The organism is Caenimonas sedimenti, from assembly GCF_007833165.1.
Taxonomy (GTDB): Bacteria; Pseudomonadota; Gammaproteobacteria; order Burkholderiales; family Burkholderiaceae_C; genus Ramlibacter; species Ramlibacter sedimenti.
The window spans coordinates 1-54,998 of the sequence record NZ_VOBQ01000009.1 but is presented as its reverse complement, the minus strand read 5'-3'; the positions used below and the strand labels follow the sequence as shown (position 1 = coordinate 54,998).

Annotated in this window: 54 protein-coding genes and 2 pseudogenes (1 of these 56 running past the window's edge); 26 read left to right on the top strand and 30 right to left on the bottom strand. The window is 69.2% G+C overall.

Annotated elements, in window-relative coordinates:
- The 5 genes from FN976_RS11815 to FN976_RS11795 form a co-directional block, all read left to right on the top strand.
- A protein-coding gene (locus FN976_RS11815) for an SMP-30/gluconolactonase/LRE family protein (RefSeq protein ID WP_145893236.1) crosses the window boundary here: on the top strand, positions 1-260 show its final stretch. 658 nt of this gene lie to the left of the window's left edge; only the last 260 of its 918 coding nucleotides appear in the window; the start codon falls outside the window, past its left edge; it ends in the stop codon at positions 258-260.
- A 63-nt stretch (positions 261-323) separates the two neighbouring features.
- The gene (gene glcE / locus FN976_RS11810) at positions 324-1,403 is read left to right on the top strand and encodes a glycolate oxidase subunit GlcE (protein WP_145893235.1); all 1,080 of its coding nucleotides are present in this window, start codon (positions 324-326) and stop codon (positions 1,401-1,403) included.
- Positions 1,403-2,632, top strand: coding sequence for a glycolate oxidase subunit GlcF (gene glcF / locus FN976_RS11805; RefSeq protein WP_145893234.1), 1,230 nt, complete (start codon positions 1,403-1,405; stop codon positions 2,630-2,632). Before glcE ends, glcF begins: the two co-directional genes overlap by 1 nt.
- 59 nt (positions 2,633-2,691) lie before the next feature.
- Complete coding sequence (locus FN976_RS11800) at positions 2,692-3,201, top strand: hypothetical protein (protein WP_145893233.1); 510 nt, start codon at positions 2,692-2,694, stop codon at positions 3,199-3,201.
- A gap of 42 nt (positions 3,202-3,243) precedes the next feature.
- Positions 3,244-3,948, top strand: coding sequence for a helix-turn-helix transcriptional regulator (locus FN976_RS11795; protein ID WP_145893232.1), 705 nt, complete (start codon positions 3,244-3,246; stop codon positions 3,946-3,948).
- Here FN976_RS11795 and FN976_RS11790 read toward each other — a convergent pair.
- Positions 3,945-4,811, bottom strand: a complete 867-nt coding sequence (locus FN976_RS11790) for a LytTR family DNA-binding domain-containing protein (protein WP_145893231.1) — start codon at positions 4,809-4,811, stop codon at positions 3,945-3,947. The two genes, FN976_RS11795 and FN976_RS11790, sit on opposite strands and share 4 nt — an antisense overlap.
- Positions 4,812-4,953: 142 nt before the next feature.
- Here FN976_RS11790 and FN976_RS11785 point away from each other — a divergent pair, with 142 nt between their 5' ends.
- Complete coding sequence (locus FN976_RS11785; protein WP_145893230.1) at positions 4,954-6,144, top strand: acyltransferase family protein; 1,191 nt, start codon at positions 4,954-4,956, stop codon at positions 6,142-6,144.
- Here FN976_RS11785 and FN976_RS11780 read toward each other — a convergent pair.
- From FN976_RS11780 to lplT, 3 genes are read right to left on the bottom strand one after another with little or no spacing between them, the layout of a single operon-like run.
- Positions 6,074-6,559 (bottom strand): glutathione peroxidase, encoded by a 486-nt coding sequence (locus FN976_RS11780; RefSeq protein WP_145893229.1) that lies wholly within the window; start codon positions 6,557-6,559, stop codon positions 6,074-6,076. The two genes, FN976_RS11785 and FN976_RS11780, sit on opposite strands and share 71 nt — an antisense overlap.
- On the bottom strand, positions 6,556-7,464 hold the full coding sequence (locus FN976_RS11775) for a DMT family transporter (RefSeq protein ID WP_145893228.1): 909 nt from the start codon (positions 7,462-7,464) through the stop codon (positions 6,556-6,558). The genes FN976_RS11780 and FN976_RS11775 overlap by 4 nt, the downstream gene beginning before the upstream one ends.
- Positions 7,457-8,740, bottom strand: coding sequence for a lysophospholipid transporter LplT (gene lplT / locus FN976_RS11770; protein ID WP_145893227.1), 1,284 nt, complete (start codon positions 8,738-8,740; stop codon positions 7,457-7,459). Before lplT ends, FN976_RS11775 begins: the two co-directional genes overlap by 8 nt.
- A gap of 129 nt (positions 8,741-8,869) precedes the next feature.
- On the opposite strand from lplT, the gene alr reads away from it, so the two are divergent.
- From alr to FN976_RS11755, 3 genes are read left to right on the top strand one after another with little or no spacing between them, the layout of a single operon-like run.
- The gene (gene alr, locus FN976_RS11765) at positions 8,870-9,967 is read left to right on the top strand and encodes an alanine racemase (protein ID WP_145893226.1); all 1,098 of its coding nucleotides are present in this window, start codon (positions 8,870-8,872) and stop codon (positions 9,965-9,967) included.
- An 8-nt stretch (positions 9,968-9,975) separates the two neighbouring features.
- Positions 9,976-10,782: a hypothetical protein gene (locus FN976_RS11760; protein ID WP_145893225.1), complete on the top strand. Its 807-nt coding sequence runs from the start codon at positions 9,976-9,978 to the stop codon at positions 10,780-10,782.
- 11 nt (positions 10,783-10,793) lie between these two features.
- Positions 10,794-11,891, top strand: a complete 1,098-nt coding sequence (locus FN976_RS11755; protein ID WP_145893224.1) for an NHL repeat-containing protein — start codon at positions 10,794-10,796, stop codon at positions 11,889-11,891.
- Between the two features lie 9 nt (positions 11,892-11,900).
- Here FN976_RS11755 and FN976_RS11750 read toward each other — a convergent pair whose 3' ends face one another.
- The 13 genes and pseudogenes from FN976_RS11750 to hpaR form a co-directional block, all read right to left on the bottom strand.
- Positions 11,901-12,812 carry an NAD(P)-dependent oxidoreductase gene (locus FN976_RS11750; protein WP_145893223.1) on the bottom strand — a complete coding sequence of 304 codons (912 nt, stop codon included), beginning with the start codon at positions 12,810-12,812 and terminating at the stop codon, positions 11,901-11,903.
- Between the two features lie 18 nt (positions 12,813-12,830).
- The gene (locus FN976_RS11745; protein WP_145893222.1) at positions 12,831-13,739 is read right to left on the bottom strand and encodes an EamA family transporter; all 909 of its coding nucleotides are present in this window, start codon (positions 13,737-13,739) and stop codon (positions 12,831-12,833) included.
- 6 nt (positions 13,740-13,745) lie between these two features.
- Positions 13,746-14,720, bottom strand: coding sequence for a 2-dehydropantoate 2-reductase (locus FN976_RS11740; RefSeq protein WP_145893221.1), 975 nt, complete (start codon positions 14,718-14,720; stop codon positions 13,746-13,748).
- A 6-nt stretch (positions 14,721-14,726) separates the two neighbouring features.
- Positions 14,727-15,509 (bottom strand): class II aldolase/adducin family protein, encoded by a 783-nt coding sequence (locus tag FN976_RS11735; RefSeq protein WP_145893220.1) that lies wholly within the window; start codon positions 15,507-15,509, stop codon positions 14,727-14,729.
- A gap of 17 nt (positions 15,510-15,526) precedes the next feature.
- Positions 15,527-16,336 carry an aldolase/citrate lyase family protein gene (locus FN976_RS11730; RefSeq protein ID WP_145893219.1) on the bottom strand — a complete coding sequence of 270 codons (810 nt, stop codon included), beginning with the start codon at positions 16,334-16,336 and terminating at the stop codon, positions 15,527-15,529.
- A 9-nt stretch (positions 16,337-16,345) separates the two neighbouring features.
- A complete protein-coding gene (gene hpaH, locus FN976_RS11725) occupies positions 16,346-17,146 on the bottom strand; it encodes a 2-oxo-hept-4-ene-1,7-dioate hydratase (protein WP_145893218.1) in 801 nt (266 codons plus the stop codon).
- Positions 17,147-17,238: 92 nt separating this feature from the next.
- Positions 17,239-17,634, bottom strand: a pseudogene (locus tag FN976_RS11720) (5-carboxymethyl-2-hydroxymuconate Delta-isomerase); the annotation flags it as partial.
- A 12-nt stretch (positions 17,635-17,646) separates the two neighbouring features.
- A complete protein-coding gene (locus FN976_RS11715) occupies positions 17,647-18,474 on the bottom strand; it encodes a DODA-type extradiol aromatic ring-opening family dioxygenase (RefSeq protein ID WP_145893216.1) in 828 nt (275 codons plus the stop codon).
- Between the two features lie 2 nt (positions 18,475-18,476).
- The gene (locus FN976_RS11710) at positions 18,477-18,803 is read right to left on the bottom strand and encodes an aromatic ring-opening dioxygenase subunit LigA (protein WP_145893215.1); all 327 of its coding nucleotides are present in this window, start codon (positions 18,801-18,803) and stop codon (positions 18,477-18,479) included.
- A complete protein-coding gene (gene hpaE, locus FN976_RS11705; protein WP_145893214.1) occupies positions 18,803-20,260 on the bottom strand; it encodes a 5-carboxymethyl-2-hydroxymuconate semialdehyde dehydrogenase in 1,458 nt (485 codons plus the stop codon). Before hpaE ends, FN976_RS11710 begins: the two co-directional genes overlap by 1 nt.
- A gap of 4 nt (positions 20,261-20,264) precedes the next feature.
- Complete coding sequence (locus FN976_RS11700; protein WP_145893213.1) at positions 20,265-21,011, bottom strand: fumarylacetoacetate hydrolase family protein; 747 nt, start codon at positions 21,009-21,011, stop codon at positions 20,265-20,267.
- Positions 21,008-21,631, bottom strand: coding sequence for a fumarylacetoacetate hydrolase family protein (locus FN976_RS11695; RefSeq protein WP_145893212.1), 624 nt, complete (start codon positions 21,629-21,631; stop codon positions 21,008-21,010). Before FN976_RS11695 ends, FN976_RS11700 begins: the two co-directional genes overlap by 4 nt.
- A complete protein-coding gene (hpaR, locus tag FN976_RS11690) occupies positions 21,628-22,059 on the bottom strand; it encodes a homoprotocatechuate degradation operon regulator HpaR (protein ID WP_145893211.1) in 432 nt (143 codons plus the stop codon). The genes FN976_RS11695 and hpaR overlap by 4 nt, the downstream gene beginning before the upstream one ends.
- Before the next feature lie 87 nt (positions 22,060-22,146).
- Here hpaR and radA point away from each other — a divergent pair, with 87 nt between their 5' ends.
- The 6 genes from radA (at position 22,147) to waaF (ending at position 27,004) form a co-directional block, all read left to right on the top strand.
- Positions 22,147-23,523 carry a DNA repair protein RadA gene (gene radA, locus FN976_RS11685; RefSeq protein WP_145893210.1) on the top strand — a complete coding sequence of 459 codons (1,377 nt, stop codon included), beginning with the start codon at positions 22,147-22,149 and terminating at the stop codon, positions 23,521-23,523.
- A complete protein-coding gene (locus FN976_RS11680; protein ID WP_145893209.1) occupies positions 23,520-24,311 on the top strand; it encodes a metallophosphoesterase family protein in 792 nt (263 codons plus the stop codon). Before radA ends, FN976_RS11680 begins: the two co-directional genes overlap by 4 nt.
- Complete coding sequence (locus tag FN976_RS11675; protein ID WP_145893208.1) at positions 24,308-24,730, top strand: glycerate kinase; 423 nt, start codon at positions 24,308-24,310, stop codon at positions 24,728-24,730. The genes FN976_RS11680 and FN976_RS11675 overlap by 4 nt, the downstream gene beginning before the upstream one ends.
- A 37-nt stretch (positions 24,731-24,767) precedes the next feature.
- On the top strand, positions 24,768-25,706 hold the full coding sequence (locus tag FN976_RS11670) for a branched-chain amino acid transaminase (protein WP_145893207.1): 939 nt from the start codon (positions 24,768-24,770) through the stop codon (positions 25,704-25,706).
- A gap of 2 nt (positions 25,707-25,708) precedes the next feature.
- Entirely contained in the window at positions 25,709-25,933 is a 225-nt protein-coding gene (locus tag FN976_RS11665) for a zinc-finger domain-containing protein (protein ID WP_145893206.1), read from the top strand.
- 93 nt (positions 25,934-26,026) lie between these two features.
- Positions 26,027-27,004, top strand: coding sequence for a lipopolysaccharide heptosyltransferase II (gene waaF, locus FN976_RS11660; protein ID WP_145893205.1), 978 nt, complete (start codon positions 26,027-26,029; stop codon positions 27,002-27,004).
- Here waaF and FN976_RS11655 read toward each other — a convergent pair.
- Positions 27,001-27,852 carry a LysR family transcriptional regulator gene (locus tag FN976_RS11655; RefSeq protein ID WP_145893204.1) on the bottom strand — a complete coding sequence of 284 codons (852 nt, stop codon included), beginning with the start codon at positions 27,850-27,852 and terminating at the stop codon, positions 27,001-27,003. The two genes, waaF and FN976_RS11655, sit on opposite strands and share 4 nt — an antisense overlap.
- Before the next feature lie 66 nt (positions 27,853-27,918).
- On the opposite strand from FN976_RS11655, the gene FN976_RS11650 reads away from it, so the two are divergent.
- The 4 genes from FN976_RS11650 (at position 27,919) to FN976_RS11635 (ending at position 30,610) form a co-directional block, all read left to right on the top strand.
- A complete protein-coding gene (locus FN976_RS11650) occupies positions 27,919-29,112 on the top strand; it encodes a YbfB/YjiJ family MFS transporter (RefSeq protein ID WP_145893203.1) in 1,194 nt (397 codons plus the stop codon).
- Positions 29,105-29,719: a carboxymuconolactone decarboxylase family protein gene (locus tag FN976_RS11645; RefSeq protein ID WP_145893202.1), complete on the top strand. Its 615-nt coding sequence runs from the start codon at positions 29,105-29,107 to the stop codon at positions 29,717-29,719. Before FN976_RS11650 ends, FN976_RS11645 begins: the two co-directional genes overlap by 8 nt.
- A 135-nt stretch (positions 29,720-29,854) precedes the next feature.
- Positions 29,855-30,127 carry a hypothetical protein gene (locus FN976_RS11640; protein WP_145893201.1) on the top strand — a complete coding sequence of 91 codons (273 nt, stop codon included), beginning with the start codon at positions 29,855-29,857 and terminating at the stop codon, positions 30,125-30,127.
- A 15-nt stretch (positions 30,128-30,142) separates the two neighbouring features.
- Positions 30,143-30,610, top strand: a complete 468-nt coding sequence (locus FN976_RS11635; protein ID WP_145893200.1) for a MerR family transcriptional regulator — start codon at positions 30,143-30,145, stop codon at positions 30,608-30,610.
- 299 nt (positions 30,611-30,909) lie between these two features.
- On the opposite strand, the gene FN976_RS11630 is transcribed toward FN976_RS11635, so the two are convergent.
- Together FN976_RS11630 and FN976_RS11625 are read right to left on the bottom strand one after the other, a co-directional pair.
- On the bottom strand, positions 30,910-32,094 hold the full coding sequence (locus tag FN976_RS11630) for a sensor histidine kinase (protein WP_145893199.1): 1,185 nt from the start codon (positions 32,092-32,094) through the stop codon (positions 30,910-30,912).
- A gap of 16 nt (positions 32,095-32,110) precedes the next feature.
- A complete protein-coding gene (locus FN976_RS11625; RefSeq protein ID WP_145893198.1) occupies positions 32,111-32,824 on the bottom strand; it encodes a response regulator in 714 nt (237 codons plus the stop codon).
- A 99-nt stretch (positions 32,825-32,923) separates the two neighbouring features.
- Here FN976_RS11625 and FN976_RS11620 point away from each other — a divergent pair, with 99 nt between their 5' ends.
- A complete protein-coding gene (locus FN976_RS11620; protein ID WP_145893197.1) occupies positions 32,924-34,378 on the top strand; it encodes a class I adenylate-forming enzyme family protein in 1,455 nt (484 codons plus the stop codon).
- On the opposite strand, the gene FN976_RS11615 is transcribed toward FN976_RS11620, so the two are convergent.
- Positions 34,371-35,966, bottom strand: a complete 1,596-nt coding sequence (locus FN976_RS11615; protein WP_145893196.1) for an AmpG family muropeptide MFS transporter — start codon at positions 35,964-35,966, stop codon at positions 34,371-34,373. The genes FN976_RS11620 and FN976_RS11615 overlap by 8 nt on opposite strands.
- A 31-nt stretch (positions 35,967-35,997) precedes the next feature.
- On the opposite strand from FN976_RS11615, the gene FN976_RS11610 reads away from it, so the two are divergent.
- Entirely contained in the window at positions 35,998-36,831 is an 834-nt protein-coding gene (locus tag FN976_RS11610; RefSeq protein ID WP_186510846.1) for a M48 family metallopeptidase, read from the top strand.
- A gap of 9 nt (positions 36,832-36,840) precedes the next feature.
- Here FN976_RS11610 and FN976_RS11605 read toward each other — a convergent pair whose 3' ends face one another.
- From FN976_RS11605 to FN976_RS11585, 5 genes are all read right to left on the bottom strand, one after another.
- The gene (locus FN976_RS11605; RefSeq protein ID WP_145893194.1) at positions 36,841-38,691 is read right to left on the bottom strand and encodes an NHL repeat-containing protein; all 1,851 of its coding nucleotides are present in this window, start codon (positions 38,689-38,691) and stop codon (positions 36,841-36,843) included.
- 53 nt (positions 38,692-38,744) lie between these two features.
- Positions 38,745-39,383 (bottom strand): MBL fold metallo-hydrolase, encoded by a 639-nt coding sequence (locus tag FN976_RS11600; protein ID WP_145893193.1) that lies wholly within the window; start codon positions 39,381-39,383, stop codon positions 38,745-38,747.
- A gap of 36 nt (positions 39,384-39,419) precedes the next feature.
- A complete protein-coding gene (locus FN976_RS11595; protein WP_432417863.1) occupies positions 39,420-41,297 on the bottom strand; it encodes a PAS domain-containing hybrid sensor histidine kinase/response regulator in 1,878 nt (625 codons plus the stop codon).
- A 128-nt stretch (positions 41,298-41,425) separates the two neighbouring features.
- The gene (locus tag FN976_RS11590; RefSeq protein WP_145893191.1) at positions 41,426-44,980 is read right to left on the bottom strand and encodes a PAS-domain containing protein; all 3,555 of its coding nucleotides are present in this window, start codon (positions 44,978-44,980) and stop codon (positions 41,426-41,428) included.
- 42 nt (positions 44,981-45,022) lie between these two features.
- The gene (locus FN976_RS11585) at positions 45,023-45,901 is read right to left on the bottom strand and encodes a DMT family transporter (RefSeq protein WP_145893190.1); all 879 of its coding nucleotides are present in this window, start codon (positions 45,899-45,901) and stop codon (positions 45,023-45,025) included.
- A gap of 34 nt (positions 45,902-45,935) precedes the next feature.
- Between FN976_RS11585 and pyrF the strand changes: the two genes are divergently transcribed.
- Positions 45,936-46,763 (top strand): orotidine-5'-phosphate decarboxylase, encoded by an 828-nt coding sequence (gene pyrF, locus FN976_RS11580; RefSeq protein WP_145893189.1) that lies wholly within the window; start codon positions 45,936-45,938, stop codon positions 46,761-46,763.
- Between the two features lie 3 nt (positions 46,764-46,766).
- Here the strand turns inward: pyrF and FN976_RS11575 are convergent, their stop codons facing one another.
- The 3 genes from FN976_RS11575 to uvrA all read right to left on the bottom strand — a co-directional run bounded on the left by FN976_RS11575 (position 46,767) and on the right by uvrA (position 50,521).
- Entirely contained in the window at positions 46,767-47,018 is a 252-nt protein-coding gene (locus FN976_RS11575) for a GlsB/YeaQ/YmgE family stress response membrane protein (RefSeq protein WP_145893188.1), read from the bottom strand.
- A 93-nt stretch (positions 47,019-47,111) separates the two neighbouring features.
- Entirely contained in the window at positions 47,112-47,564 is a 453-nt protein-coding gene (locus tag FN976_RS11570) for an acyl-CoA thioesterase (RefSeq protein WP_145893187.1), read from the bottom strand.
- Between the two features lie 41 nt (positions 47,565-47,605).
- Positions 47,606-50,521, bottom strand: coding sequence for an excinuclease ABC subunit UvrA (uvrA, locus tag FN976_RS11565; protein ID WP_145893186.1), 2,916 nt, complete (start codon positions 50,519-50,521; stop codon positions 47,606-47,608).
- 171 nt (positions 50,522-50,692) lie between these two features.
- Between uvrA and FN976_RS11560 the strand changes: the two genes are divergently transcribed.
- Genes FN976_RS11560 through FN976_RS11550 form a run of 3 tightly spaced genes read left to right on the top strand, consistent with a single transcriptional unit; the run spans position 50,693 to position 52,952 of the window.
- Positions 50,693-51,898 carry an MFS transporter gene (locus FN976_RS11560; protein ID WP_145893400.1) on the top strand — a complete coding sequence of 402 codons (1,206 nt, stop codon included), beginning with the start codon at positions 50,693-50,695 and terminating at the stop codon, positions 51,896-51,898.
- Positions 51,899-51,930: 32 nt separating this feature from the next.
- On the top strand, positions 51,931-52,434 hold the full coding sequence (ssb, locus tag FN976_RS11555) for a single-stranded DNA-binding protein (protein WP_145893185.1): 504 nt from the start codon (positions 51,931-51,933) through the stop codon (positions 52,432-52,434).
- A gap of 5 nt (positions 52,435-52,439) precedes the next feature.
- Entirely contained in the window at positions 52,440-52,952 is a 513-nt protein-coding gene (locus FN976_RS11550; protein ID WP_145893184.1) for a DUF1697 domain-containing protein, read from the top strand.
- On the opposite strand, the gene mnmA is transcribed toward FN976_RS11550, so the two are convergent.
- Entirely contained in the window at positions 52,930-54,087 is a 1,158-nt protein-coding gene (gene mnmA, locus FN976_RS11545) for a tRNA 2-thiouridine(34) synthase MnmA (protein ID WP_145893183.1), read from the bottom strand. The genes FN976_RS11550 and mnmA overlap by 23 nt on opposite strands.
- A gap of 31 nt (positions 54,088-54,118) precedes the next feature.
- Between mnmA and FN976_RS28845 the strand changes: the two are divergent.
- A pseudogene (locus tag FN976_RS28845) lies at positions 54,119-54,998 on the top strand (hypothetical protein); the annotation flags it as partial.

Here is a 54,998-nt window from a genome sequence, read left to right as displayed (position 1 = left end):
GCAACTACTGGTGCGCCATGTACGAGGGCGGCCGCATCGTGCAGCTGTCGCCGGCCGGGGTCCTGCTGCGGGAGATCGCGGTGCCGGCGCGCTGCCCGACCATGCCGTGCTTCGGCGGGCCGGAGGGGAAGACGCTGTTCCTGGCGACCGCGCGCCACGGGCGCCCGCCCGAGGAAGTGGCGGCCCTGCCCCTGTCGGGCCACGTTCTGGCACTGGAATCGGACATCGCCGGGCTGCCCGTCAATTTCTTCATCGACTGAGCCCCGAAAATTTCAGGGCCCCGGCGGCCGTCGGGGCCGCGGCAGGCCCGTAACATCGCCCGCATGGCCATCCTGGACGACCTGATCGCGCGGATCCGCACTGCCGCTGAAAGCGGCAGTGCGCTGCGCATCCGCGGCGGCGGCAGCAAGGACTTCCTCGGCGAGCGTTTCGAGGGCGAGGTGCTGGACACCACCGGCCTGCGTGGCATCGTGAGTTACGAACCGAGCGAACTGGTGGTGACGGTGCTGGCTGGCACGCCGCTGGCTGAGCTGGAAGCGCTGCTGGCCGGGAAGGGTCAGTGCCTGCCCTTCGAACCGCCGCATTTCGGCTCCGCCGCCACCGTCGGCGGCATGGTCGCCGCCGGCCTTTCGGGGCCGGCCCGAGCCAGTGCCGGGCCCGTGCGCGACTACGTGCTGGGCCTGCAACTGGTCAACGGGCGCGGCGAGTTGCTCACCTTCGGCGGCCAGGTGATGAAGAACGTGGCGGGCTACGACGTGTCGCGGCTCATGGTGGGCGCGTTCGGCACGCTGGGGCTCATCACCGAGATCAGCCTGAAGGTGCTGCCAGTGGCACCGGCAGAAGCCACGCTCCGGTTCGAGCTGGACCAGGCCCAGGCCTTGCGCCAGCTGAACGCCTGGGGCGGCCAGCCCCTGCCGCTCAACGCCAGCTGCTGGAAGCGCGAGGACGGGGGCGAGGCCCTGTACGTCCGGCTGCGCGGCGCGCAGGCCGCGGTGGAAGCCGCCTGCCGCACCATGGGAGGCGAACGGCTGGACGGCGCCGGACCGCATTGGGTTGCTTGCCGGGAACAGCAGCAAGCGTGGTTCGCGGACCGTGGCGAACGGGAGCTCTGGCGCCTCTCCGTGCCGCAGACCGCGCCGGTGCTGGACCTGCCGGAGCCGCCACTGGTCGAATGGCACGGCGCCCAACGCTGGGTGCGCGTGGCGCCCGGCGGCGGGGATGCGCTGCGCGCCGTCGCGCGCGAGGCCGGAGGCCACGCCACCCTGTTCCGGACCGCGGGGCCCGTGTCCTTTCCCCGTTTCACGCCGCTCGCGCCGGCACTCGCCACCATCCAGCGCGAGCTGAAACGCCAGTTCGACCCGGCCGGCACCTTCAACCCCGGCCGGCTCTTCCCGGACTTCTGATGCAGACCCAGCTCGCCCCCGAATTCCGCGACACCGCCGAAGGCCGCGAGGCCGAGGCCATCCTGCGCAAGTGCGTGCACTGCGGCTTCTGCACCGCCACCTGCCCCACCTACCAGGTGCTGGGCGACGAGCTCGATGGCCCGCGCGGCCGCATCTACCTGATGAAGCAGGTGCTGGAAGGCGACGCCCCGACGCGCAAGACGCAGCTGCACCTGGACCGCTGCCTCACCTGCCGCAACTGCGAGAGCACCTGCCCGAGCGGCGTGCAGTATGGGCGGCTGGTGGACATCGGCCGGGCGATCGTCGAGCGCAAGGTGCCGCGCGGTGCCGGCGCGAAAGCCGCGCGCTGGGCGTTGAAGGAAGGTCTCACCTCCGCCGCGTTCGCACCCGCCATGAAGCTCGGCCAGGCTGTGCGCGGCCTGCTGCCGCCGCTGTTGCGCGACAAGGTGCCGGCCGCCCGCGACGCCGGCCGCTGGCCGACGGCGACGCACGCGCGCAAGGTGCTGTTGCTCGCGGGCTGCGTGCAGCCGGCGATGATGCCCAACATCAACAGCGCGACGGCCCGCGTGCTCGACGCCGCCGGCATCCAGGCGGTCGTGGCGCCGGCGGCCGGTTGCTGCGGCGCCCTCAAGTTCCACCTGAACGACCAGGACGGCGGGCGCGCGCAGATGCGCGCCAACATCGACGCCTGGTGGCCGTTCGTCGAGCGGGGCGAAGTCGAAGCGATCGTCATGAACGCCTCGGGCTGCGGCGTGACGGTGCGCGAATACGGCCACCTGCTGCAGCACGACAACGCCTACGCGGAGAAGGCGTCCCGCATCGCGGAGTTGACCCGTGACCTGAGCGAACTGTTGCCGGAACTGGTGCCCGCACTGCGGGGCCGGGTCCGGGCGCCTGCGGGCCTGCTGGCGTTCCACCCGCCTTGCACCTTGCAGCACGGGCAGCAATTGCGCGGCGGTGTCGAGCAAGGCCTCACGGCGCTGGGGTTCCAGGTGCGTGTCGCGCTCAACGAGTCGCACCTGTGCTGCGGATCGGCCGGTACCTACTCGGTGCTGCACCCGGACATCGCGCACACCCTGCGTGACCGCAAGCTGGGGCACCTGGCCGAACTGGCGCCGGAGGCCATCGTGTCCGCGAACATCGGCTGCATCACCCACCTGCAAAGCGGGACGCAGACACCGGTTCGGCACTGGGTGGAACTGCTGGACGAGGCCCTGGCGCCGGCTTGACAGCCGAACCGCGGAGCGCGAACCTCCGGTGGCGGCCGCAGGCCGCGAAGGAGCTTGCAATGGCCAGTGTCGGCAATGCCTGGGCGGCCGGGTTCGTTCTGGCCACGGCGTGTCTCCCGGCCGGCAGCCAGGCGGCCGATCCGCCGCCCGCCCTGGTCATCGACATCGTGAACATGGGCGGCAACGATTGCCCGCCTTGCGTGACGTGGCGCCAGACCGAGCTGCCCAAGCTCCAGGCGGCGCCCGAATTCAAGTCCATCCGGTACACGCACGTCACCAAGAGCATCACGTCGGCCGTGCCGCCGGGGTTCTTCTTCCCTTCCGGCTCGCAGCACCTGCAGCCCGCATTGAAGGAAGCTTCGAACGGGCTGAGCGGATCGCCGCAGCAGGCCATCCTGGTGAATGGCCGGCTGGTCGACTACTGGTTCGGCACCGGAAAGGGTGAAGCCGGCAAGCTGGTGGAGATGGTGCGCGCCATCCAGGAGGGCAAGGGGCTGCCGCGGCCGACCTGCCTGAAGCTGAAGACCCACGGCACTTGCCAGACGCCCGGTCCGGACAAGGTCTCCTGACACCAGCTTGTCAGGAGCATGGCGGCACAGTACTGTCCCTCCATGCGCCGCGCCGACCGCCTCTTCCACATCATCCAGCTGATCCGCGGCCGGCGCCTGACCACGGCCGCGTACCTGGCGCAGCGGCTCGAAGTGTCGGAACGCACCATCTACCGGGATGTGGCTGACTTGCAGACGCAGGGTGTGCCCCTGGAAGGCGAGGCGGGCGTGGGTTACCGGCTGGGCGCTGGGTTCGACCTGCCGCCCATGATGTTCACGCAGGATGAGGCCAAAGCACTGGTCGCTTCCGTGCGCATGGCCCAGGCGTGGCTCGACCCGGCGCTGGCGACCAGCGCGCAGGATGCGCTGGGCAAGATCCTCTCGGTGCTGCCGGTCGACGCGCGGGTGGCGGCCGAGGCCCTGGCCGTCTACGCACCGCAGGGCGGCCTGTCGCCGCCGGCGCAGCGCACCTTGCAGACCCTGCGCGAAGCCGCCCAGGAACGCCACAAGATCTTCCTGAACTACCGCGACCTGAGCGAGAAGGCCAGTGAACGCACCGTGCGGCCGCTCGGCTGCTTCTACTGGGGCAAGGTCTGGACGCTCGCCGCCTGGTGCGAGCAGCGCAACGATTTCCGCAGCTTCCGCGTCGACCGCGTCACCTACGTGCGCCGGCTCGACGACCGCTTCCGCGACGAGCCCGGCCGCACGCTGGCCGATCTGGCCCGCATCGACCGCGAGTGGTCGCATGCGCAGGGCTGGACGAACTAGCCGCCCAGCGCGTCCCGGAAGCGCCGGCTGCAAGGCACCTGGCTGCCATCCTTCATCTTCAGCCGCGCGTCGCCGGCATCGAGCGGCTCGATTTCGGCCACCCGGTCCAGGTTGACGGCATAGCTGCGGTGCACCCGCACGAAGCGCGCCGGATCGAGCTGCTCCAGGAAATCCGCCAGGGTGGAACGAAGCAGGTAGTCGTGCCCGTTCACGTGCAGGCCGACGTAGTTGCCCTGCGCCTGCAGCCACTCGATGTCGGAGGCAGCGATCAGGAATTCCTTGCGCAGCTTGCGCACCAGGAAACGCTCTGGCCGGGTGGGCGCCAAGGGCGGCGGTTCCGCCGGGGCACCTGCGGCGGGCTCCTGCGGGTCCAGCACTCGCGCTTCCCCCTGCAGCCGCACCAGCACCACCCGGTAGCTCCAGAAGGCCACCAGGATCATCGCGTAGGCCCGGGCGTCCTTCAGGTATTCGTAGAACAGCATCTGGCCCCAGTCCGGTACCGCGTAAACCAGGCCGGCGGCGGCATACACCGCCTTGCGCAACACCACCATGCCGGCGACATGCAGCAGGCAAAAGACCAAGGTGAACGCCAGATGCAGCGGCAAATGGCGCCGCCAACTCCGCAGGTCGAGCGGAAAGCGCCGAACCGCCAGCAGCAGCAGCGGGATCAGCGCGCCGATCACCACCGTGCTGGTGACCTCCCAGGCCAGCGGCTGCCAATACGGCAGGCCGGCGCCGGCACGGCGCAGGTCGTGCCAGCTCACGATGCTGTTGGCGAGCACTTGCACGCCCAGCACGACCACCCAGAAGCCGATCTCGGCCGTTCGGCGCCAGGGCTGGTAGCGGGCAAGCAGGTCAGGCATAGGCACGAAGTCTAGGGGGCAGGCGCTTCCAGCCCGTCCCAACCGGCCACCACTCGTCCCAAAGCGGGGGCAATTCGTCACCTGGCAGGGCTCGGTGCCAGCCATGCCGACCAGAATCCGCCCCCACGCCACCGGAGAACCCATGGAACGCCGCCACGACATCGACGCCCTGCGCGCCTTCGCCTTTGCCCTCGTGATCCTGTACCACGTGGCCATGTACTACGTCGCGGGCTGGCACTGGCACCTGAAGAGCCCGCACGAGCTCAGCTGGCTGCAGTGGCCGATGCGCGCCATGAACCTGTGGCGGATGGACCTGGTGTTCCTGATCAGCGGGCTCGCGCTGGGATTCCTGCGGCCGGCGGACGGCCGTGCCCGCCTGTTCGGCCAGCGCAGCCTGCGCCTGCTGCTGCCACTGGCCTTCGGCATGGCGATCGTGGTGCCGTACCAGGCCTATGCCCAGGCGGTGGCCAACGGGTCAGTCGCCCCCGGATTCCTTGAATTCATGATGCGGTACCTGCAAGGCGGACCCTGGCCGCAAAAGGCCTTCGACGGCTCGGACTTCGGCGTGACCTGGAACCACCTCTGGTACCTGCCGTACCTCTGGTGCTACACGGCCCTGCTGCTGCTGGCGCTGCCCTGGTTGGCCACCCCCGCCGGCCTGCGGCTGCGCCAAGCCTTTCTGGGCCTGCGCGGCCCCGCGCTGCTGCTGCCCGCCCTGCCGCTCATGGCCTGGTCACTCACGCTCTGGCCGCGGTTTCCGGCCACCCACGACCTGATCCAGGACGGCTGGCTCCATGCCGTGTACTTCACCCTGTTCCTGTACGGCTACTGGATCGGGACCGACCGGGACTGGTGGCGCGAAGTGGCGCGGCTGCGCTGGGCGCTGCTGGGCGGAGCCGTCACCCTGCTGGCGCTGCACAGCGGCTTGCGCGCCGCCTGGCCGCCGGCCGAACCTGGGCCCTGGCGGTTGGCATTGCGCTGCCTGGCCGACCTCTACCTGTGGACCGCCATCCTGGCGATCCTCGGCTGGGCGCATCAGCACCTGAACAGGCCCTGGCGCTGGCTCCCCTGGGCGAACGAGCAGGTCTATCCGTGGTACATGTTGCACCAGACGCTGATCATCGTGCTGGTGGTGTGGCTGGCGCCCTGGCAACTGCCGGCGGGCGTGGAGGCGCTCCTGCTGGTGGCAGGCACCATCGGCGGCTGCTGGGCGGGCACGGCGATCATCCGCCGAACCGGCCTGTTGCGGCCATTGTTCGGGCTCAAGCCGCCAGAGCGGCCTCGATGTCCTTCGCCAGCGAGGCCGGCGGATCCTGCGGCGCGTAGCGCTTGAGCACCTGGCCGTCCTTGCCGACCAGGAACTTGGTGAAGTTCCACTTGATGTTCTTGCTGCCCAGCAGGCCCGGCGCTTCGCTGGAGAGCCAGCGGTACAGCGGGTGCGCGCCGGTGCCGTTGACGTCGATCTTCGACATCATCGGGAAGCTGACGCCGTAGTTCTTCTGGCAGAAGGCGCCGATCTCGTCGTCGCTGCCGGGATCCTGCGCGCCGAACTGGTTGCAGGGGAACCCGAGGACGACGAGCCCCTTGCCTCCGTACGCCTGGTGCAGGCCTTCCAGGCCGCCGAACTGCGGCGTGTAGCCGCAGGCGCTGGCAGTGTTGACGATCAGCAGGACCTGGCCCTCGAATTGCTTCAGGGAAACGGTCTTGCCATCGATCTGCTGGGCTTCGAAGTCGTAGACGGTGCTCATGTCTCCATTGTGCGCCCGCTGGTTGCCACGCGGGGCTCCGGCCAGGCCGACCACGCCGCGGCCGCGACAATCAGCGCGCCGCCCGCCAGCACCCGCGGACTCAGCTCCGCCGCGCCCAGCGCCACCGACGACAGGCTGGCGAAGACGACTTCCGACAGCATCACCAGCGCGGTGGTGTGCGCGGCCAGCCGGGCCGCGCCGTATTGCAAGGCCAGGTTGCCGACGAGGAAGGCCGCCGAGAGCGCGAGCCCCACGCCCAGCCAGCTGGCCTGAAGCGCCGGCAAGCCCGGAATGGTCCCTTGCGCCAAGCCCCAGGTGGCCACCGTGCCCGCCAGCGCCGCGCCGCCGCCGAACATCGCCAGCACCCGCGACTCCGGGGGTGTCGCCTGCAGCTTGCGCAGCAGCGCGTTGGTCAGCGCGAAACTGAAGCCGCCCGCCAGCGCCAGCCAGTCGGCCAGCCCCTGCGGCCAGGGCCAGCCCATGGCCCCGCCATCCAGCACGATCGCGACGCCCACCAGCGCCAGTGCGACGCGGGCGAGTGCCGTTGCGTGCGGCTTCTCGTCCAGCAGCAGCCACGCCAGCAGCACCGACCAGGCCGGCATCAGGTAGAACAGCAGCACCACGCGCACCACGTCGCCGATGGTCACGGCCCAATTGAAGCCCACGTTGGTCATGCCCGCGGCGGCGGCAAGCAGCCAGAGCCAGGGGCTTTGCCACCAGCCGCGCACCGCGCCAGGCCGCACGGCCAGCAGGCAGGCCAGCGAAACGAGGTAGATCAGCGCCGTCGACCAGAGGGGATGCAGGCCCTGCGACTGCAGTTCGCGAAAGGGCCACCACGACAGGCCCCAGACGAAGGCATTGAAGACCAGCGCCAGCGCGGGCCAGGGGCCCACGCGTTCAGCCATGCCCGTGGTCGTGCCGCGCGAGTTCCTGCAGGTGCTCGATCTCGTCCTTGTACTTCACGCAGTTGGACTTGTGCCAACGGTGGATGATCCACATGAAGCCGGCCACGATCAGGCCGAAGCCCGTGACCGCGCCGAAGGCCGAGAGGCCCATGCCGGACGACACGCTGTACAGCGCGCCCAGGCCCAGGATGCAGGCCTGCTCGTTGAAATTCTGCACGGCGATCGAGCGGCCCGCGCCCATCAGGTTGTGGCCCCGGTGCTGCAGCAAGGCGTTCATGGGCACCACCATGTAGCCGGCCAGCGCCCCGAGCAGCACCAGGAAGGGGGCCGCCACCCAGACGTTGTCGATGAAGCGCAGGCAGATCACCAAGAGCCCCAGCGCGATGCCCATGGGGATGACCCGCGTGGCGCGGTCGAGCCGGGTGCGCATGGAGGCGACCACCGCGCCCACGGCGGTGCCCAGCGCCACGACGCCGGACAGCGCCGACGCCTGGGTCGTCGTGTAGTGGAGCGCGGCCGCGCTCCAGGCCAGCATGATGTAGCGCAGGTTGCCGGTGACGCCCCAGATCAGCGTGGTGCTGGCGAGCGAGATCTGCCCCAGCTTGTCCTGCCACAGGCGTGAATTGCAGGCCCAGAAATCAGGCACCAGCTCCATCGGGTTCTTGGGGATCGGGCGCATCTCGACGCCGGTGTGCGGGATGCGGGTGTTGAACCAGGCGGCGAGCGCGTAGATGAAGATCAGCAGGAAGATGGCGGCTTCCGGCGGCGTGTCCACGCCGGTGTCGATGACCGGGAAGTCCAGGGCGAGCATCCGGCTCGCGATCGCGTTCCCCACCAGCTGCCCGCCCAGCAGGATGCCCAGGATGATGGAGGCGATGGTGAGGCCCTCGATCCAGCCGTTGGCCTTGACCAGCTGCGACGACGGCAGCAATTCGGTCAGGATGCCGTACTTGGCGGGCGAGTAGGCGGCGGCGCCCAGGCCGACGATGGCGTACGCCAGCAGCGGGTGCACGCCGAACAGCATCATCAGGCAGCCCACCACCTTGATGGCATTGCTGAAGAACATCACCTTGCCCTTCGGCAGGGCATCCGCGAACGCCCCCACGAATGGCGCGAGCACCACATAGAACAGGGCGAACATCGGCACCAGTGCGGCGGCTTGCCAGCCGGGGGCCTTGGAGGTCTTGAGCAGTTCCACCGCCGCGATGAACAGCGCGTTGTCGGCGAGCGACGAGAAGAACTGCGCCGACATGATGGTGTAGAAACCGCGCTTCATGCGTCTTGGGCGTGGCCGCGGCACCAGCATCAGGTTGGCTGATGGGCCGGGCTCATTTCTGCTGTCTCCTGGCGACACGGGGTTATATCACGCGATGTAATGACAAAATCCGATCCACTTGGACTCGTCATGCCCCGTCCCATCCAGGCCACCATCCACCACGAAGCCCTGCGCCACAACATCGCGCGCGTGCGTGCGTCGGCGCCGGATGCCAGGGTGTGGGGTGTCGTGAAGGCGAACGCGTATGGCCACGGCATCGAGCGCGTCTTCGATGCGATGCGCGCCGTCGACGGCTTCGCGCTGCTCGACCTGCAGGAGGCCGAGCGGGTCCGGGCGCTGGGCTGGCGCGGCCCGATCCTGCTGCTGGAAGGTGTGTTCGAGCCGCGCGACCTCGAGCTGTGCTCGCGGCTGGGCCTGTGGCACAGCGTGCATTGCGACGAGCAGATCGACATGCTGGCCGCGCACAAGACGCAGGTGCCGCACCGCGTCTTCCTCAAACTGAACTCCGGCATGAACCGCCTGGGCTTCGCGCCGCAGCGGTACCGGGCCGCCTGGGCGCGGCTGGACGCCTTGCCGCAGGTGGAAGAGATTTCCCTGATGACGCACTTCAGCGATGCCGACGGCCCGCGCGGCATCGCCCACCAGCTGCGGGTCTTCAACGAGATCACGCTCGACCTGCCGGGCGAACGGTCGCTGGGCAACAGCGCGGCCGCCTTGCGCCATGCCGCGGACCCGGCGGTGCGCGGTGACTGGATCCGCCCGGGCATCGCCGTCTACGGCAGCGCGCCGGACTACCCGGAACACGACAGCGCCCACTGGGACCTGCGGCCCACGATGACGCTCGCCAGCCGGCTGCTCGCGGTGCAGGCGCTGCGGGCCGGCGACACTGTGGGCTACGGTTCGAGCTTCACCGCCACGGGGCCGATCCGTATCGGCGTGGTCGCCTGCGGCTACGCGGACGGTTATCCGCGCCATTGCACGACGGGCACGCCGGTGCTGGTGGAGGGCGTGCGGACGCAATTGATCGGGCGGGTCAGCATGGACATGGTCGCTGTCGATCTCACGCCGGTTCCGCAGGCGGGGTTCGGCAGCGAGGTGACCTTGTGGGGCCGGGCCGGCAACGGGGCCCTGCTGTCCATCGACGAGGTGGCGCACAGCGCCGGCACGCTGGGCTATGAGCTGATGTGCGCGCTGGCGCCGCGGGTGCCGGTCGTGGTGGCTGACTGAAGGGCGCGATGAAGCACAAGCGCAGCCTCGCCGATTGGCGCTCGGTGCGCGTCTGGGAGTCCGACACCCGCCACCACCTGCGGCGCAAGCACGCGCTCTGGTTCCATGGCTGGTGCATCGGCGCCATCGTGCTGGTGTGCATGTGGGCGACCGCGCACCTGCAACTGGTGATGGGGTCCGATTCCCTCGCGCTGAGGTACCTCATCACGCTCGGGGTGGGCTACCTGGCCTTTCTGCTGGTGCTGCGCTGGTGGGCCGGCCTGCTGGTCGGCGAATCGAGCGGGCTCGACCAGGTGGATCCGGGCAACGCCGCCGACCTCGGCGTCGACCTGGCGTCGAACGCAGGCGATGCGGCGGGGCCGGCCATGCGCTCCGGCGGTGGCGGGGATTTCGGCGGCGGCGGTGCCGAGGCGAGTTTCTCCGACGGCGCCGACATCGGCTCCGTGGCGGGCGACGTGGCCGGCGGAGCGCTGGAAGCGGCGGGCAGTGCGGACGAAGGCGCCGTCGTGCTCGTGCCGGTGGTGGCCGTCTTCCTGATCGGTTGTGCCGTCGTGCTGGGCGGCGGCTGGCTGATGCTGCTGTATTTCGGCTGGGACGTGCTGCTCACCGTCGCCGTGGAGCTGGCCTTCGGCTACGTATCGGCGCGCACCGCGGTCCGCGTGGCGCGCGAGGGCTGGCTGTCGGCCGCCGTGCGTCTCACGTGGAAGCCGCTGCTGGGCGCACTGGCTTGCGCCGTGCTGCTGGGCGCGTTGATCGACCACTTCCTCCCGGCGGCGCAATCGCTGCCGGAGGCGATCCGCCTGCTGCGGCGCTAGGCGGGCCAGCCATGACGCGCTCGGAGACCCGGATCGCGGCGCTGGTGCTGGCGCTGTTCCTTCCTGGACTTGCGGCCGTGTTCTGGGGCTCGCAGGAAAGGGCCGGGGCGGACCGGCCCGGACCCTTGCGCGGCTTCACGCAGGCCGGCGCCGAGCGCGCGGCCGTCATCTTCCATGGCGCACTGCACCTGCTCGACGCCGAAGGCCGGCCCCTGGCCAGGCAGCCCCTGCGCGAGCTGGGCCTCGCCGAAGAGCCGACCGACATGGACTGGACGGCCACCCCGGATGGCCGGCTCCAGGCCTGGTTCTTCGAAGACACGGTGCCCCGCATCGTCCGCTGCGACCTGCGCGCGACTCCGCCTGGCCTGCACGCATGCGCGCAGGTGGTCGCAGGTGAACGGCTGAAAGTGAACCCAACTTCGCGCGCGGTGCACATTGCCGTCGACCCGGCGAACGAGCGCCTGTTCGTCGCCGACGCCCAGGGCCACGCGGTCCGCGCGCTGTCTTTCCAGGGCGAGGTGCTGGGGCAAAGCGCGGCCGGTGAACTGTTGTTCCCCAACCGGCTGCGGCTGCAAGCCGGGCTGCTGGTGGTGGCCGACAACGACCACCAGCGTGTGGTGTGGCTCGACGTCGCACCACCGCGCCCGGCTTTCCGCGCCGAGCGCAGCGTCCAACTGGCGAGCCATCCGCAGTCGTCCGCCGGGCGGAAGGCGGCCGACTTCGCCTTCTTGCCGGCACCGGACGGTGCGGCTCCCATGCTCTGGACGCTGGCCGTCGCGCAAGGGCAGAAGCGCGGGCGCCTGCTGGCCTACGACGCCGCGTACGCGCCACGGGGCGCGGCGGACCAGGGCGGCCATGCGGATCCCTTGATCATCGACCGGCTCGGCAACGCCCTGCTGGTGGCCGACTTCGAAGGGATCGGCTACTTCCGGGTGGCCGCCGACGGCCGGTTTCTCGGCGCGTTCGGCCAGGGCGCCTTTGCCGAAGAAGTGCAGGGCGAGCGCGACCGCGTCCGCGCCGGGCAGCTCTGGATGGCGGTGGGCCGGGCTGCGATGGTGCTGGCGTTGCTCGTTGGCCTGGCGCTGGGTTGGCGCGATCGCAGGAAATGACAGGCGCGTTCACGGCGGGACAGCGCCCGGCGTGAGTTCCGTTCCCGCCTGCTGCTCGACCCATCGCACCAGTTCACTCACGCTCGCGTCGGGTGCCGAGGCCTCGGCCGCCTGACCCCAGAGCTGCTGCGCCAGATCCCATAGCGGCACCGGCGCGCCGTTCTCGTGCGCCAGTTGCACGGCGATGCCCATGTCTTTCAGCATCAGCGCCAGCTTGAAGGGGTCGTCGAAGGTGCGGTTGAACACGCGCTGCTTGAAATGCGTCTGCGTGATCCAGGAGCCACCGGTGGAGGCATTCAGCACGTCGATCATGGCGACGGGGTCGAGCCCGTAGCGCTTGCCGGCAATCAGGCCCTGCGCCGTGTTCGCCAGTGTCACCGCGGTGATGCAGTTGTTGATGCACTTCATGGCGTGGCCCGCGCCGGGGCCGCCCAGGTGGAACACCGCCCGCCCCATGACATCGAGCAAAGGCCGGACGCGGGCGACATCCGGCGCGTGGCCTCCCACCATGAACACCAGCTGGGCATCGATCGCGCCCCACTGCGCCCCCGAAACCGGCGCGTCGACCATCGAGGCGCCGCGGCCGGCCAGCGCCGCTCCGGTCTGCTGCGTCAGCCAGGGCTCGCAGGAGGAGGTGTCCAGCAGCAGGGCGCCGGGCCGCAGGCCATGGATCAGTCCCGCTTCGCCCAAGGCGACCTCTCGCACCACCTCGCCATTGGGCAGCATGGTGATGATGATGTCGCTTTGCCCGGCCACTTCGCGCGGCGTGGCCGCGACTCGCGCACCCGCGCCGCAAGCTTCGGCGGCGCGCTGCGCGGTTGCATTGTCCTGGTCGAGCAGGGTGAGGCTGTGCCCGGCGCGGGCCAGATGGCCGGCCATCGGCGTGCCCATCACGCCCAGCCCGATGAATCCGATGTCCATGCCGTTCTCCTTCGCGCTTCAGCGCTTGCGCAAGCCCAGCGCCATGACGGCGCCCACCACCAGCAACGCGCCGGCGACCTGCACCGGCGCGATGGATTGCCCGAGCACCAGCCACGCCAGCACCAGTGCGAACACCGGCTCCACGTTCATGATGGCGGAATTGCCCACCACGCCCAGCCTCGGCAGGACGGTGAACATGATGGTGAACGCCGTGCCGTAGAGAAAGGTGAGGGCGGCCAGGCCGCCCCAGCCGGCCGGGGCGTTCGGCAGGTGGAAGCCGCCTTGCAGCGCCACGGTGGCCAACGCCATCAGTCCCGCCATCATCATGGTGGTGGCGGTGCGGACGCGGCCGTCGACGTCACCGGCTTCGTGTTGCGTCAGCACCAGGGCCAGGCCAAACGTCGCGCCGGCGGCCAGCGCGAATCCGACGCCGGCACCGATGCGCGCCCACTGCCCGGAGGCGCCCAGTCCGGAAGCGGCGCCGAACACATCGAGCGCGATCGCCAGGCCGACCAGGATCACCGGCATCGCGACCAGCATCGCCTTCTCGGGCTTCTGCCGGTAGACGATGGCCGCCCACAGGGCCGTCCAGATCGGATAGGTATTGAAGGCCAGCAGCGCCAACGCCACCGGCAAGCGCGCGACCGCCGAATAGAGGCACAGGCTCTGCACACCGATCAAAAGGCCGATGGCCGGCAGCATGCGCTTGTGCCGCGCCGTGAAGGTGACGCGCACGCCCTGTACGGCCAGGATCGCGACGATGACCAGGGCCGTCACCGCGCTGCGGAAGACGACGGCGGTGGCGACGTCCGCGCCGTGATTGAAGGCGATGCGGGCGGCGACGTGGTTCGCGCCCATCATCAGCGCGATCAGCAGCAGCGTGGCGAAGGCGGCGCCGCTGATGGCCTTGGCGGAGGCAGCCGTCATCCGCCGTTAGTAGAGGCCGTGCACGCGCGCATGCAGGCGGCTCAGGCCCAGCAAGGCGTCGGTGAACGGCGTCGGCACCTGCGTGAATTCCCCCAGTTCCTTCACCACGGTCACCAGCGCATCCAGCTCGACCGGCTTGCCCGCTTCCACGTCCTGCAGCATCGAAGTCTTGAAGGCACCCAGCTTGCGTGTGACCTGGTGGCGGTCTTCCGGCTGTTGCGCGATGGGGATGCCGATGCGACCGCCGATCTCGCGCGCCTCCAGCATCACGGCGGAGATGAAGCCGCGCACCAGGTCGTCGTTGAGGATCAGGTCGGTGGTGGCGCCGGTCATCGCGCTCACCGGGTTCACGGTCATGTTGCCCCAGAGCTTGTACCAGGTGTCCTTCTGGATCTGCTCGGAGATTTCCACCTCGTGGCCGCCCTTGGTGAGCAACGCCGCCAGTTGCTGCACGCGTTCAGACTTGACGCCGGAAGGTTCGCCCAGGATCAGCTTGTTGCCGAAATGGTGCTTCACGTGACCCGGGCCGTTGAGCGAGCAGCTGGCATGGACGACGCAGCCGATCACATGCTCCGCCGGGATCGCGCGCGCGATGCTGCCGTCCGGGTCAACGGCTTTCAACGCCGTGCCGGCGAAGGACCCCCCGAAGCCCTGGAAGAACCACCACGGCACGCCGTTCATGGCGGTGAGGACCATGGTGTCGGGCCCGAGCAAGGGTGCGATGGCCTTGGCGACCTCGGCCAGCGCCGGCGCCTTCACGGCCACCACAATGAGGTCCTGGACGCCCAATTCGGTTGGCGAGGAACTGGCTTTGACCGGGACCGCGTGCGTGGCTTCGCCTTCCTGCAGCCGCAATCCTTGGGTGCGCAGCGCGTCGAGCGTCGCGCCGCGCGCGACCACGCTGACCTCGCAGCCTGCGCGGGCCAGCTTCACGCCGATCCAGCCGCCGATGGCGCCGGCGCCGTAGATGCAGACTTTCATCGCGTGCTAGTTCTTGTACGAAGCGTCGATGCGGTCGACCTGGCGCACCAGCGCATCGAACACGTCCTGGCCGGCGCCGAATTTCTGGTCCCACTGGAACGAGTCGTGCGTCGTCTTGATCGCGACAGCTTCGGAAACAGGGATCGCCGGGCCCAGGCCGGCTTGTGCCACCTGCACGTCGCAGGCGCGCTGCAGCGTCCACAGCCGCACGAAAGCCAGCGGCAGCGTCCGGCCCCAGGACAGCAGGCCGTGGTTGCGCAGGATGACGACCGGCTTGTCGCCCATGTTCTTCAGCAGGCGCGGTGCCTCGTCGGCGTGCACCGTGATGCCTTCGAAGTCGTGGTACGCCACCATGCCGTGCAACTGCGCGGAGTAGAAGTTGTTCAGCGCCAACCCGCCTTGCGTGCAGGCCACGGCGAGCCCGTTGGTGGTGTGCGTGTGCATCACGCAGTGCGCGTCGGGCAGGCCGTCGTGGATGGCGGAGTGCACCGTGAAGCCTGCGGGGTTCACCGGCCAGGGGTTGTCGGCATCGAGCTTGCGGCCCTGCAAGTCGATCTTCAGCAGGTTGCTGGCCGTCACTTCGCTGTAGTGGAGGCCGAAGGGATTGATCAGGAATTGCTTCTCGCCGCCCGTCACGCTGTCGGGCAGGCGCACGGTGATGTGGTTGTAGATCATCTCCGTCCAGCCCAGCAGCGCGAACATGCGGTAGCAGGCGGCGAGTTCCAGCCGGGTCTTCCATTCGTCGGGGTGCATCGCGGCCTGCGCCGCCGGCTTCATCACGGCATTCATGTCTTGCTCCTTGGGTCTCAATACGTCTTGCTGGGCGCCATCGCTTGCACGCCACTCTTGAATTTCGCCGCCAGCTCCGTCGTCCCGCGTGCGAGGATGTTGTTGTCCAGGCCGACCGCCACGAACAGCGCGCCGAGTTCGAGGTAGCGGCGCGCCAGCTTCTCGTCGGTCATCAGGATGCCCGGGGCCTTGCCGGCCGCGGCGATGCGGCGGATCGCGTCTTCGATCAGTGCCTGCACTTCCGGATGGCCCGGGTTGCCGACATGGCCGAAGGCGGCGGAGAGGTCGGCGGGGCCGATGAACACGCCATCGACACCTTCGGTCGCAAGGATCGCGTCCAGGTTGGCGATGGCCTCGCGCGTTTCCACCTGCACCAGCAGGCAGACCTGCGCGTTGGCTTCCTTGCCGTAGTTGGCGTAGCGGCCCCAGCGCGAGGCACGCGCGCCGCCCATGCCGCGCACGCCGTCGGGCGGGTAGCGCATGGAGCGCACGAGTTCCTGCGCCTGTTCCGCCGTGTCGACCATCGGCACCAGCAGCGTCTGCAGGCCGAGATCGAGGTACTGCTTGATCAGCGCCTGGCCGACGTGGCCGTGGCCCTGCGGCACGCGCGCGATGGCGTGCGTGCCCGGATAGCCCGCGATGATCTGCGCCTGGTGCAGGATGCTCTGCAGGTCGTTCGGTGCATGCTCGCCGTCGATCAGCAGCCAGTCGAACCCGGCTCCCGCGCAGATTTCCGTGCTGTAGGAGCCGGCGAGGCCGAGCCAGAGGCCGATCTGCGCGCGCTTGTCGCGGATGGCCTGCTTGAAGGAATTGGCGGGAGTCTGCATCGTGGCCTTTCAGGCGAAAAGGAATTCGAAGCGGCCGAGCGGGCCGTAGTCGGCGTCAAAATGGTCACCCTTCTTCGCGGCGACCGGACGGGTGAAGGACCCGGCCAGCACGATCTCGCCCGCCTCCAGGCATTCGCCCCAGGGCGCCAGTTTCATGGCGAGCCAGGCGACGCCGATGGCGGGATGCCCCTGCACCCCGGCGGCCAGCCCGGTCTCTTCAACGGCGCCGTTCTGCCGCAGGATGGCGCCGCACCAGGGCAGGTCGACTTCCCTGGGGTGCACCTTGCGCCCACCCAACACGATGCCCGCGTTGGCGGCGTTGTCGCTGATCGTGTCCTGCACCTTGCGCATCACCTTGGTATGGCGATCGAACTGCTCGATGCGGGCGTCGATGATCTCGATGGCGGGCGTCACGTAGTCCGTAGCCGCCAGTACGTCATCGACGGTGATCTTGTCGCCTTCGAGCCTGCGCTTCAAGATGAAGGCGAGCTCGACCTCGACCCGCGGCGCGATGAAGCGCTGGGTGGGGATGTCGCCCGGGGCGAACAGCATGTCGTCCAGCAGCGTGCCGTAGTCCGGCTCGTCGATCTGGCTGGAGATCTGCATGGCGCGCGAGGTCAGCCCGATCTTGTGGCCGATGGATTTCCGGCCGGCGGCGATCTTGCTGGCGACCCAGGCGCGCGAGACGGCGTAGCCGTCCTCGACGGTCATGCCGGGGTGGCGCTTGGAGAAGTGCTCGACCTGCACGCGCGATTTTTCGCTTTGGTCCAGTTCGGCCGCCAGTTGGGCGATGAGTTCGTGAGTCAGCATGTGCGTCATTCCCGCGGAGGCGGGAATCCAGAGCTTCCGCCTTCCGGTTTAATGCCCTGGATTCCCGTCTGCGCGGGAATGACGGCAGGATGGAACAGCGGGTGCAGCGTGCTGTGCTTCGCGTCATACACCTGGCCGGGACTCTCATCCACCTGCACGGTGATCCCGATCAGGCTCTTCTCGAAAATCGGCGCGAAGTGCCTTTGAACCGTGGCCAGCACCGTGTCGCCCGACTGCTTCTTCACCGCGTCGCTGCGGCCCGCGCCCATGCGCAGGTTGAGGTACATGAAGCCATAGTCATTCTTGCCGTCGGCCACGGCGTAATGCGCCGCGGGGAAGGCCAGCACGCGCGTGCCGCCCGTCGGGAAGACCTGCTGGCCGTCCTCGTCGCGCACGGCCAGCATGGCGTCCGCGAGCGACCGGCAAAGGGCGTCGAGATTCGTGCTGCCCTCGAGATTGGGCGTGTAGAGGATGACGAGATGGGGCATGGGGGGCCTCGCCTATTGGATGCTCATCGTGGCCGCCGTGCAGGTGACCGCGAAGATGGGGATGGGCTTCATGTGCAGGACCGTGCCTTGCCCGCGCGCGGCGGCCGCCACGGTGATGAAGGTCCGGATCTCGAAGCCGCCCTGGCCCGCTTCGCGGTAGGTGGCCTCGTCGTTGTAGCGCTCGCGCGAGAGCAGGGCATCGCGGTCGTTGGCGCACCAGCGGTCCATGAACTCGCGGTCCCAGTCCCAGTTGACCTTGCCGGAGTCGGGCGTGGCGGGCCAGTGCGAAATGCCGCCGGTACCCACCAGGGCGATGCGCTCCGGCGCGGCGTCGCAGGCGCGCCGCAACGCTTCGCCGAACGCCCAGGCACGGTGCAGCGGCGTGAGCGGCGGGCCCTGGCAATTGATGTTGACCGGGATGATCGCCTTGTCGTATTTGGGCGTGAGGAAGTGCAGCGGCACCATGATGCCGTGGTCGAACTTCCATTCCTCGGCGTAGGACACGTCCACGGTCTGCATCACTTCGCGGATCAGGCGCTGCGACAGCGCGGCGTTGCCGGGGACGCGGGTCTTCTGGATGCCCAGCCACTGCGGGTCTTCGATCGGGCCTTCGTAGCAGTCCGCCATGCCGATCGCATAGGCCGGCATGTTGTTCATGAAGAAGTTGGCGAAGTGCTCGGCCGCGATCACGATCACCGCTTCGGGCTTGGCGGCTTCCAGCTCTTCGCCCATGCGGCGGAACTGGGCGTGGAATTCATCCTTGACGGCTGGATCGGCCAGGTGCGCCCGGCCGGTGATGCCGGGGGCATGGCTGCAGACGCCTGCGAATACCAGGGGCATGCTCAGACTCCCGCGACTTTCTCATTGGTGCCGGTCGTCATCGCGTAGATGCCTGCGCGCACGGGACCGTATTTGCGCACGCCATCGCGCATGGCCTCCAGGTAGTCGGCCCAGGGGATGCCGAGCAGCGGCGCGAAGTGCATCAGCAACTGCCCATTGCAGCCCAGCACGTAGAGCTTGCCGATGTCGCCGTCGCGGATGGCCGCGCGTTCCTCGTCGTCCAGGTCGTATGCCGCCAGCAGCGCGTCCTTGTCTTCTCGATAGCGGCGCTGCACCGCGGCGTCGCGGTTCAGGTCGTACAGGAATTTCTGCGCGGCGTAGAGGGACATCACACTCCCCAATGCGGGATGTGGTGCGAGCCGAGCGACACAGCGATGTTCTTCGGCTCCAAGAAGACTTCGTAGCTCCAGGTCCCGCCTTCGCGGCCCGTGCCGGATGCCTTGGTGCCGCCAAAGGGCTGGCGCAGGTCGCGCACGTTCTGGCTGTTGACGAAGCACATGCCGGCTTCGATGCCGGCCGCCACGCGGTGCGCGCGGCCGATGTTCTCGGTGAACACGTAGCTGGAGAGGCCGTAGGGAATGTCGTTGGCCTTGGCCACCGCATCGGCTTCGTCGTCGAAGGGAATCAGGCACGCGACCGGCCCGAAGATCTCTTCCTGCGCGATCCGCATGCGGTTGTCCACGTCCGCAAAGACGGTGGGCAGCACGTAGTTGCCCTTCTTCACACGGTCCGGCAGCAGCGGCGCATCCAGGCCGCCGCACAGCAATGTCGCGCCTTCCTTCGGGCCGAGCTCGATGTAGCTGCGCACCTTGGCCAGGTGGCCCTGCGAAATCATCGGGCCGATGGTGGTCTTCTCGTCCAGCGGATCGCCGACGACGATCTTGCGGGCGCGCGCCGCGAATTTCTGCGCGAAGTCGGCGTAGATCGACTTCTGCACCAGGATCCGGCTGCCGGCGGTGCAGCGCTCGCCGTTGTTGGAGAAGATCATGAAGACTGCCGCGTCGAGCGCGCGCTCGAGGTTCGCGTCGTCGAAGATCACGAAGGGGGACTTGCCGCCCAGCTCCATGCTGAACTTCTTCAGCCCGGCTTCCTTCACGATGCGGTTGCCCGTGGCGGTGGAGCCGGTGAAGGAGATGGCCCGCACGTCCGGGTGGCGAACCAGCGGCTCGCCGGCGTCCTTGCCGTAGCCGTGGACGATGTTCAGCACGCCGGCGGGAATGCCCGCTTCCAACGCCAGCTCACCGAGCCGGGCCGCCGTCATCGGCGACAACTCGCTCATCTTCAGCACCGCCGTGTTGCCGAAGGCCAGGCAGGGGGCGACTTTCCAGGTGGCCGTCATGAAGGGCACGTTCCAGGGCGACACCAGCGCGCAGACGCCGACCGGATGGAACAGCGTGTAGTTCAGGTGCGTTTCGGTCGGGTAGGTGTGGCCGTCGACCCGGGTGCACATCTCGGCGAAGTAGGTGAAGTTGTCGGCCGCGCGCGGGATCAGCTGCTTGCCGGTTTGCCCGATCACCTGGCCGGTGTCGTTGGTCTCCATTTGCGCGATCTCCGGCACGTGCGCGGCGATCAGGTCGCCCAGCTTGCGGATCAGTTTTGCCCGTTGCGGGGCGGGCAGCGCAGCCCACTTCGGGAAGGCCTCTTTCGCGGCAGCGACCGCGGCGTTCACTTCCGACTCGCCGCCGGAGGCGACTTCCGCCAGCACTTCCTGCGTGGCCGGATTGACGGTGGTGAAGTAATCCTTGCCGGAGACCGTCCGGCCGGCGATCAGGTGGTCGATGCGCATGGTGCTATTGGATGGTGTTCATGAGGGCACCCAGGCCCTCGATCTCGGTCACGACGACGTCGCCCGCCTTGCAATCGACCACCCCATCCGGCGTGCCAGTCAGGATCAGGTCGCCAGGCTGCAGCGTCATGAAGCTGGAGAAGTACTCGATGAGGAAGGGCACGTCGAAGATCATGTCCTTCGTGTTCCCGCTTTGCGTGACCTGGCCGTTCACCGTGGTCTGCAGCGCCAGCCCCATCGGGTTGCCGATGTCCGCGCGGTCCACCAGCCAGGGGCCCAGCGGTGTCGCGCCGTCGCGGTTCTTCACGCGCAGATTGGGCCGGTACCAGTTCTCGAGGTAGTCACGAATCGCGTAGTCGTTGGCCACCGTGTAGCCGGCGATGAAGTCGTAGGCGTCGTCGCGCCTGACCTTCTTCGCCATCTTGCCGATCACCACCGTGAGTTCGCATTCGTAGTGCATGAACTGCACGCCGGCCGGGCGTTTCGTGAACTGGCGGTGGCCATTCAAGGCGTTCTCGCCTTTCAGGAACACCAGCGGCTCCTCCGGCGGCTTGAAGGCGAGCTCTTTCGCGTGATCCGCGTAGTTCAGGCCCAGGGCGAGGATGGTGCGCGGCCGCGCGAGCTTGGACAGCGGCGGCAGCCAGGTCACGGCGTCCTGCGCGACCAGCCGGCCGTCGTCCAGCAGCAACTGGCCGTCGCGCTCCTGCGCGCCGTGCATCACGCCTTCGAACTGCACGCGTGCGTGTTTCATGCGGCCTCCGCGGCGAGGGTGTTGGCCAGCGTGCCCAGGGCCGGCATGCTGATCTCGATCCGGTCGCCGGCGCGGGCGCGCGGCCGGCCGGTGTCGCAGCCCAGCATCAGCATGTCGCCGGGGCGCAGCGACATGAACTCGCTCACGTCGGCCAGCAGCTTGTCGGCCGAACGCACCAGCTCGGCGAAGCGCACGGTCTGCTTCAGTTCACCGTTGACTTTCACCTGCAGCTTGAAGACCGCCGGATCGCCTGCCTCATTGCGCGCGCGCACGCGGTCGCCGATGGCGAGGAAGCCGTCCAGGCATTTGGTCTTGACCGGCGGACGGAAGAAGTTGTCGTGCGGCACCGAAAGGTCGTTCAGGAGGATGTAGCCGGCAACCTCGGTGGCCGACTTCATCACCATCGCCACGGTGGCGCCGATCTCGACCTCGGGCACGTGCGCCGGCAGGTGGATCACCGCGCCGTTCTCGCTCCACGTGTTCGCCGGCTTCACGTACAGCACGGGCGCCTGCGGCGGCGCCTTGTACGGCGGCTCGCTCATCTTCGCGCCGATGGCGTCGAGCTCGCCGCGAAAGTTCATCAGCGTCCCGTAGACAGTCCCGCGTTCGATCACGCTCATGGTTGCTCCAGTTCGATCAGCTGGTCCAACAGCTGGTAGAGCTGCGCCAGCTTCTGCTTGCCGAGCGACTTCTCCAGCCACTCGTAGTGCGTTTCGATGGTGTCCGACAGCCGCCCCACCATCTTCATTCCTTTGGCGGTGGCTTCGACGACCGTACGGCGCTGGTCCGCCGGGTCGCGTTCGCGCCGGATCAGGCCGTCGCGCTCCATGCGCGCCAGCACGCCCGTGAGGCTGGGTCCGAGGATGTAGGCCTCGCGCGCGACCCGCCCCGTCTCCACCGTGCCATGCTCCCCAAGAACGCGCAGCACGCGCCACTGCTGGTCGGACAGGCCGTGCTCGCGCAAGCTCGGCCGCGTGTGCGCCATCACGGACTCACGTGCCTGCAGCAGCAGGCGCGGCAGGTTGCGATGGACGAAGGTGGTGCTCACGGTTCGGTTGCGAAGCTGTTATTTAACATGTTAAATGAATTGGCGATCCCGTTCAAGCCCCGCCGCCCACAACCCTACACTCCGCCCATGGCGAAAGACAAGACGGTTTACAGCTGCACCGAATGCGGCGGCACCAGTCCCAAGTGGCAGGGCAAATGCCCCCACTGCGGAGCCTGGAACACGCTCATCGAAAGCACGGCCGAGCCGGCGGCGGCGGCCCGCCACCGGTTCGCGTCGTTGGCACCCGCCTCCGAGGTCGCCGTGCTGGCCGACATCGAGGCGGCCGACATCGAGCGCACGCCCACGGGCATCTCCGAGCTCGACCGTGTGCTCGGCGGTGGCATCGTGGAAGGCGGCGTCGTGCTCATCGGTGGCGACCCCGGGATCGGCAAGTCGACGCTGCTGCTGCAGGCGCTGGACGGCCTGCAGCGCGCTGGCGTGCCCACGCTCTACGTCACGGGCGAAGAGAGCGGGGCGCAAGTCGCGCTGCGCTCGCGGCGTCTCGGCATGGACCGCTCGCAGGTGAAGGTGCTCGCCGAAATCCAGCTGGAGAAGATCCAGGCGACCATCGCCGCGCAGCAGCCGTTGATCGCGGTCATCGACTCGATCCAGACGGTGTATTCGGACCAGCTCACGTCGGCGCCCGGCTCGGTGGCCCAGGTGCGGGAGTGCGCGGCCCATCTCACGCGTGCCGCCAAGGCCGGCGGCACCTGCATCGTGCTGGTGGGCCACGTCACGAAGGAGGGTGCGCTGGCCGGCCCGCGCGTGCTGGAACACATGGTCGACACCGTGCTGTATTTCGAGGGCGACACCCACAGCAGCTTCCGCCTGGTGCGCGCGATCAAGAACCGCTTCGGCGCGGTCAACGAGATCGGCGTGTTCGCGATGACCGAGAAAGGGCTGAAGGGCGTGAGCAACCCCAGCGCCATCTTCCTGTCGCAGCACAGCGAGCCGGTGCCGGGCAGCTGCGTCATGGTCACGCTGGAGGGCACCCGGCCGATGCTGGTGGAGATCCAGGCGCTGGTGGACAGCGGTGGGCCCAGTCCGCGGCGCCTCTCCGTGGGCCTGGACCGCGACCGGCTGGCGATGCTGCTGGCCGTGCTGCACCGGCACGCCGGTGTGGCCTGCATGGACCAGGACGTGTTCGTCAACGCCGTAGGCGGCGTGCGGATCAGCGAACCGGCGGCCGACCTGGCGGTGATGCTGGCCATCACCTCGTCCTTGCGTGGTCGCGCGCTGCCCAAGGGCTTTCTCGCCTTCGGCGAAGTGGGCCTGGCGGGTGAAGTGCGGCCCGCCCCACGCGGCCAAGAGCGCTTGCGCGAAGCCGCGAAGCTCGGCTTCTCGGTCGCGATCGTGCCCAAGGCCAATGCGCCGAAAGCGAACAGCCGCGAATTCGAAGGGCTGACGATCCACCCCGTGGAACGCATCGAACAGGCGCTCGAGGTCGTCCGGGGACTCGCGTGAAGCTGGCCGCCATTTCCGACATCCACGGCAACCTGTCCGCGCTGGAGGCGGTGCTGGATGACATCGCCGCGCAGGAGGTCGATCAGATCGTCAACCTGGGGGACATCCTCAGCGGTCCCCTGCAGCCGGCCGAGACGGCCGGCCTGCTGATGGCCAAGGGCTTTCCGACGATCGCCGGCAACCACGAGCGGCAGCTGCTCCGGCTGCGAGACACCGGCGCCGCGCCGGACCTGGCAACGAGCGACGGCTACACCGCCGCGCAGCTGACCGACGAGCACTGGACGTGGCTGCGCGGCCTGCCCCCCGTGCTGCAGCTGAGCCAGGACGTGCTGTTGGTTCACGGCACGCCCTCCAGTGACCTGCTGTATTGGCTCGAAACCGCGACGCCCGGCTTCGGACGAGACGGCAGCAACGGCCTGCGTGCCGCCACCGACGACGAAGTGCGTGCCAGGCTGGGCGAAACACGCGCGTCCTTGATCCTTTGCGGCCACACCCATGTCGCTCGCGCCGTGCAGTGCGGTGGCAGCCTGGTCGTCAATCCCGGCAGCGTCGGCCTCCAGGCCTTCCACTGGGACCAGCCGCATGATCACCACGTCGAAAATGGCACGCCGCACGCTCGCTACGCGCTGCTGGAGCAGCGTGCGCAGGGCTGGACGGCGCGGCTGTGCGCGGTCCCCTATGCATGGGAGCCGCAGTCCCGGCTGGCCGCCGAGCGCGGCCGGCCGGACTGGGCCTACGCATTGGCCACAGGCCGGATGCCGCCGCGCCCCGCGACAATCGCCGCATGAACTGGCAGAAGATCGCAATCCCCATCCTCGGCGCCGGCCTGGTGGCCGCGGCCTGGCAAGCGGCCGGCTGGCAAGGCGTGGCCCTGGCCGCCGGCGGCATCGTCATGTGGGCGCTGCTGCACTTCACCCGCATGATGAAGGTGCTGCAGCGGGCGTCGGCACGGCCCATCGGCTATTGCGACAGCGCCGTCATGCTCAACGCCAAGCTGCGGCCCGGCGTCAATCTGCTGCACGTGCTGGCCATGACGCGGTCGCTGGGCGAGTTGCAAAGCCCCAAGGAGGCGCAGCCGGAGATCTTCCGCTGGACGGATGCCGGCGGCTCGCACGTCACCTGCGAATTCGCCGACGGCAAGCTCACCAAATGGGAGCTGCATCGCCCGCCGGTCGCGCCGGACGGTCCGCCTCCCGCCGCGCCTTAAAATTGCCGGTTTCAGCGATTCCACCCAAAGGACGAACATGAGCCCGGTAGTACCAAGCATGGCCGACCGCGACGGCAAGATCTGGATGGACGGCGAGCTGGTCGACTGGCGCGACGCCAAGATCCACGTGCTCACCCACACGCTGCACTACGGCTGCGGGGCGTTCGAGGGTGTCCGCGCGTACAACACCGTCAACGGCACGGCGATCTTCCGCCTCACCGAGCACACCGACCGCCTGTTCAACAGCGCCAAGATCCTGCGCATGCAGATTCCCTTCTCGAAGGAGCAGGTGAACGAGGCGCAGAAGCAGGTGGTGCGCGAGAACAAGCTGGAAAGCTGCTACCTGCGCCCCCTCACCTGGATCGGTTCGCAGAAGCTGGGCGTGAGCCCGCGCGGCAACCAGATCCACCTCATGGTCGCGGCCTGGCCCTGGGGCGCCTACCTGGGCGAGGAAGGCATGCAGCGCGGCATCCGCGTCAAGACTTCCAGCTACACGCGGCACCACGTCAACATCACCATGACGCAAGCCAAGGCGGTCAGCAACTACAGCAACTCGATCCTGGCGAACATGGAAGCGCTGGACGACGGCTACGACGAAGCGTTGTTGCTGGACAGCTCGGGTTTCGTCTCCGAAGGCGCCGGCGAGAACATCTTCGTCATCAAGGACGGCCAGATCTATACGCCCGACCTGTCGGCCGGCGCGCTGAACGGCATCACGCGCAACACCGTGTTCCACATCGCCAAGGACCTCGGCCTGGAGATCGTGCAGAAGCGCATCACGCGCGACGAGGTCTACATCGCCGACGAGGCCTTCTTCACGGGCACCGCCGCCGAAGTCACGCCGATCCGCGAACTCGACCGCGTGGAGATCGGCGCTGGCAAGCGCGGCCCGATCACGGAGAAGATCCAGAGCGGCTTCTTCGACATCGTGAACGGCCGCAACCCCAAGTACGCCCACTGGCTGACCAAGGTCTGAACATGAGCAGCACCGCCGAGCGCAAGCAAGCCGTCGTCGAACTGCTCGCCAAGGATTTGAACGGCAATGGCGGCATCTTCTGCCCCAGCCCCAAGGCCGACATGAAGATCTGGAACAGCCATCCGAAGGTGTACCTGGACGTGGCCGCGAAAGGTGCGGCGAAGTGCCCGTATTGCGGAACCCTCTACCAGCTGAAAGAGGGTGAGCACTTCGGCGGTCACCACTGACCCCCTGCCTGTCATCCCGGACTTGATCCGGGATCCATCGATGCGTCGCACCTTGCCACCATGGATTGCGGGTCAAGCCCGCAATGACAACACTTGCCCAACGCGCTGATCATCGCCCCCCAATGGATCGGTGACGCGGTGATGACCGAGCCGTTGCTGCGCCGCCTGCACGCGCGCGGCGAGCGGCTCACCGTGGGTGCGCTGCCCTGGGTGGCGCCGGTCTACCGGGCGATGCCCCAGGTGCACGAGGTCGTCGAGTTCCCGTTCCAGCACGGCGGCCTGCAGTTGAAGGCGCGACGCAGCCTGGGCAAGCAGCTCCAGGGCCGCTTCGACGCCGCCTACGTGCTGCCGAATTCGCTGAAGAGCGCGCTGCTGCCGTTCCTCGCGGACATCCCCAAGCGGATCGGCTACCTGGGCGAAGCGCGGGTGGGCTTGCTCACGCACCGCCTGAAGAACCCGAAGGCCAAGCCGCCGATGGTGGCGTTCTATTCGGCGCTCAGTGGCGAGCCAGGCATCGAGGCTGACCGGCCGGCCTTGCGGCTGCCTGCCCCCAACGTCGACGCCGTGCTGCAGGCCCACGGCCTGGCCGCCGGCGGCTACGTCGTCTTCGCGCCCGGCGCCGAGTTCGGCCCGGCCAAGCGCTGGCCGCACTACGGCGAGCTGGCCGCGTCGCTGCAGCAAACCATCGTGCTGCTCGGCTCGGGCAAGGACGTCCCGTTCTGCGAGGAGATCGCGGCCCGGGCGCCGGATCGTGTCCTGCAGCTGGCCGGCAAGACTGCGCTGCTCGACGCGTTTGCGCTGGCCGCCGGCGCGCGCCACGTGGTCAGCAACGATTCGGGCCTGATGCATGTGGCCGCCGCCTTCGGCGTGCCGCAGGTGGCGCTGTTCGGCTCGTCCAGCCCCTTGCACACGCCGCCGCTCAGCGATCGAGCGCAAGTGGTCTGGTTGAAACAGGACCCGGCCTACCAGCCGCCGCTGGACTGCGCGCCGTGCTTCGAGCGGGTCTGCCCGCTGGGGCACTTCCGCTGCCTGACGGACGTGTCCGCGGAGCGCGTGCTGGCGCTGCTCTAGCCTTCCAGCAGTTCCTGCAACCTTTGCAGTGCCGTCGACGGTGTCCCGTGCCAGACGAGGTGCGTGCGGTTCTTGCGGATGCGCGCCGGCAGCTCGTGCTGCCGCACCTCGTTCGCCGCCTTGAGCGCCACCAGCAACGAACGCGGGACCACGGCGAATCCCGTGCCGGCGGCCACGCAGGCAATCATCGCCTGGTACGACGCGAGCTCCAGCGTGCGTGCCGGGGCCACACCCAGCCATTCCTCGACGCGCTTGCGATAGGAACAGCCCGAGAAGAATGCGATCAGCGTCATGCCATCCAGGTCCGCCGTGCGGCGCACCGCCGGCACGTCCTTGCCCGTGATCAGCACCAGCTCCTCGTCGAACACCTTCATGGACGACAGGCCGTTCGGCGTGAAGGGCTCGGAGACGAAGGCGGCCTCCATCTCGAAATTCGCCACCCGCTGCAGCAGCGCCCCGGTGGTGCCGGTGGCGAGTTCGACCACCACGCCGGGGTGCTGGCGATGAAAGCGCGAAAGGAGCGGCGCGAGCCGGCTGCCCGCCGTGCTCTCCAGTGACCCGATGCGCAGCACGCCCATCGCGCGACCGCTCATCAGCTCGTTCTCGGCCTCGTCGGCCAGGCGGAACAGCCGTTGCGCGTACGACAGCAGCAGCTCGCCCTCGGGTGACAGCACCAGACCGCGCCCCTGCTTGCGGAACAAGGTGCGGCCCAGGCGCTGTTCCAGCTGCTTGATGCGGGTCGTGACGTTCGACTGCACGCGGTTGAGCTTGTTGGCGGCCCGGATCACGCCGCCCTCCTGCACCACCGTACGGAAGATGTCGAGGCTGTCGAGATCGATGGTTCTCATGAAAAGAACGATGCTCCAGTTTTATTCATTTGTCACGCAGCACGATTCTGGATTCAATCGACCTCCATGACAAGCCGCTCCCTGCCCGCGCCCCCCTGGGCGGTCGTCCTCGCCGGCGCGCTGTCGCTCGCGGCCGCGATGGGCATCGGCCGCTTCGCGTTCACGCCGCTCTTGCCGCTGATGGCGCGCGAGGGCCAGCTGGACGTGGCGCTCGGCGGCTGGCTCGCCGCAGCCAACTACGCGGGCTACCTGGCGGGTGCGCTGACCGCGGCGCGCATGCCCTGGACCGCGCCAACGCTCGCGCGCGTCGCGCTGGCCGCCACCGCCGCGCTGACGGCGGCGATGGCCTGGCCGGGCGTTGCGCCGTGGCTGGTGCTGCGCTTCCTGGCCGGTGCCGCGTCCGCCTGGGTGTTCGTGGCCACCAGCGTCTGGTGCCTGGGCACGCTCGCGCGGCGGGAGCGGCAGCAACTGGGCGCATGGGTCTACGCGGGCGTCGGCTGCGGCATCGCGCTCACGGGCCTCTATTGCCTGGTGGGCGCGGCATCCGGCTGGCCGGCCGCGACCCTCTGGCTGCACCTGGGCGCCCTGGCATTGCTGCTGATGGTGCCGGTGGTGTGGGTGCTCGTCCGGCTGGAACCAGCCGCTGGACCGGCCCAAGCGCCATCCGCAACACCGACACAGGGCGACGGCGCCATGCGCGGACTGGTCGTCTGCTACGGACTCATGGGCTTCGGCTACATCCTGCCCGCCACCTTCCTGCCGGCGCTGGCCCGCGGCGTGGTCGACGATCCGCGGCTGTTCGGCTTGGCCTGGCCGCTCTTCGGCGCGACGGCGGCGTTGTCCACCTTGCTCGCCAGCTGGGTCCAGCGCCACGCATCGCGGCTGCAGGTCTGGGCCGCCTGCCAGTTCGCCATGGGCGTCGGTGTGCTGCTGCCCAGCCTGTGGCTGAACGGCGCGACCATCGCCGCCTCGGCGCTGCTGGTGGGCGGCACCTTCATGGTCATCACGCTCGCCGGCGTGCAGGAGATGCGCGCCCGTGCCCCGGCGCAAGCGGCGCTCTGGGTCGGCCGCATCACGGCCGCCTTCGCGGCCGGCCAGATCGCGGGCCCCGCCACGTCGGCATTGCTGGTGCCGCGTTGGGGCGCGCAAGGCCTTGACCTCGCCTTGCAGGCCGGAGCGCTGGCACTATTCGGCAGCGCCGTGTGGCTGTGGCGCCGTACCCTTCAGAAAACCGCAACCCAGGAGACCGCGAATGCCTGACCCCTCGACCCAAGGCCTGCCGCAAGGCGGCAGCCAGCCCGGCGGCGATCGCCTGCCGCTGCCCGCCACGGCCGCCATGAACGATGCCCAGCGCCAGGCCGCGCAGGCACTGATCGACGGACCACGCAAAGGGGTCTATGGCCCCTTCCTGCCGTTGCTGCGCAGCCCGGTGCTGCTCGACCGAGTGGCCAAGGTCGGCGAGTACCTGCGCTTCGACAGCGTGCTGGACGTGCGCATCCGCGAACTCGCCACCTGCGCCGCGGCACGTCACGTGAGCAACCAGTTCGAATGGACCATGCATGCGCCGCTGGCGGTCAAGGCGGGCGTGAGCGCCGCCGCGGTGGAGGCGTTGCGCGCCGGGGCCCGGCCGCGCGACCTGGCCGCCGACGAGGAGACCGCCCTCGACTTCACGCGCGAGCTCCTGCAAAGCCACGGCGTGTGCGACGCCACCTATGCGCGCGCGCTGCAGCAGTTCGGCGAGCCGGGCGTCGTCGAGCTGGCGTCGCTGCTCGGCTACTTCGTGATGGTGTCGTGGGTGATGAACGTGGCGCGGACACCGGCGTTGGCCAGTGCGGCAGGGCCCGGCATCGACCCCTTCCCGCAGTAGGCGAGGCCAACGGTTTCGGGGCGGGTCCTTGCTGAGGTTCCGGCTTCTCTTGCACTTGGCGCTTGCACCTCAAGCCACTTGAGGTCCTATCTTCCTGTCGTGGGCGGCTTGCCCTCGCATCAAAGGTCGTTTCACATGAAGCCTTGGAAACTCGTTCTCGGCGCCGCAGCCGCATGCGCGGCCTGCTGCGCGGGGCCCATCATCGGCGGGATGGCGGCACTGGGCGTCGGCTCCGGCCTGCTCGCCGGCGGGGCGGGAGCCCTCGGCGCGTACCTCGATTCGTGGGTACCGCTCGCAATCGCCGGTGTTGCACTTGCCGCCGTGGCTGTTGTCGTCGCCTGGCGGCGCAGCCGCGCCACCCAATCCGCCTCGGGCGGATGTGGCTGCCCGGGCACGTCCTGCGGCTGACATTAGGATAAGGGCATGAGCGCACTTCTGGCGAACTCCATCGGTGCAGCGGCCAAGCAGACCGGCTGCAGCGTGCCCACCATCCGGTACTACGAAGAAGTGGGCCTGCTGCCGCCCGCTCCGCGCACCGAGGGCAACCAGCGGCACTACGACGATGCGGCCATCCGGCGACTCGCCTTCATCAGGCGGTGCCGGGACTTCGGATTCACCATCGAGCAGGTACGCGAGCTGGTGGGTCTCGTCGATGAGCCCGACCGGGATTGCGTCGAGGTGCGGGACATCGCCCAAACCCACCTGCAGGAGGTGCAGAAGAAGCTCGCTGAGCTCCAGGCTTTGCAGGCCGGCCTCTCCGCATTCGTCCGCAGTTGCGACGCCGCGTGCGCCGGAGGTCTGGCGGCGGACTGCACCATCCTCGAGGACCTGGCGGCGCCCGACCATGGACCGAGCACGCGAGCCAACTCCGCACGCTCGTGCTGCTCTTAGCGCAGGGCTGGGCGCCAGGCCCGATGAGTGGTGGTCGGGCGATTCACACAACCCAAAAAAACAGCCACCTCGCGGTGGCTGTATCAAGTCCTTGGAAGGACGTCGTTGGGAGACTTGAATCCGAAGGTCCGAAGCGGACCGATGCGTGACAGGCTGAGTGCAACTCTAGAGGACGGCGCCAAACGCCGCATCCTCCATTTATGGGAAAAGCTCGCCGCCTGCCCCATCCATGGCATCGATCTTGGTGATTTTTTTTACCGGGGTCGAGGGCTGCATGATTCTTTTACACGCCACAACAATTAGTTGCAGGGCAGCGTGACGATGAAGCAGGCGCCGCCGCCCGGGTTGTCCTCGCAGCGCACCGAGCCATGGTGCCGTTGCGCGATGGATTGCACGAGTGCCAAGCCCAGGCCGACGCCACCTTCACGCTCGCTCGCGCCCTTCATGCGATAGAAGGGCTCGAAGATCCGGTCGCGTTCCGCCGCGGGTACACCGGGGCCGCGGTCGCACACTTTCAGTATGGCGCTGGCCCCCTGCCGCTGCACGAAGACATGCACCGGGCCGTCGGCATAGCGGCGGGCGTTCTCCAGCAGGTTGCGCACGATGCGGCGCAGCAGCTTGGCCACGCCGGGCACGACGACCGACTGGTCCGATTCGCCCAGCTCCAGTTCGGCTCCGGCGTGCGCGCATTCCTCGGCGGCCAGCCCGGTGAGGTCCACGGGCTCGACGGTGCCGATGTCGGACTCGCGCGCGTCGAGCCGGCTGGCCAGCAGGATCTCGTCGATCAGCTGGTCGAGTTCGGCGATGCTGCGCTTGATCTCGTCGCGTGACCGCGGCGACGGCTCGGGCACCATCAGTTCGAGTCCCATGCGGATGCGCGCCAGCGGTGAGCGCAGTTCATGCGAGGCATTGGCCAGCAGCGACTTGTGCGACTGCAGCAGCACCTCGACGCGTTCGGCCGCATGGTTGAAGCGGCGCGCCAGGAAAGCCACCTCGTCGTTGCCCTTTTCCTCGACGCGCGTGCTCAGGTCGCCATCGCCCCAGCGTTCGACCCCACGCCGCAATTCCTCCAGACGCTGGGTCAGCCGCCGGATGATGGGATAGCTGCCGACCACCACGGCAAGTGCGACGATGCCGAGCAGCCACAACATGCCCGTGGTGCCACGCGGCAGCCAGGACCGGCCCGACGGACCTTCACCCGGCCGGCGCGGGCGCGGCGGGATCTGCACCGTGAGCGTGCTGCCATCCTTCATTTCCACGTCGAACTCGAGACCGCGCCCGGGCGTGCGCGTCGGGCGCACCTTGCTCTGGCCGATGACTTCGTCGGCCTGGTTGAGGATGATGATCTCGCGCTCCGGCGTCTGCTGCCGGTTCTGCTGCCAGAGCCAGCCGAAGGCGAAGGTCAGGACCCCCACCGCCACGATCACGGCGATCCAGATCCGCAGGTAAAGCGGAAACCGCCACTGGGCGTTCCAGGGGTTCATCCGGGGCTTGCGGGCTTCAGTCCTGCTGCTTGGCGAACACGTAGCCCACGCCGCGCACGGTGAGGATGCGCTTCGGGTTCTTGGCGTCGGCCTCGATGGCCGCGCGGATGCGGCCCATGTGCACGTCGATCGATCGGTCGAACGCTTCCAGCTCACGGCCGCGCACGGCTTCCATGATCTGGTCGCGCGTCAGCACGCGGCCGGCGCGCTCGGCCAGCACGACCAGCAGGTCGAACTGGTAGGACGTGAGTTCGCAGGGCGCGCCGTTCACCGTGACGGTCCGGGCGTCGCGGTCGATCTCCAGCGAGCCGAAGCGCATGGTCTTGGCAGGCACCGGGGCGCCGTCCGTGCGGCGGCGCAGGATGGCACGGATGCGCGCCAGCAGCTCGCGCGGCTCGAAGGGCTTGGGAAGGTAGTCGTCGGCGCCGAGTTCCAGCCCGACGATGCGGTCCATCGGGTCGCCCTTGGCCGTGAGCATCAGGACCGGGACCTTGCCCGTGTCGCCCGGCAGTGCGCGCACGCGGCGGCACACCTCGAGGCCGTCGATGTCGGGCAGCATCAGGTCGAGCACCACGAGATCGGGCGCGGCGCCGGTCGGCGGTTCGGTCAGCATGTGCAGGCCGGCCTTGGCGTCGGCGGCGTGCGACACCCCGAAGCCGGATCGCTCCAGGTACTCACCCACCATCTGCGCGAGGCGGGTGTCGTCTTCGATCATCAAAAGTTGCTGCATGGCGGAATGGTAGTGAATTGGCCGCCACATTGGCGGCCTGTCTTTACATGGTGAAGTTGGCCCGACTCCCAGAGGCGAAGAGCCAGTAAAGTTAGGTAAATGGCCGCTTCGAACCCGGTATTTCCCCACATATTGCGCCATCACGGGGATTCGCAGGCCTTGGTCTTCGATCAGCGGACATGGCGCTACGACGAACTGCACGCCTGGGCCGGGCGCGCCGCGGCGGTCGCCTGGCATGCCTGGGGTGTGCGCCCCGGCGACCGCGTCGCCTGGCTCGGTGGCAACCATCCCGCCATGATCGCGTTGCTGTTCGGCCTGGCGCGCATCGGCGCCACGCTGCTGCCACTCAACTTCCGCCTGGCACCGGCCGAATGGGACCAGCTCCTCGCCGACTGCACGCCGCGCCACCTGGTGCATGACGCGACCTGGTCCGCGGCGGCCCAGGCGCTGGCCGGGCGCGCCGGCATCGCAGCCCACGGCGTAGAAGCCCTCGACGCCGAGGCGCCGGAGGCGCCCGACCACGCCGCCGAGGACGCGCCCGTCCTGCTGGTCTATACCTCCGGCACGACCGGCGGCCCCAAGGCCGCGGTGCACACGCAAGCCAACCTGCTGGCCAACATGCGGCTGGCGGCGGCGGCGCAGCAACTGGGGCCGGCCGACACGGTGCTCACCGTGCTGCCGGTCTTCCACGTCGGCGGCCTGTGCATCCAGACGCTGCCCGCGCTGCATGCCGGTGCCCGCGTGCTGCTGCACGCCCGGTTCACGCCGGAGGACACCCTGGACGCCATCGAGCGCGACCGGCCGACACTGACGCTGCAGGTGCCGGCGACGATGAAGGCGCTGGTCGATCACCCGCGCTGGGCCGCGACCGGCCTGGGTGGCCTGCGCGCGGTCTGGGCCGGCTCCAGCCTGCTGCCGGCACCGCTGGTCGAAGCCTTCCACGCGCGCGGCGTGCCGGTCTGCAACGTCTACGGCGCCACCGAGACCGGGCCGTTCTCCATCGCCCTGCCGCCGGAGCGCGCGTTCGACCACGTGGGCTCCTGCGGCTGGCCGGTGCCCGGCGTCGAGGCGCGCCTGGGCGACCGCCACGGCGACGCGGGCGAACTGCTGCTGCGGGGGCCGAACGTGGTGGACCGCTACTGGCCCGACATTCCCGCGCGTGACGCCGATGGCTGGTTCGCCACCGGCGATCTCGCGCAGCAGGCCGCCGACGGCAGCTACACCATCGTCGGCCGCGCCAGGGACCTCATCATCTCCGGCGGCGAGAACATCCACCCGGCGGAGATCGAGCAGGCGCTGGCCTCGCATCCGGCCGTGGCGGAATGTGCAGCCTTCGGGCTCGCGGATGCGCGCTGGGGCGAGATGGTGGCGGCCGCCGTCGTGCTGCATGCCGGCGCTGCCGCCAGCGACGAAGAGCTGCTCGCGCACTTGCAAGCCAGGCTGGCGCGCTTCAAGTTGCCGCGGCGCTGGTTCCGGCTCGAGTCGCTGCCGAAGACGGCCTTGGGCAAGCTGCAGCGGCAGGCGCTGGCGCGCGCGGTCGGCTCGCCTACCTGACCGCCTCCGCCCCCACCGGCGTGGCCTTGGACGCCAGCCACACCAGCAGCAGCACCGGCACCCCGAGGAAGGCGGTGGCGGTGAAGAAGTTGACGTAGCCGTGGGCGTTGACGTATTGGCCGGAAAAGCCGGCCAGGTACTTCGGCAACAGCAGCATGACCGAGGAAAACAGCGCGTACTGCGTGGCCGAGTAGCCGATGTTGGTGAGCCCCGACAGGTAGGCCACGAAGGCGGCCGAGGCGATGCCGCTGGAGAGGTTGTCGGCCGAGACGATCAGGACCAGCGCGGTCACGTCATGGCCGCGCGTGCCCAGCCAGGCGAACAGCAGGTTGCTGGCGGCGCTCAGGATGGCGCCCAGCATCAGCACCCGCATCACGCCGAAGCGCATCGACAGCACGCCGCCGACGAAGGCGCCCACCAGCGTCATGATGACGCCGTAGATCTTGGTGACGGCGGCCACTTCGTCCTTGGTGTAGCCCATGTCCACGTAGAACGGGTTGGCCATGATGCCCATGACGATGTCGCTGATGCGGTAGACCGAGATCAGCGCCAGGATCAGCAAGGCATGCCAGCCATAGCGGCGCAGGAACTCCGCGAAGGGCTCGACCACGACAACCTGCAGCCAGGCGACGCCCGGCGCGATGGAAGCCGGCACGTTCACGTGCTGCGGGCGCGCCGCGCCCCAGCCTTGCCACAACCCCGCCCCGCCGACGACCAGCGCCAGCACGTAGAGCCCGGCTTCCGGCCAGCCGATCGCGCCGAGCGGCGCGCGCACCATCGCCACCATCAGGCCCGCCAGCCCCACGAACAGGAGCGCCTGCGGCCAGCTGAAGTTCAGCCCGTGGCGCGCGAGCTGCTGCGCCACGCCGGCCCGCAGCGAGCGGTCCGCCTGCGCATCGCGCGGCAACGGTTCGCGCGAAAAGAACACCGTGAGCACACCGACCAGCATGGAGCCGGCCATCACGAAGTAGGCGGTCCGCCAGGCGGCGTGCTGGTAAGACGTGACGTCCGCCACTTCGGCGCGGGCCGCGATCCACAGCACGCCGGCGCCGGCCCAGATCATGGCGAGCCGGTAGCCCGTCTGGTAGGTGGCCGCCAGCGCGGCCTGCTGGTCGCTGGCGGCGGACTCGATGCGGAAGGCGTCGAGCGCGATGTCCTGGGTGGCGGAGCCGAAAGCCACCAGCACGGCGCACCAGATGATCGCCTGCAGGCCCTCGCGCGGGTCCGCCATGGCCATGCCCACCAGGCCCGCGATGATGGCCAGCTGCGCCGTCAGCAGCCAGGCGCGGCGCTGGCCCAGGGCGCGGGACAGCAGGGGGACCGGCACGCGGTCGACCAGGGGCGCCCACACCCACTTGAATGCGTAGGCCAGGCCGACCCAGCTGAGGAAGCCGATGGTCGCGCGGTCGATGCCGGCTTCGCGCAGGCGGAAGCTCAAGGTGCCCAGCACCAGCAGCAGCGGCAGGCCCGCCGCGAACCCGAGGAACAGCATGCGCAGCATGGGCGCCTGCAGGTAGACGCGCATCGCGTCGCTCCAGCGGGGTGGAGCGGTCGCGGTCTGGGCTGAGCTTGCGGTGCGGTCTGACATGGTGGTGAAAACGCGTCGATATGATTCGCGGATGTGCCAACTGTGCCACGCCAAATCATCCCCGTGGGCCGGCCGCCGCGGCTTCCTGCTGGCCGCCGGCGCCCTGGCCGCCGGGCCGGTGCTGGCGCAGGTCGACGTTGGCGACGCTTCGGGGCTGCGCAAGCTGGTCCCGGCCGACCAGCTCGAGCACGCCGCGACCCAGCAGTACAGCCAGATGCTGGAGCAGGCCCGCGCCAAGCGCGCGCTCGCGCCCGAGAGTCACCCCCAGGTGCAGCATCTGCGCGCCATCGCCAAGCGGCTCATCCCGCACGCGGCGCGCTGGAACGACCGCGCCCGCAAGTGGCAATGGGAGGTGAACCTGATCGGCAGCCAGCAGATCAACGCCTTCTGCATGCCCGGCGGGAAGATCGCCTTCTACACCGGCATCCTCGACAAGCTGAAGCTCACGGACGACGAAACCGCGATGGTGATGGGCCACGAGATGGCCCACGCGCTGCGGGAGCATGCGCGGGCGCGCATCGCCAAGAGCCAGGGCACCGGCGCGCTGCTGTCGCTGGGCGCGCAGCTGTTCGGCCTCGGCCAGTTGGGCGACCTCGCGGCGAACGTCGGCACCCAGCTGATCACGCTGAAGTTCAGCCGCGACGACGAAGTCGAAGCCGACCTGGTCGGCCTCGAGCTGGCGGCGCGGGGCGGCTACCACCCGGACGCTTCGGTGACCTTGTGGGAAAAAATGGCGAAGGCGGGTGGCGGCAACGTGCCTGGCTTCCTGTCCACCCACCCGACCGGGCCCGACCGCATCAAGCGGCTGCAGGAAAACGTCCCCAAGGTGAAGGGGCTGTACCAGCAGGCGACCGGGCGCCGCTGAGGCGCCGCCTCAGGGCAGGAGCTGCCAGACCCGGCCGGTATGGTCCGCCACCATGGCGCGCCGGCCTCCGGCCGCGCCCGGGTCCAGCGCGATGCCGAACGGCTCACCCATCAGGCGCGTCAGCTGGCCGGGTGCGGGAAGCCGCGGGACCACGGCGCCTGCGTAGAGCGTCGTCACGCCTTGCGGCGTGATCTTGAAAACGCCCTGGTAGATCATCTCGGGCGTGGTCTCGCTGCCGCTGGACAGCACATAGAGGTTCCCGTTCTCGTCCACCGCCAGGTCCGTCGGGTCGATGAGCGGGCGCGTGCCGTCCACCGTGTCCGGCAGCGCCACCATCCGCCCCGCGGCGTCGAACTTGCGCAGCCAGCCGCGCAGGGCGGTGTCCAGTTCCGTCACGTAGACGTTGCCAGTGGCGTCCACCGCCACGCTCTGGACGATGTGGAAACCCGCGTTGGCGCCATCGCCGAGCAGCCGCTGGTTCACCGACAGGCCACCCACCAGCGCGGACACCATGCCGTCGGTGCCGATCTTGCGGACACCACCGCCTTCGGCCACGTAGAGGTTGCCGGCCGCGTCGATCTTGAGCCGGCCCGGGCGGGAGAAGCGGGCACTCGCCAGCGGCCCGTTGACGACCTCTGGCAGGTGCGGCCGGCCCGCGAGGGTGGTCACGGTGCCATCCGGAAGGATCTTGCGGATCGCGTTGTTCTCGCGGTCGGACACGTAGAGCACGCCCTGCGCGTCGACGGCGATGCCCGCGGGCTTGGCGAAGCGCGCCCCCGTCCCCCGGCCGTCGGCGAAGCCGCTTTCTCCCGCCAGCCCGGCGATCGTCGTCGTGGTGCCGTCGCGCGCCACCTTCATGACGGTGTGGGTGCCTTCGTCGGTGACGTAGGCATTGCCGGCCGCGTCGACCGCCACGGCCGTGGGCTGCGAGAAACCCTTGGAAGCGCTGGCCAGGATGGACTGGAGGTTCGCGACCAGCGGTCCCTCGGCCGCGGTGCGGGCCGCGGGGCCGCTGTTCCAGCGGCATTCACCGCCGGCCGGCAGGCCGCCGAAGCTGAAGCGCCGGACGGCCAGCGAGTCCATGCCGGGCAGCCAGAGGTTGGCGCTGCAGGCATGCACGAAGCTGGCGCCCAAGGCCCCCTGGAGCAGGGGCTGGGCCGGCGCGCGGTAAGGGCCGTCCAGGGTCTGGCCGCCGGAATAGCGCATGAACCCCGCATTGAAGCCGCCCGCCCGCATGGGACCCGCGGCGAGATGCCAGGTCGGTTCACCGCGTTCGTCGTAATGGAACATCGTCACGGTCAGCGTGTCGCCGAGGGCCTCCACGGTGTAGCCGCGCCCGCTCTGGTCGGGGTTCCAGTAGATGCCGGTTTCAGGCTGCAGGCCGGCCACGGGTGTGGCCAGCGTCGAGAACTTCTGTGCCGTGAAGCTGCGCTGCGGCAGGGTGACCTGCGCGCTGGTGCCGCTGAAAGCGATGCTGACGTTGCCGACGGCCGTGGCGGTCGGCAGAACGTGGTAGACCACATTCGCCGCCTGTCCGCCGCGAAAGCGCTGCAACCCGCCCTGGAAGCGGAAGCCCGCGCCTTCGGCGATGAAGCTGCCTGCCGCCGACACCCAGGTCGGCCGGCCTTCGGCGTCGAAGACGAAGAAGGTGGCGACGCCGGTGGCTCCCTGCGCTTCGAAGAAGAAGCCGGTGCCCGGCTCGGTGGGCACCCACCAGGTGCCGTTGCCGCTGAACGCGGGGGCGGCGTCGGCCTTGAGCGCGGTCGCCACCGTCGGCTGCGTGCCTGCGCCGCCACCGCAGCCGGCGACGAGCAGCGCCAACGTCAATGCGGCGGCGCCGCGAATCCATTCGTACTTCAAAAGAGCCCCTCCAGGCGGGCGGCACCCGCTGGATACATTTTCTCACGACCCGTTCAGGTACCGCGCACGTAGGGGTTGGTCTTTCGCTCCGCGCCGAAAGTGCTTTCGGGACCATGGCCGGGGATGAACACCGTCTCGTCCCCCATCGGCCACAGGCGCTGCGTGATGCTCGCGATCAGGGTGGCGTGGTCCCCCTGCGGGAAATCCGTGCGGCCGATGCTGCCGGCGAACAGCACGTCGCCCACAAAGGCGCGCCCCATCTCCGGCGAATGGAAGACGACGTGTCCAGGGGTGTGGCCCGGACAGTGCCGCACGTGCAGCACGTGACCCGCCAGTTCGACCGTGTCGCCGTCCTGCAGCCAGCGCGTGGGCTGGAATGCGTCGACCGCGGGGAACCCGAACATCGCACCCTGCTGCGGCAGCGCATCGATCCAGAACTGGTCGGCGGGGTGCGGGCCGATGATGGGGAGCTGGAGGCGCTGGGCCAGTGCCGCCGTGCCGCCCGCGTGATCGATGTGCGCGTGCGTGAGCCAGATCTGCTCGAGCTTCAGGCCCTTGCCAGCGATGGCGGCCAGCAGCCGGTCGATGTCGCCGCCGGGGTCGATGATGGCGGCCTGCAATGTGCCGTCGTCATAGACGATGGAGCAGTTCTGGGCGAAGTGGGTGACGGGGTGGGTGAAGTAGCGGAGCATGCTGGCGATGATGGCCGCTCAAATCATAGTCAAACGCTAGGACGGGCCGCGCTCCCGCGCCTGCCGCAACAGCGCCATCAGCGCATCCAGCTCCACCGGCTTGGTGAGGTGCGCGTCGAAGCCCGCTTCGCGGGTGCGGCGCTTGTCCTCCTCGTTGCCGTAGCCGGTCATGGCGACGAAGAAGGGCCGCCGCACGCCGGCCGCCGCGAGCCGTTCGCGCGTTTCGTAGCCGTCCAGTCCCGGCATCGCCAGGTCGAGCAGCACGACGTCGGGACGGAAGCGCGGCGCCAGCGTCAGCGCCGATTCGCCGTCATAGGCGCATTCCACCCGGTTGCCGAGCAGCCGCAGCACTTCGCTGGCGCTATCCGCCGAGTCGCGGTTGTCGTCGATCACCAGCACGCGAAGCGCGCCGGCCTCGAGCGCTTCCGCCGCGCTGTCCTCGGCCACCACGGCATCGGGTGCGGTCGGCAGGCGCACGGTGAAGGTGCTGCCCTGCCCGAGGCCGGGGCTGCTGGCATCGATGGTGCCGCCGTGCATTTCGGCCAGCGAGCGCGCCAGGGTCAGCCCGATGCCCAGGCCGCTTTCCACGGGCGACGAGGGACCGGTCTCGGTCTGCATGAACAGTTCGAAGATGCGCGCCAGGTTCTCGGGCGCCAGGCCACGGCCGTTGTCGGTCACCGAGATGGCGGCCAGGCCATCCTGCACCTCCACGCGGAGCTGGACACTGCCGCCATCGGGCGTGTACTTGGCCGCGTTCACCAGCAGGTTCTGCAGGACCTGCGCCAGCCGCGTGAGGTCGCCGTGCACCAGCACCTGCTGCTCGGGCTCCTGCACCGTCAGCGTGTGGCGCCGCGCGGTCATCACCGGCCGGATCGCCTCCACGCTGCGGGTCACCACGTCCGCCAGCCGCACGATCTCCTTGCGCAGCCTGATCTTGCCGGTGGTGAGGCGGCCGACATCCAGCAGGTCGTCGACCAGCCGGGTGATGTGGGTCAGTTGCCGGTCGATCACGTCGCGGCAGTTGCGCAGCGCCGGGCTCGCCGTCGGCTCCAGCTGCATGATGGTGACCGCATTGCGGATCGGGGCCAGCGGATTGCGCAGCTCGTGCGCCAGCATCGCCAGGAATTCATTCATGCGCCGGCTCGAGCTTTCCAGCTCTTCCAGGCGGCGCCGGTCGCTCATGTCGCGCGTGACCTTGGCGAAGCCCACCAGCGCGCCGCTGCGGTCATAGACCGCCGTGACCACCACGTTCGCCCAGAAGAGGGAACCATCCTTGCGAACGCGCCACCCTTCGTTTTCGACCCGGCCCTTCTCGCGCGCGACGCGCAGTTCAATGGCCGGCTCGCCGGCCTGGCGGTCCTGCGGCGTGTAGAACAGGCTGAAGTGCAGGCCGATCACCTCGTCCGCGGTGTAGCCCTTGATCGCCTGCGCACCGGCGTTCCAGCTGCGGATGATGCCCTCGGGGTCGAGCATGAAGATCGCGTAGTCGCGCACACCGTTCACCAGCAGCCGGAAGCGCTCTTCGCTGGCGCGCAACTCCTCCTCGTGGCGGCGCCGCTCCGTCAGGTCGCGGGTGATCTTGGCATAGCCGGTCAGCTCGCCGTCGGGCGCGTGCAGTGCCGTGATGACGACGTTGGCCCAGAACCGCGAGCCGTCCTTGCGCACCCGCCAGCCTTCGTCCTCGAAACGGCCGCGCTCCTTGGCGAGGCGCAGCTCTTCCTGCGGCCAGCGCGATTCGACGGCTTCCGGGGTGTAGAAGGTCGAGAAGTGGCGCCCGACGATTTCGTCGCGGCTGTAGCCCTTGAGCCGGGCGGCCCCGGTGTTCCAGGACTGGATGTAGCCCTGCGAATCCAGCGTGAAGATCCCGTAGTCGACGACGGAATCGATCAGCAGCTGCAGGCGCTGGTCGGACAGGGCGGAAGGGCTGGAGGGGTCGGCGTTCAATCCGGGGGACCGGGTGCGTGGCAGGAAGCCATTATTTCAGGCGCGGCTGTGCCGTGGCCGAGCCCGGATCCGGATTCGCGGTGCCGTCCTACAGCCGCCTACCAGCCGGCGCTCTCGGCCAGGAATCCGTCCAGCAGCGATCGCAACTCGGGCCACTCGTGCTGCAGGGCGGCATGCTGGCCGTCCTGGGCCAGCGCTTCCATGTGCCGCGCCTGCCGGTGCAGTGCATCGGCGCCGACCATCCCTGACGAGCCCGCCAGCGAGTGCAGGTGCCGGTGCAAGTCCGTGCCGCGGCCCTCGGCCAGCGCCTGCGCGGCCTGCGCCAGCACGCCGGGTGCGTGCTGGCGGAATGAGGCCAGGGCCACCTGCAGCAACTCGGGGTCGCCGCCCAGCTGCTCGAGGGCGCGGGCCCGGGCGGCACCCGGCGCCGTTGATGGTTCGCGCGCCGGCCCTTCCGGCGGCGCGGACGTCCAGGTCGCCAGCACGCGGGCGAGCCGGAGGCTGTCGATCGGCTTGGTGAGGTAGTCGTCCATGCCCTGCGCGAGGCAACGCCGCCGCTCGTCCTCCGAGGCGTTGGCGGTGAGCGCGATGATGGGGGTGCGGCAGCCGGCCGCGCGCAGGCGCGCCGTGGCTTCGTAGCCGTCCATCACCGGCATCCGGCAGTCCATCAGGATGGCGTCGAAGGCCTCGCCCGTGGCCGCCGCCACGGCCTCTTCACCGTTCTCCACCAGCCGCACGTTGCGGTAGCCGGCCTGGGCCAGCAGCCCGCGCACGACCACCTGGTTGGTGGGGTTGTCCTCGGCCACCAGCAGGCGCTGCGGCCGCTCGACGCGGGGCGCCGGCCCCTGAGAGGGCTGCGGGGCGACGGTGTCCGGAGCCACGCCCTGCAACGGCAGGCTGCAGTGAAAGATGGAGCCCTGGCCTTCGACGCTCTCGACTTCCACCTGGCCGCCCATCTGGGCGCACAACTCCTTCACGATGGCCAGGCCGAGGCCGGTGCCGCCGTACTTGCGGGTGGTCGAACTGTCGGCCTGCGAAAACCGCGTGAACAGCCGCTGCCGCGCCTCCGGCGCGATGCCGATGCCGCTGTCATGCACACTGAAGCGCAGCAGGTCCTGCGCGCCCGCGTGGGCGCGTGCCACGCGCAGCCCGAATTCGCCTCGGGCGGTGAACTTGAGGGCGTTCGACAGCAGGTTGTTCAGGATCTGGCGCAGCCGCCCGGGGTCGCCTTCCACCGCCAGGGGCACGTCGGCGGCCAGGGCCACCGTGAAGCGCAGTTGCTTCTCCTGCGCCCGCAACCGGTACAGCTCGCCCAGTTGCGCCAGCAATTCGTCCAGCCGGAACGGGATGGCTTCCAGCTCGATCCGGCCGGCCTCGATCTTGCCCAGGTCCAGCAGGTCGTTGATCAGCTCCAGCAGCGACGCCGCGCTGGCATCGGCCAGCTGCACGTATTTGCGCTGCTGCGCGGTCAAGGGCTCGGCCAGCAGCAGCCGCGTCATGCCCAGCACGCCGTTCAGGGGCGTGCGGATCTCGTGGCTCACGTTGTCGAGGAATTCGCTCTTGGCGCGGTTGGCTTCCTCCGCGGTTTCCCGGGCCTGCTGCACCTCGGCCTCGGCCGCCTTGCGCGCCGTGATGTCCTGGTTGGTGCCGGTGGCATGCAGCGCCCGGCCCTCGGCATCGCGCTCGGTCACCTTGCCTTCGCTGTGGATCCAGATCAGGCTCCCGTCCGGCCGGCGCACCCGGTGCTCCACCGCATACCGGTCGCTGTGGCCCTGCAGCAGCGCGCCCAGCGCGTCGGTCAGCGCCTGCTGTTCTGCGTCCGGCACCAGCAGGACGAGCGCTTCCGGCGTGGTGACCTGCGGGAGACGGGGCCCGCCCATCCATTCCGACCAGTGCTCCGACAGGTACAGCTTGCCGCTGGCCAGGTCGAGGTCCCACAGGACCAGCCGCGACGCATCGAGGGCGCGTTTTTGCCGCTCCTCGCTTTCGCGCAATGCCTGCTCGGCGGCCTTGGCCAGCGTGATGTCGGCGTAGGTGGTGACGAAGCCGCCGCCCGGCAACGGGGACCGGCGGATCTCCAGCGTCTCGCCGCCGGCGCGCTGCATCTGGAAGTGGCGCGTCTCGCGGGCGGTGGCGTCGGCGATGCGCGCCGCCACGGTCGCCTCGACCGGCCCCGCGCCATACACGCCGCGCGCGGTGTCGAAGCGGATGAAGCGGTCCAGCGTGGGATCGCTCTCGAACAGCCCGTCGGGGAAGTCGAGCAGAGTGCGGAAGCGGCTGTTGTGCAGCACCAGGCGTTGCCGCGCATCGAACACGCTCACGCCCCCCGGCAGGTTCTCCACGATGCTGGCCAGCAGCTGGTGCGCCTGCTCCAGCGCGTCGCGCGATTCCTTCTGCTGCGTCACATCCTGGAGTGCCCCCACCAGCCGCACCGGCACCCCCCGCTCGAACTCCGCCTGGCCGACCGAGCGCACCCAGATGGCCCGGCCCTGCGCCGTCGTCATGGGCAGCTCCAGGTCCCAGGACTCACCATGCGCGATGGCCCGCTGCGCCGTTTCGTCCATGCGGCGCAGGGCCTCGGCGTCGAAGAAGCGGCGGTGCTCGTCGAATGCCGGCTGGTGGCCGGCAGGCAGCTCGTAGATGCGGCAATTCTGGTCGGTCCACCGGACGGTGCGGCTGCGCAGGTCCACCTCCCAGCCGCCGACGCCGCTCAGGCGTTCGGCCCGCTCGAGAAAGCGGTTGGCGCGCAGCGTCCGGTGCTCGCTCTCCTTGCGCGCGGTGATGTCGCCGGCCACGCCGATGAAGCCGCTGCGCGGTGGCTCGCCCCAGCGGGCCGGGCGCGCCTGCAGGTGCACGGCGCAGACCCTGCCGTCCGGATGCCGCACCTGGAATTCCTGGTCGAACGGCTGCGCCGCCGCCACGGCCCGGGCCCAACCCGCGCGGAGAGCGGCCTGGTCCGGCGCCACGACGGCGTCCTGCCAGCCCGAGCCCAGGTTGCGCTCCATCTCCAGCCCGAACAGTTCCTGCCAGCGTCCGTTGACGTGGAACACGGTGCCGGCTTCATCCGCCTGGAAGATGCCGAACGGCGTGGCATAGGAGATCGCCTGGAAGCGCGACTCGTCGCCCACCACCGTCAGGTCGTGCAGGCGCTCGCGCTGCAGCAGCGCCCACTGCACCACCTGCGCCAGGTCGCGCAACGCCGACAACTGCTCCGTGCTGAGCTGCCCGGGCTGCCGGTCGATCACGCACAGGGTGCCGATGCGTTCGCCGCTGGGCATGGTGAGCGGCGCACCGGCGTAGAAGCGGATGTTGGGATCGGACGTGACCAGCGGATTGGTATCGAAGCGGTCGTCGCGCGTCGCGTCGGCCACTTCCATCACCTGGCCCTGGCGGATGGCGTGGTCGCAGAACGCCACGGCGCGCGGCGTCTCGGGCACGCCATCGAGGCCCAGGTTGGCCTTGAACCACTGCCGGTCTTCGTCGATCAGGCTGATCAGCGCGATCGGCACGCCGCAGACCGAGGCGGCGATCCGCACGAGCGAGTCGAACACCGGCTCCGGCTCGGTGTCGAGCACGGCCAGCATGCGCAGCCGGGCGAGCCGGCGGCGTTCGTGTTCGGCGTCCGTCATGCTGGCGGGAGGGGCGGCGTCCATGCTGCGGAGATGATAGACGCGGGCCCGCGACGGCCTCTCCGTTCAGCGCCGCGCCGGCCAGAGCACGGAGCCGATGGACACGACCATCAGGACCACCGCCGCCCAGTCCTGCCAGTGCAAAGGCTCCTTCAGCCACACGGCACCGCTGAAGACCCCCAGCACGGGGATGAACATCACGCTCAGCGTGGAGGCCACTGGCGGGAGTCCGCGCGCGAGGTAGAACCAGGTCGCGTGCGCGAACCCGAAGATCAGCACGGCATTGAACACGATGGTCCAGCCGGCATCGCCATCCGGCCAGCGCCACTGCGGGGACTCGAAGACGGAGGCGAGGGCGGCCATGACGCCGGTCGTGAGCACCGTCATCCAGAACGAGATCGTCAGCGTGGGCACGTCGATCGTGGTGCGCCGCAGCAACTGGGTGCCCAGCGCCCAGGTCGCGGCCGCGACCAGCGCCAGCGCCACGCCGGCTGGCCGCCCCGCCAGCTGGGTGAACTCGTGCCAAAGCAGCAGGGTGACCCCCAGGGCGGCCGCGCCGACGCCCAGCCAGCCGCGCCGCGACAGCGCGGCGGAAAACAGCAGCGCGCCGAGCACGGCGGAGAAGATCGGCATGGTGTAGCCAAGGATCGCGGCACGGCCGCTGGAGAGCGTGCGCACGGCGAGGATGATGCAGACGTGCCAGACGAACATGTTGGTCGCGGCCAGCAGCAAGAGCTCGCGCCAGTGGCGGCGCGGCAGCGTGAACGGCACGCGCAGCGCCAACAGGCCGAGTGCCAGCACCGGGATCCCCAGCACCATCGACAGCGCGCGAAAGGTGAGGGGCGGGTAGTTCGTCACGCCCAGTTTCATCACGGGCCAGTTGATGCCCCAGACGATGGTGAGCAGGGCGAGCAGGACCAGTTGCCGGGGTGTGAGAGCGACCATGGAGTCCCGATGGTGAAGAACCTAGAATCCTCCCATGAATTTCATCGACATGCTGCGCGGCGCGCAGCAACGCAACGGCTCGATGCTGTGCGTGGGGCTGGACCCCGAACCTTCGCGGTTCCCGGCCGACCTGAAGAACGACGCTTCCCGGATCTACGAGTTCTGCGCGCGCATCTGTGATGCCACCGAGGACCTGGTGATCGCCTTCAAGCCGCAAATCGCGTATTTCGCCGCGCACCGCGCCGAAGACCAGCTCGAACGGCTGATGCGCCACTTGCGCGACAACCTGCCGCACGTGCCGGTGATCCTCGACGCCAAGCGCGGCGACATCGGCTCGACCGCGGAGCAATACGCGCGGGAAGTGTTCGAACGGTACGGGGCCGACGCGGTGACGCTCTCGCCCTTCATGGGCTTCGACTCGGTCCAGCCTTACTTGAAGTACGAAGGCAAGGGCGCGTTCCTGTTGTGCCGCACCTCGAACCCCGGCGGCGACGACCTGCAGAACCAGCGGCTGGCCTCGGTCGAAGGCCAGCCGCTGCTCTACGAGCACGTCGCGCGGCTCGCCCAGGGCCCCTGGAACCTGAACGGTCAACTGGGCCTGGTGGTCGGCGCCACCTATCCGGCCGAGATCGAAAGGGTGCGCGCCATCGCGCCGACGGTGCCGCTGCTGATTCCCGGGGTCGGCGCGCAGGGCGGCGATGCGGTGGCGACGGTGCGCGCCGGCTGGCGCGCGGACGCGCCCATCGTCGTGAACTCCGGCCGCGCCATCATCTATGCATCCGATGGCGAGGGCTATGCGGAAGCCGCGCGGCGCGAGGCGCGCCGCACCCGCGACCTGCTCGAGGCCGCCAAAGCGTCCTGAACGTTACCGCGCGCGGCCGCGGAACAGGCTGATCACCAGCAGCAGGACCATCGCGCCGAGGATGGACGCGATCCAGCCGATCGGGTCGCCTTCGTTGTAGATGCCGAGCGCCACGCCGGCGTAGCGCGCGATGAAGGAACCGGCGATACCGACCAGCGTGGTGAGGATGATGCCCATGCTGTCGTTGCCCGGCTTGAGCGCGCGGGCGAGCAGCCCGACGATGAAGCCGATGACGATGGTGGTGATGATGCCCATTTCCTTGCGCTCCCTGCGGATGTGTCGATGCAGGGATGCTAGGGTCGGCCAACCGCCGAGCTTGTAGGCGTGGGCGCGTTTCGGGGGTCCGATTCAGCCCCGCGGCGCCGTCGCGGCGCGCGAGGCATCCAGCACGGCCTTCGCATGCTGCGCCAGCGCCATCTCGCCGGGGGTTTCCGGCGTCCAGCTTTCCACCGGCAGCGGCCGCCCATCCGAATCGACGGCCACGAACACGATCAGGCATTCGGTGGTCATCTCCATCTCGCCGCCCTTCATGTCGCCGCTGCGGACCTCCACCGTGATGTTCATGCTGGTGTTGCCGGTGTAGGCCAGCCGCGCCTCCACCTCGACCAGTTCGCCGATGCGGATCGGCCGGTGGAAACGGATGCCACCCACGTAGACCGTGACGCAATAGCTCTTGGACCACCGCGTGGCGCAGGCGTAGCCGGCCTCGTCGATCCATTTCATGACGGTGCCGCCGTGGACCTTGCCACCGAAGTTGATGGTGTGGGGCTCGGCGAGGAAACGCAGGGTGATGGCGGACATGGTTGGGGTGGTCTCCCAGGCCCGTTATAGGCGCGCGGCGCTCAGAGGTAGCGCTGAAGGTACCGGCCGGTATGGCTGGCGGGATGAGCGGCGATGTCTTCCGGCGTGCCGGCGGCCACGACCTGGCCGCCGCCGTCGCCACCTTCCGGCCCCATGTCGATCACCCAGTCCGCCGTCTTGATCACGTCCAGGTTGTGCTCGATGACCACGATGGTGTTGCCGGCGTCGCGCAACTGGTGCAGCACGCGCAGCAGCAGGTCGATGTCGGCGAAGTGCAGGCCGGTGGTGGGCTCGTCGAGGATGTAGAGCGTGCGGCCGGTGTCGCGCTTGGAGAGTTCCAGCGCCAGCTTGACCCGCTGCGCCTCGCCGCCGGACAGCGTGGTCGCCGATTGCCCCAGCTTGATGTACGACAGGCCCACGTCCAGCAGCGTCTGCAGCTTGCGCGCGATGGTGGGCACCGGCTTCAGGAAGGCGAGGGCGTCTTCCACCGTCATGTCGAGGAGCTGCGCGATGTTGCGGCCCTTCCATTGCACTTCCAGCGTTTCGCGGTTGTAGCGCTGGCCCTTGCAGACGTCGCACGGCACGTAGACGTCCGGCAGGAAGTGCATCTCCACCTTGACCACGCCGTCGCCCTGGCAGGCTTCGCAGCGCCCGCCCGCGACGTTGAACGAGAAGCGGCCCGGCCCGTAGCCGCGCTCCTTGGCCACGTTGGTCTCCGCCATCAGCTCGCGGATCGGCGTGAACAGGCCGGTGTAGGTGGCCGGGTTGCTGCGCGGCGTGCGCCCGATCGGCGACTGGTCGACGTTGATGACCTTGTCGAAGTGCTCGATGCCTTCGATGGCCTCGTGCACCGCCGGCTCTTCGTGCGCCCGGTACAGCTCGCGCGCCACCGCGGCATAGAGCGTGTCGTTCACCAGCGTCGATTTGCCGGAGCCGGAAACACCCGTGACGCAGGTGAACAGGCCGACGGGGATGTCGACCGTCACGCCCTTCAGGTTGTTGCCGGCGGCGCCCGCAATCCGCAGGACCTGTGGATCGAGTTGTTCGCCCAGGCGATTGCGCCTGGCCGGCACCGGGATCTTCAGCTTGCCGGACATGTAGCGGCCGGTGAGGGACGCTTCACTCGCCTCCACCTCGGCCGGCGTGCCTTGCGCCACCACCTTGCCACCGTGGATGCCGGCGCCCGGCCCCATGTCGACCACATAGTCGGCGGCGCGCACCATGTCCTCGTCGTGCTCCACCACCAGCACGCTGTTGCCCAGGTCGCGCAGGTGCTGCAGGGTGGCGATCAGGCGGTCGTTGTCGCGCTGGTGCAGGCCGATGCTGGGCTCGTCCAGCACGTACATCACGCCGGTGAGCCCCGAGCCGATCTGCGAGGCGAGGCGGATGCGTTGCGCTTCGCCGCCCGACAGTGTTTCCGCGCTGCGGTCCAGGCTCAGGTAGTTCAGGCCGACGTCGTTCAGGAACTTGAGCCGGTTGCCGATCTCGCGCACCACCTTGTCGGCGATCTCGCCCTTGGCGCCTTGCAGGTGCAGCGCCATGAAGTAGGCGTGGCTCTCGCGCAGCGTCATGCGGCCGATCTCGTAGATGGCCTTGGCGCCGGCGTCCTCGCCCAGCTTCACGTGCCGCGCCTCGCTGCGCAGCCGCGTGCCCTGGCATTCCAGGCAGGGCTGCATGCTGCGGTAGCGCGCGAGTTCCTCCCGCACGGCCGACGAATCGGTTTCGCGGTAGCGCCGCTCCATGTTGGGGATGATGCCCTCGAAGGCGTGCTTCTTCGTCAGCTTGCGGCCGGCCGAGTGGCCCGACTCCAGCGTGTACGTGAAGCGGATCTCCTCGTCGCCCGAGCCGTGCAGCAGCGCCTGCTGGACCGGCAGGGCCAGCTCCTGGAACGGCACCTCCGGGTTGAACTTGTAGTGGCGCGCCAGGCTTTCGACGAAGCTGAAGTAGTAGGCGTTGCGCCGGTCCCAGCCCTTGATGGCGCCGCTGGCCAGCGAGAGTTCGGGGAAGGCCACGACCCGGTCCGGGTCGAAGAACTCCATGGTGCCGAGGCCGTCGCAAGTGGGGCAGGCGCCCACCGGCGAGTTGAACGAGAAGAGCCGCGGCTCCAGCTCGCTGATCGAATAGTTGCAGATGGGGCAGGCGAACTTGGCGTTGAACCAGTGTTCCTCGCCCGTGTCCATCACCACGGCCAGCGCGCGGCCATCGGCCAAGCGCAGCGCCGCCTCGAAGCTTTCGGCGAGGCGCTGCTGGATCTCCGCCTTCACCTTGACGCGGTCGATCACCACGTCGATGTCGTGCTTCTCGGACTTCTTCAGCTTGGGCAGGTTGTCGAACTCCACCACCTCACCGGCGACGCGGAAGCGCACGTAGCCCTGGCCCTGCATCTCGGCGAACAGTTCGACGAACTCGCCCTTGCGGTCGCGCGCCACCGGGGCCAGGACCATCAGCCGGGTGTCTTCCGGCAGCGCCAGCACCGCATCCACCATCTGCGACACCGTCTGCGACTGCAGCGGGATGTTGTGCTGCGGGCAGAACGGCGTGCCGGCGCGCGCGAACAGCAGGCGCAGGTAATCGTGGATCTCGGTCACCGTGCCCACGGTGGAGCGCGGGTTGTGGCTGGTGGCCTTCTGCTCGATCGAGATCGCGGGCGACAGGCCCTCGATCACGTCGACGTCCGGCTTGTCCATCAGCTGCAGGAACTGCCGCGCGTACGCCGACAGGCTCTCGACGTAACGCCGCTGGCCCTCGGCGTACAGGGTGTCGAAGGCGAGCGAGGACTTGCCCGAGCCGGACAGGCCGGTGATCACCACCAGGGCGTGCTTGGGGATGTCGAGATCGATGTTCTTGAGGTTGTGCGTGCGCGCCCCGCGGATGCTGATCCGCTGGCCGATGGCCGCGGCAAGGTACTTGCCGCTTTCCGGGCTTTCAAGGTACTTGCCGTCGGTGCTGGAGTTCAAGGGAGGAGGGGTGCGCGGGACAACCCGGCATCATAGACCGCGCCCCGCGGGCTTGCACCTGCCACCCGCGGGCCGATGCCTCAGAATGCGGGGTTTGCCGGCCCCGCCCCGGCCCCTGTTTCCGGCTGTTTCGCCTTTTTCGTGACTTCTTCCCCCCTTCCGCCCACCCGCATGACGCCGGCCGAGCGCCGCGCCAGCGGCTCCCTGGCCACCATCTTCGCCGCCCGCATGCTGGGGCTGTTCCTGGTGCTGCCCGTCTTCGCGCTGGAAGCCGCGCGCTATCCGGGCGGCAGCGACCCGGCCCTGGTCGGCCTCGCCATGGGCATCTACGGGCTGACCCAGGGCCTGCTGCAGATTCCCTTCGGCATGGCGTCGGACCGGTTCGGCCGCAAGCGCGTCATCGTCATCGGGCTGCTGGTGTTCGCGGCCGGCAGCTTCCTGGCCGCTTCCGCCGACAGCCTGTGGGGGCTCATCCTCGGGCGTTCGCTGCAGGGCGCGGGTGCCGTGTCGGCGGCGGTGACCGCCTTGCTGGCCGACCAGACCCGGGATGAAGTGCGCACGAAGGCGATGGCGCTGGTGGGGGCCAGCATCGGCCTGATGTTCGCGCTGTCCCTCGTCGCCGCGCCCGTGCTGGCCGGCAGCATCGGCCTCGCGGGGCTGTTCGCCGTCACGGGCGTGCTGGCGCTGGCTTGCATCGCGGTCGTGCTCTGGTGGACGCCGCCGGCACCGGGGCAGCAGGTGAACGCCCCACGCGGGCGCCTGTCGGAAGTGCTGAACCACGCCCCGCTGCTGCGGCTGGATGTCGGCGTCTTCGTGCTGCACGCGGTGCAGCTGGCCATGTGGGTGGCGATCCCGGCCTTGCTGGTGCAGGCCGGGCTGGGCAAGGACGCGCATTGGCAGATCTACCTGCCGACGGTGCTGGTTTCCTTCTTCGTGATGGGCATCGTGTTCCCGCTCGAGCGCCGCGGCTACCTGCGGGCGGTGTTCCTGGTGGCGATCGGACTGGTGCTGCTGGTCCAGATCGGCTTGCTGTTCGCCAGCCGCCAGCCGGGCATCGCTGCGCTGGCCGCGCTGCTGTTCTTCTTCTTCTGCGGCTTCAACGTGCTGGAGGCCACGCAGCCCAGCCTGGCCTCGCGCGTGGCCCCGAAGCACGCGCGCGGCGCGGCGCTGGGTGTGTACAACACACTCCAATCCCTGGGATTTTTTGCCGGCGGCGCGGTCGGCGGCTGGCTCGCCAAGAACGTTGGTGCACAAGGCCTGTTCGCCGCCTGCGCCGCCCTCATGGGGTTGTGGCTGGTGGTGGCCTGGCCCATGCGCGCGCCCCATGGCAGGAAGACGGCCGAGGAAGTGCTGGCCGACGAGGCGCAAGCCACGTAGATAATCAGATCAACTTCAGGAGGAACCCCCTCATGGCATCCGTCAACAAAGTCATCCTGGTCGGCAATTGCGGCCGCGACCCCGAAGTCCGCTACCTGCCGTCCGGCCAGGCCGTCGCCAACGTGAGCGTGGCCACGTCCAGCAAGCGCAAGGACAAGACGTCCGGCGAAATGGTGGAAGAGACGCAGTGGCATCGCGTCACCTTCTTCGACCGGCTCGCCGAGATTGTCGGTGAGTATGTGAAGAAGGGCACCCCGATCTACGTCGAGGGCCGCATCACCTATCGGAAGTACACCGACAAGGACGGCGTCGAGAAGTCCGCCACCGACATCGTCGCCAACGAGATGCAGCTGCTCGGCTCCAGGCAAGGCATGGGCGGTCCGTCGGGCGATGACGATGGCGGCGGTGCGCCGCGCCGTTCGGCGCCGCCGCAGCGTCCGCCGGCCGGCGGTGGCGGTGGCGGTGGCGGTGCACGTCCCGCGCCTTCGAAGCCCGCATCCGGCTTCGACGACATGGACGACGACATTCCGTTTTAACGCGGATGCCCCGCTACGTCGCGCTGCTGCGGGGCGTGAGCCCCATGAACGCGAAGATGGCGCAGCTGCGCCAGTGCTACGAGGACGCCGGCTTCACGGAGGTCGTCACGGTGCTGGCCAGCGGCAATGTCGTGTTCGATGCGAAGTCGGCCTCCGAGGCGGCGGTGCACCGGCAGGTGGTCGCGGCAATGGAAGACCTGCCGCACACCTTTCCGGTGATCCTGCGCAAACAGTCCGCGCTGAAGAAATTGGTGGCCGAGGACGCTTTCGCGGCGTTCAAGCTGAAAGCCCAGGAGAAGCGCGTTGTGACCTTCCTGGGCGGCAAGCCCCAGGCGGCGCTCGAACTGCCGATCACCAAGGACCAGGCCCGCATCCTGGTGCAGCATGGCCGGGAGATCTACACGGCCTATGTGCCGCAGGGCAACGCGAGCTTCATGGCGCTGATCGAGCGGACCTTCGGCAAGGAGGTCGTCAGCACGCGCACCTGGGACACGGTCAGGAAGTGCGCCGTGGCGTGAGCGCTTCGGCGCCGGCGATCACGCCGCCACCGAGGCACACCTCGCCGTCATAAAGCACGGCGGACTGCCCGGGCGTGACGGCCCACTGCGCATCGGGGAAGTCCAGGTGGAACTCGCCGTTGGCCCGTGGCGCCAACGAACAGGGAGCGTCAGCCTGGCGGTAGCGGGTCTTCGACGCGTAGTCGCCCGCGGCGGGCGCCGAGCCGGAAACCCAGCTCGCATCGTCCGCGTCGAGCGCGCCGGAGAGCAGCCAGGGGTGGTCGTGCCCCTGCACCACCCACAGCGTGTTCTTCTCCACATCCTTGCGCGCGACGAACCACGGCGCGTGCTCGCCCCCGCCGCGCTGCGCGCCCTTTTCCTTCACGCCGCCGATGCCCAGCCCCTGCCGCTGCCCCAGCGTGTAGAACGACAGCCCCTGGTGCTGGCCGATGGTGCGGCCGCGCTCGTCCTTGATCGGGCCGGGTGCCTTGGAGATGTAGCGGTTCAGGAATTCACGGAACGGCCGCTCGCCGATGAAGCAGATGCCGGTCGAATCCTTCTTCTTCGCGTTGGGCAGGCCGATTTCTTCCGCGATCCGCCGCACTTCCGTCTTCTCGAGTTCGCCGACGGGAAACAGCGTCTTCGACAACTGGGCCTGGGTCAGGCGGTGCAGGAAGTAGCTCTGGTCCTTGGCGGGGTCCAGCCCTTTCAGCAGTTCGAAGCGGCTCGCGCCGGCTTGACCGGCGCCTTCTTGTTGTCGTTCCCGCACGCGTGCGTAGTGGCCGGTGGCGATCTTGTCGGCGCCGAGGCGCATCGCGTGGTCGAGGAAGGCCTTGAACTTGATCTCCGCATTGCAGAGCACGTCGGGGTTCGGCGTGCGGCCGGCCTGGTATTCGCGCAGGAACTCGGCGAAGACGCGGTCCTTGTAGTCGGCCGCGAAGTTGACGTGCTCGATCTCGATGCCCAGCACGTCCGCGACCGCGGCGGCATCGACGAAGTCCTCGTTGGAAGAACAGTATTCGGAGTCGTCGTCGTCCTCCCAGTTCTTCATGAAGATGCCGATGACCTCGTGGCCCTGTTCCTTCAACAGGTGCGCGCTGACCGCGGAGTCCACGCCTCCGCTCAACCCGACCACGACGCGCGGCTTGCCGACCATGTGTGCGATTATCCCAGTGCCCTCTTGTCCCATGCTCGCCAGGCCCTCTCCCCTGCAACTGCCGCGCCAGCGGATGTCGCCGACCGCGCTGGCCGCTACCGGCGTACTGCACGTGGCGCTGCTGTGGCTGCTGCTGCAGCACGCGCCGGTGCAGCAGGCGGTGCGCTACGTGGTGCAGGCCGTCGTGCGGCCACTGGCGCCTGAATCCAGCAGCACCGGCAGCAGCAGTGCCAGTGCGAGCGCGGCCGCCGCCGCCGCAGCTGCGCGGACCAGCCGAGCGATCACCTTGCCGGCGCCGGGGGCCGCCGATGCGGACAACCTGCCGATCTTCTCGAACACACCGGAGTCCAGCCTGCCGTTGCAGGCAACCACGCAGTTGTCGGACCCGCTGCGGCCGCGCAAGAAGAGCCGGCGCGCGCGCCAGCGCGAGGCCGAGCAGCCGAGGGATGAGGCGCCCGCTTTGCGGTCGGCGCCCACGCTGACGCTGCCTCCCGCGGCGCCCGAACCCGCCCCTGCGCCGGAGCCCGTGCCGGAGCCCGCGCCGCCCGTGCCGCCCGTCCCGGCGCCCTTGCCGCAGCCCGCGCCGCTGCCCTTGCCTGCGCCTGCTCCCGTTCCGGCCCCGGCTCCTGCCCCCGCGCCTGAACCGGTGCCGGTCCCCGCGCCCGCCCCGGTGCCCGCACCCGCCCCGGTCCCCGCGCCAGTTCCCGCTCCTGCACCGGTTCCGGCGCCAGCGCCCGTGCCGGCCCCAGCGCCAGTTCCTGCGCCAGCTCCTGTGCCAGCGCCTGCATCCGTGCCGGCCCCGGCGCCAGTCCCCGCCCCGGTCCCCGCGCCAGTCCCCGCGCCGGCGCCCGTTCCGGCGCCAGCGCCTGCGCCCGCCCCGGTGCCAGCGCCGCCCGCACCCGCGCAGCCGC

What these genes read in the sequence shown, in the direction of transcription:
- FN976_RS11560 (WP_145893400.1), top strand. Translation starts at nt 50,693, where the DNA reads ATGACGCCGGCCGAGCGCCGCGCCAGCGGCTCCCTGGCCACCATCTTC.
- FN976_RS11640 (WP_145893201.1), top strand. Translation starts at nt 29,855, where the DNA reads ATGAAGCCTTGGAAACTCGTTCTCGGCGCCGCAGCCGCATGCGCGGCC.
- lplT (WP_145893227.1), bottom strand. Translation starts at nt 8,740, where the DNA reads ATGAAGCGCGGTTTCTACACCATCATGTCGGCGCAGTTCTTCTCGTCG.
- FN976_RS11675 (WP_145893208.1), top strand. Translation starts at nt 24,308, where the DNA reads ATGAACTGGCAGAAGATCGCAATCCCCATCCTCGGCGCCGGCCTGGTG.
- FN976_RS11745 (WP_145893222.1), bottom strand. Translation starts at nt 13,739, where the DNA reads ATGACGGCTGCCTCCGCCAAGGCCATCAGCGGCGCCGCCTTCGCCACG.
- FN976_RS11695 (WP_145893212.1), bottom strand. Translation starts at nt 21,631, where the DNA reads ATGAGCGTGATCGAACGCGGGACTGTCTACGGGACGCTGATGAACTTT.
- FN976_RS11800 (WP_145893233.1), top strand. Translation starts at nt 2,692, where the DNA reads ATGGCCAGTGTCGGCAATGCCTGGGCGGCCGGGTTCGTTCTGGCCACG.
- FN976_RS11740 (WP_145893221.1), bottom strand. Translation starts at nt 14,720, where the DNA reads ATGAAAGTCTGCATCTACGGCGCCGGCGCCATCGGCGGCTGGATCGGC.
- glcF (WP_145893234.1), top strand. Translation starts at nt 1,403, where the DNA reads ATGCAGACCCAGCTCGCCCCCGAATTCCGCGACACCGCCGAAGGCCGC.
- FN976_RS11615 (WP_145893196.1), bottom strand. Translation starts at nt 35,966, where the DNA reads ATGTCAGACCGCACCGCAAGCTCAGCCCAGACCGCGACCGCTCCACCC.
- FN976_RS11625 (WP_145893198.1), bottom strand. Translation starts at nt 32,824, where the DNA reads ATGCAGCAACTTTTGATGATCGAAGACGACACCCGCCTCGCGCAGATG.
- FN976_RS11665 (WP_145893206.1), top strand. Translation starts at nt 25,709, where the DNA reads ATGAGCAGCACCGCCGAGCGCAAGCAAGCCGTCGTCGAACTGCTCGCC.
- FN976_RS11585 (WP_145893190.1), bottom strand. Translation starts at nt 45,901, where the DNA reads ATGGTCGCTCTCACACCCCGGCAACTGGTCCTGCTCGCCCTGCTCACC.
- radA (WP_145893210.1), top strand. Translation starts at nt 22,147, where the DNA reads ATGGCGAAAGACAAGACGGTTTACAGCTGCACCGAATGCGGCGGCACC.
- FN976_RS11780 (WP_145893229.1), bottom strand. Translation starts at nt 6,559, where the DNA reads ATGAGCACCGTCTACGACTTCGAAGCCCAGCAGATCGATGGCAAGACC.
- FN976_RS11715 (WP_145893216.1), bottom strand. Translation starts at nt 18,474, where the DNA reads ATGCCCCTGGTATTCGCAGGCGTCTGCAGCCATGCCCCCGGCATCACC.
- FN976_RS11730 (WP_145893219.1), bottom strand. Translation starts at nt 16,336, where the DNA reads ATGCAGACTCCCGCCAATTCCTTCAAGCAGGCCATCCGCGACAAGCGC.
- FN976_RS11570 (WP_145893187.1), bottom strand. Translation starts at nt 47,564, where the DNA reads ATGTCCGCCATCACCCTGCGTTTCCTCGCCGAGCCCCACACCATCAAC.
- FN976_RS11670 (WP_145893207.1), top strand. Translation starts at nt 24,768, where the DNA reads ATGAGCCCGGTAGTACCAAGCATGGCCGACCGCGACGGCAAGATCTGG.
- FN976_RS11610 (WP_186510846.1), top strand. Translation starts at nt 35,998, where the DNA reads ATGTGCCAACTGTGCCACGCCAAATCATCCCCGTGGGCCGGCCGCCGC.
- FN976_RS11760 (WP_145893225.1), top strand. Translation starts at nt 9,976, where the DNA reads ATGAAGCACAAGCGCAGCCTCGCCGATTGGCGCTCGGTGCGCGTCTGG.
- FN976_RS11550 (WP_145893184.1), top strand. Translation starts at nt 52,440, where the DNA reads ATGCCCCGCTACGTCGCGCTGCTGCGGGGCGTGAGCCCCATGAACGCG.
- FN976_RS11795 (WP_145893232.1), top strand. Translation starts at nt 3,244, where the DNA reads ATGCGCCGCGCCGACCGCCTCTTCCACATCATCCAGCTGATCCGCGGC.
- FN976_RS11790 (WP_145893231.1), bottom strand. Translation starts at nt 4,811, where the DNA reads ATGCCTGACCTGCTTGCCCGCTACCAGCCCTGGCGCCGAACGGCCGAG.
- FN976_RS11650 (WP_145893203.1), top strand. Translation starts at nt 27,919, where the DNA reads ATGACAAGCCGCTCCCTGCCCGCGCCCCCCTGGGCGGTCGTCCTCGCC.
- hpaH (WP_145893218.1), bottom strand. Translation starts at nt 17,146, where the DNA reads ATGCTGACTCACGAACTCATCGCCCAACTGGCGGCCGAACTGGACCAA.
- FN976_RS11575 (WP_145893188.1), bottom strand. Translation starts at nt 47,018, where the DNA reads ATGGGCATCATCACCACCATCGTCATCGGCTTCATCGTCGGGCTGCTC.
- FN976_RS11600 (WP_145893193.1), bottom strand. Translation starts at nt 39,383, where the DNA reads ATGCTCCGCTACTTCACCCACCCCGTCACCCACTTCGCCCAGAACTGC.
- mnmA (WP_145893183.1), bottom strand. Translation starts at nt 54,087, where the DNA reads ATGGTCGGCAAGCCGCGCGTCGTGGTCGGGTTGAGCGGAGGCGTGGAC.
- glcE (WP_145893235.1), top strand. Translation starts at nt 324, where the DNA reads ATGGCCATCCTGGACGACCTGATCGCGCGGATCCGCACTGCCGCTGAA.
- FN976_RS11630 (WP_145893199.1), bottom strand. Translation starts at nt 32,094, where the DNA reads ATGAACCCCTGGAACGCCCAGTGGCGGTTTCCGCTTTACCTGCGGATC.
- FN976_RS11590 (WP_145893191.1), bottom strand. Translation starts at nt 44,980, where the DNA reads ATGGACGCCGCCCCTCCCGCCAGCATGACGGACGCCGAACACGAACGC.
- FN976_RS11750 (WP_145893223.1), bottom strand. Translation starts at nt 12,812, where the DNA reads ATGGACATCGGATTCATCGGGCTGGGCGTGATGGGCACGCCGATGGCC.
- FN976_RS11645 (WP_145893202.1), top strand. Translation starts at nt 29,105, where the DNA reads ATGCCTGACCCCTCGACCCAAGGCCTGCCGCAAGGCGGCAGCCAGCCC.
- FN976_RS11755 (WP_145893224.1), top strand. Translation starts at nt 10,794, where the DNA reads ATGACGCGCTCGGAGACCCGGATCGCGGCGCTGGTGCTGGCGCTGTTC.
- FN976_RS11700 (WP_145893213.1), bottom strand. Translation starts at nt 21,011, where the DNA reads ATGAAACACGCACGCGTGCAGTTCGAAGGCGTGATGCACGGCGCGCAG.
- ssb (WP_145893185.1), top strand. Translation starts at nt 51,931, where the DNA reads ATGGCATCCGTCAACAAAGTCATCCTGGTCGGCAATTGCGGCCGCGAC.
- FN976_RS11785 (WP_145893230.1), top strand. Translation starts at nt 4,954, where the DNA reads ATGGAACGCCGCCACGACATCGACGCCCTGCGCGCCTTCGCCTTTGCC.
- FN976_RS11620 (WP_145893197.1), top strand. Translation starts at nt 32,924, where the DNA reads ATGGCCGCTTCGAACCCGGTATTTCCCCACATATTGCGCCATCACGGG.
- FN976_RS11775 (WP_145893228.1), bottom strand. Translation starts at nt 7,464, where the DNA reads ATGGCTGAACGCGTGGGCCCCTGGCCCGCGCTGGCGCTGGTCTTCAAT.
- FN976_RS11635 (WP_145893200.1), top strand. Translation starts at nt 30,143, where the DNA reads ATGAGCGCACTTCTGGCGAACTCCATCGGTGCAGCGGCCAAGCAGACC.
- FN976_RS11735 (WP_145893220.1), bottom strand. Translation starts at nt 15,509, where the DNA reads ATGAATGCCGTGATGAAGCCGGCGGCGCAGGCCGCGATGCACCCCGAC.
- alr (WP_145893226.1), top strand. Translation starts at nt 8,870, where the DNA reads ATGCCCCGTCCCATCCAGGCCACCATCCACCACGAAGCCCTGCGCCAC.
- FN976_RS11655 (WP_145893204.1), bottom strand. Translation starts at nt 27,852, where the DNA reads ATGAGAACCATCGATCTCGACAGCCTCGACATCTTCCGTACGGTGGTG.
- hpaE (WP_145893214.1), bottom strand. Translation starts at nt 20,260, where the DNA reads ATGCGCATCGACCACCTGATCGCCGGCCGGACGGTCTCCGGCAAGGAT.
- pyrF (WP_145893189.1), top strand. Translation starts at nt 45,936, where the DNA reads ATGAATTTCATCGACATGCTGCGCGGCGCGCAGCAACGCAACGGCTCG.
- FN976_RS11710 (WP_145893215.1), bottom strand. Translation starts at nt 18,803, where the DNA reads ATGTCCCTCTACGCCGCGCAGAAATTCCTGTACGACCTGAACCGCGAC.